65 protein-coding genes (2 of these 65 running past the window's edge) are annotated in these 54,154 nt (G+C 59.4%); 30 read left to right on the top strand and 35 right to left on the bottom strand.

Annotation, left to right across the window (positions count from 1 at the left end):
- From ACR0BF_RS02055 to ACR0BF_RS02045, 3 genes are all read right to left on the bottom strand, one after another.
- On the bottom strand, window positions 1–123 hold the 5' end (the start) of the coding sequence (locus ACR0BF_RS02055) for a DUF1244 domain-containing protein (protein ID WP_480624171.1). The gene continues 192 nt to the left of window position 1, outside the view; 123 of the gene's 315 nt are visible here — the first part of the coding sequence; the start codon lies at window positions 121–123; its stop codon lies beyond the left edge, outside the window.
- An 88-nt stretch (window positions 124–211) separates the two neighbouring features.
- Window positions 212–451, bottom strand: coding sequence for a DUF6868 family protein (locus ACR0BF_RS02050; RefSeq protein WP_267365128.1), 240 nt, complete (start codon window positions 449–451; stop codon window positions 212–214).
- An 86-nt stretch (window positions 452–537) separates the two neighbouring features.
- The gene (locus ACR0BF_RS02045) at window positions 538–1,275 is read right to left on the bottom strand and encodes an N-formylglutamate amidohydrolase (protein WP_480624170.1); all 738 of its coding nucleotides are present in this window, start codon (window positions 1,273–1,275) and stop codon (window positions 538–540) included.
- A 143-nt stretch (window positions 1,276–1,418) separates the two neighbouring features.
- Between ACR0BF_RS02045 and pyk the strand changes: the two genes are divergently transcribed.
- On the top strand, window positions 1,419–2,864 hold the full coding sequence (pyk, locus tag ACR0BF_RS02040; protein ID WP_480623530.1) for a pyruvate kinase: 1,446 nt from the start codon (window positions 1,419–1,421) through the stop codon (window positions 2,862–2,864).
- 32 nt (window positions 2,865–2,896) lie between these two features.
- On the opposite strand, the gene ACR0BF_RS02035 is transcribed toward pyk, so the two are convergent.
- Entirely contained in the window at window positions 2,897–3,331 is a 435-nt protein-coding gene (locus tag ACR0BF_RS02035) for an Lrp/AsnC ligand binding domain-containing protein (protein WP_480624234.1), read from the bottom strand.
- Window positions 3,332–3,539: 208 nt separating this feature from the next.
- On the opposite strand from ACR0BF_RS02035, the gene ACR0BF_RS02030 reads away from it, so the two are divergent.
- The 5 genes from ACR0BF_RS02030 to ACR0BF_RS02010 all read left to right on the top strand — a co-directional run bounded on the left by ACR0BF_RS02030 (window position 3,540) and on the right by ACR0BF_RS02010 (window position 7,183).
- On the top strand, window positions 3,540–3,977 hold the full coding sequence (locus ACR0BF_RS02030; protein WP_480473950.1) for a universal stress protein: 438 nt from the start codon (window positions 3,540–3,542) through the stop codon (window positions 3,975–3,977).
- A 13-nt stretch (window positions 3,978–3,990) separates the two neighbouring features.
- Entirely contained in the window at window positions 3,991–5,541 is a 1,551-nt protein-coding gene (locus tag ACR0BF_RS02025; protein ID WP_480559601.1) for an alanine/glycine:cation symporter family protein, read from the top strand.
- Between the two features lie 183 nt (window positions 5,542–5,724).
- A complete protein-coding gene (gene rpmI, locus ACR0BF_RS02020) occupies window positions 5,725–5,925 on the top strand; it encodes a 50S ribosomal protein L35 (protein WP_010443552.1) in 201 nt (66 codons plus the stop codon).
- Between the two features lie 15 nt (window positions 5,926–5,940).
- Window positions 5,941–6,306 (top strand): 50S ribosomal protein L20, encoded by a 366-nt coding sequence (gene rplT, locus ACR0BF_RS02015; protein WP_039523695.1) that lies wholly within the window; start codon window positions 5,941–5,943, stop codon window positions 6,304–6,306.
- A gap of 286 nt (window positions 6,307–6,592) precedes the next feature.
- On the top strand, window positions 6,593–7,183 hold the full coding sequence (locus tag ACR0BF_RS02010) for a hypothetical protein (protein WP_480605878.1): 591 nt from the start codon (window positions 6,593–6,595) through the stop codon (window positions 7,181–7,183).
- 89 nt (window positions 7,184–7,272) lie between these two features.
- Here the strand turns inward: ACR0BF_RS02010 and ACR0BF_RS02005 are convergent, their stop codons facing one another.
- On the bottom strand, window positions 7,273–8,664 hold the full coding sequence (locus ACR0BF_RS02005) for an aminotransferase family protein (RefSeq protein ID WP_209506068.1): 1,392 nt from the start codon (window positions 8,662–8,664) through the stop codon (window positions 7,273–7,275).
- A 221-nt stretch (window positions 8,665–8,885) separates the two neighbouring features.
- Between ACR0BF_RS02005 and ACR0BF_RS02000 the strand changes: the two genes are divergently transcribed.
- On the top strand, window positions 8,886–10,514 hold the full coding sequence (locus ACR0BF_RS02000; protein ID WP_480624169.1) for an acyl-CoA synthetase: 1,629 nt from the start codon (window positions 8,886–8,888) through the stop codon (window positions 10,512–10,514).
- Here the strand turns inward: ACR0BF_RS02000 and ACR0BF_RS01995 are convergent.
- The 8 genes from ACR0BF_RS01995 to hmgA form a co-directional block, all read right to left on the bottom strand.
- The gene (locus ACR0BF_RS01995; RefSeq protein WP_480624168.1) at window positions 10,511–10,846 is read right to left on the bottom strand and encodes a DOPA 4,5-dioxygenase family protein; all 336 of its coding nucleotides are present in this window, start codon (window positions 10,844–10,846) and stop codon (window positions 10,511–10,513) included. The genes ACR0BF_RS02000 and ACR0BF_RS01995 overlap by 4 nt on opposite strands.
- A gap of 86 nt (window positions 10,847–10,932) precedes the next feature.
- Window positions 10,933–11,571, bottom strand: a complete 639-nt coding sequence (gene maiA / locus ACR0BF_RS01990) for a maleylacetoacetate isomerase (protein WP_480624167.1) — start codon at window positions 11,569–11,571, stop codon at window positions 10,933–10,935.
- An 11-nt stretch (window positions 11,572–11,582) separates the two neighbouring features.
- The gene (locus ACR0BF_RS01985) at window positions 11,583–11,780 is read right to left on the bottom strand and encodes a DUF2783 domain-containing protein (RefSeq protein ID WP_480624166.1); all 198 of its coding nucleotides are present in this window, start codon (window positions 11,778–11,780) and stop codon (window positions 11,583–11,585) included.
- 5 nt (window positions 11,781–11,785) lie between these two features.
- The gene (locus ACR0BF_RS01980) at window positions 11,786–13,396 is read right to left on the bottom strand and encodes an FAD-dependent oxidoreductase (protein ID WP_480624165.1); all 1,611 of its coding nucleotides are present in this window, start codon (window positions 13,394–13,396) and stop codon (window positions 11,786–11,788) included.
- Between the two features lie 134 nt (window positions 13,397–13,530).
- Window positions 13,531–14,481 (bottom strand): MBL fold metallo-hydrolase, encoded by a 951-nt coding sequence (locus ACR0BF_RS01975; RefSeq protein WP_209598814.1) that lies wholly within the window; start codon window positions 14,479–14,481, stop codon window positions 13,531–13,533.
- An 87-nt stretch (window positions 14,482–14,568) separates the two neighbouring features.
- On the bottom strand, window positions 14,569–15,825 hold the full coding sequence (fahA, locus tag ACR0BF_RS01970; protein ID WP_480624164.1) for a fumarylacetoacetase: 1,257 nt from the start codon (window positions 15,823–15,825) through the stop codon (window positions 14,569–14,571).
- Window positions 15,826–15,869: 44 nt separating this feature from the next.
- Window positions 15,870–16,004 carry a hypothetical protein gene (locus tag ACR0BF_RS01965; RefSeq protein ID WP_480473942.1) on the bottom strand — a complete coding sequence of 45 codons (135 nt, stop codon included), beginning with the start codon at window positions 16,002–16,004 and terminating at the stop codon, window positions 15,870–15,872.
- A 36-nt stretch (window positions 16,005–16,040) separates the two neighbouring features.
- Window positions 16,041–17,396, bottom strand: coding sequence for a homogentisate 1,2-dioxygenase (gene hmgA / locus ACR0BF_RS01960; protein WP_267365046.1), 1,356 nt, complete (start codon window positions 17,394–17,396; stop codon window positions 16,041–16,043).
- 57 nt (window positions 17,397–17,453) lie between these two features.
- On the opposite strand from hmgA, the gene ACR0BF_RS01955 reads away from it, so the two are divergent.
- The 3 genes from ACR0BF_RS01955 (at window position 17,454) to ACR0BF_RS01945 (ending at window position 20,027) form a co-directional block, all read left to right on the top strand.
- Entirely contained in the window at window positions 17,454–17,906 is a 453-nt protein-coding gene (locus ACR0BF_RS01955; protein ID WP_480519403.1) for a MarR family winged helix-turn-helix transcriptional regulator, read from the top strand.
- A 39-nt stretch (window positions 17,907–17,945) separates the two neighbouring features.
- The gene (locus ACR0BF_RS01950; RefSeq protein WP_480624163.1) at window positions 17,946–19,217 is read left to right on the top strand and encodes an adenylate/guanylate cyclase domain-containing protein; all 1,272 of its coding nucleotides are present in this window, start codon (window positions 17,946–17,948) and stop codon (window positions 19,215–19,217) included.
- A 237-nt stretch (window positions 19,218–19,454) separates the two neighbouring features.
- On the top strand, window positions 19,455–20,027 hold the full coding sequence (locus ACR0BF_RS01945; RefSeq protein WP_480473939.1) for a hypothetical protein: 573 nt from the start codon (window positions 19,455–19,457) through the stop codon (window positions 20,025–20,027).
- An 84-nt stretch (window positions 20,028–20,111) separates the two neighbouring features.
- Here the strand turns inward: ACR0BF_RS01945 and ACR0BF_RS01940 are convergent, their stop codons facing one another.
- Window positions 20,112–20,921, bottom strand: coding sequence for a division plane positioning ATPase MipZ (locus ACR0BF_RS01940; protein ID WP_480624162.1), 810 nt, complete (start codon window positions 20,919–20,921; stop codon window positions 20,112–20,114).
- Between the two features lie 486 nt (window positions 20,922–21,407).
- Between ACR0BF_RS01940 and ACR0BF_RS01935 the strand changes: the two genes are divergently transcribed.
- Window positions 21,408–23,054, top strand: a complete 1,647-nt coding sequence (locus ACR0BF_RS01935; RefSeq protein ID WP_480624161.1) for an MFS transporter — start codon at window positions 21,408–21,410, stop codon at window positions 23,052–23,054.
- A 17-nt stretch (window positions 23,055–23,071) separates the two neighbouring features.
- Here the strand turns inward: ACR0BF_RS01935 and rpmE are convergent, their stop codons facing one another.
- Together rpmE and rplS are read right to left on the bottom strand one after the other, a co-directional pair.
- On the bottom strand, window positions 23,072–23,293 hold the full coding sequence (rpmE, locus tag ACR0BF_RS01930; RefSeq protein ID WP_480473936.1) for a 50S ribosomal protein L31: 222 nt from the start codon (window positions 23,291–23,293) through the stop codon (window positions 23,072–23,074).
- A gap of 11 nt (window positions 23,294–23,304) precedes the next feature.
- Window positions 23,305–23,688: a 50S ribosomal protein L19 gene (gene rplS, locus ACR0BF_RS01925; RefSeq protein ID WP_480473935.1), complete on the bottom strand. Its 384-nt coding sequence runs from the start codon at window positions 23,686–23,688 to the stop codon at window positions 23,305–23,307.
- 379 nt (window positions 23,689–24,067) lie between these two features.
- On the opposite strand from rplS, the gene ACR0BF_RS01920 reads away from it, so the two are divergent.
- Complete coding sequence (locus tag ACR0BF_RS01920) at window positions 24,068–24,868, top strand: glycoside hydrolase family 25 protein (RefSeq protein ID WP_480624160.1); 801 nt, start codon at window positions 24,068–24,070, stop codon at window positions 24,866–24,868.
- On the opposite strand, the gene ACR0BF_RS01915 is transcribed toward ACR0BF_RS01920, so the two are convergent.
- From ACR0BF_RS01915 to ffh, 11 genes are all read right to left on the bottom strand, one after another.
- Window positions 24,865–25,290, bottom strand: coding sequence for a hypothetical protein (locus ACR0BF_RS01915; RefSeq protein ID WP_480624159.1), 426 nt, complete (start codon window positions 25,288–25,290; stop codon window positions 24,865–24,867). The two genes, ACR0BF_RS01920 and ACR0BF_RS01915, sit on opposite strands and share 4 nt — an antisense overlap.
- A 134-nt stretch (window positions 25,291–25,424) precedes the next feature.
- Window positions 25,425–26,234: a tRNA (guanosine(37)-N1)-methyltransferase TrmD gene (gene trmD / locus ACR0BF_RS01910; protein ID WP_480624158.1), complete on the bottom strand. Its 810-nt coding sequence runs from the start codon at window positions 26,232–26,234 to the stop codon at window positions 25,425–25,427.
- Window positions 26,231–27,046, bottom strand: a complete 816-nt coding sequence (locus tag ACR0BF_RS01905; RefSeq protein WP_480624157.1) for a hypothetical protein — start codon at window positions 27,044–27,046, stop codon at window positions 26,231–26,233. The genes trmD and ACR0BF_RS01905 overlap by 4 nt, the downstream gene beginning before the upstream one ends.
- On the bottom strand, window positions 27,046–27,549 hold the full coding sequence (gene rimM, locus ACR0BF_RS01900; protein ID WP_480519415.1) for a ribosome maturation factor RimM: 504 nt from the start codon (window positions 27,547–27,549) through the stop codon (window positions 27,046–27,048). The genes ACR0BF_RS01905 and rimM overlap by 1 nt, the downstream gene beginning before the upstream one ends.
- The gene (locus tag ACR0BF_RS01895; RefSeq protein WP_162896811.1) at window positions 27,542–27,691 is read right to left on the bottom strand and encodes a hypothetical protein; all 150 of its coding nucleotides are present in this window, start codon (window positions 27,689–27,691) and stop codon (window positions 27,542–27,544) included. Before ACR0BF_RS01895 ends, rimM begins: the two co-directional genes overlap by 8 nt.
- A 6-nt stretch (window positions 27,692–27,697) precedes the next feature.
- Window positions 27,698–28,333, bottom strand: a complete 636-nt coding sequence (gene bluB, locus ACR0BF_RS01890) for a 5,6-dimethylbenzimidazole synthase (protein ID WP_480624156.1) — start codon at window positions 28,331–28,333, stop codon at window positions 27,698–27,700.
- 12 nt (window positions 28,334–28,345) lie between these two features.
- Entirely contained in the window at window positions 28,346–28,735 is a 390-nt protein-coding gene (rpsP, locus tag ACR0BF_RS01885) for a 30S ribosomal protein S16 (protein WP_209506119.1), read from the bottom strand.
- Window positions 28,736–28,830: 95 nt separating this feature from the next.
- Window positions 28,831–29,127 carry a chorismate mutase gene (locus tag ACR0BF_RS01880; RefSeq protein WP_209506121.1) on the bottom strand — a complete coding sequence of 99 codons (297 nt, stop codon included), beginning with the start codon at window positions 29,125–29,127 and terminating at the stop codon, window positions 28,831–28,833.
- Entirely contained in the window at window positions 29,124–29,666 is a 543-nt protein-coding gene (locus ACR0BF_RS01875; protein WP_480519419.1) for a GNAT family N-acetyltransferase, read from the bottom strand. The genes ACR0BF_RS01880 and ACR0BF_RS01875 overlap by 4 nt, the downstream gene beginning before the upstream one ends.
- Complete coding sequence (locus ACR0BF_RS01870; protein ID WP_480624155.1) at window positions 29,663–30,217, bottom strand: GNAT family N-acetyltransferase; 555 nt, start codon at window positions 30,215–30,217, stop codon at window positions 29,663–29,665. The genes ACR0BF_RS01875 and ACR0BF_RS01870 overlap by 4 nt, the downstream gene beginning before the upstream one ends.
- Entirely contained in the window at window positions 30,217–31,725 is a 1,509-nt protein-coding gene (gene ffh / locus ACR0BF_RS01865) for a signal recognition particle protein (protein WP_209506127.1), read from the bottom strand. The genes ACR0BF_RS01870 and ffh overlap by 1 nt, the downstream gene beginning before the upstream one ends.
- A gap of 305 nt (window positions 31,726–32,030) precedes the next feature.
- On the opposite strand from ffh, the gene ACR0BF_RS01860 reads away from it, so the two are divergent.
- Entirely contained in the window at window positions 32,031–32,918 is an 888-nt protein-coding gene (locus ACR0BF_RS01860) for a sulfotransferase domain-containing protein (protein ID WP_480624154.1), read from the top strand.
- Between the two features lie 3 nt (window positions 32,919–32,921).
- Here ACR0BF_RS01860 and ACR0BF_RS01855 read toward each other — a convergent pair whose 3' ends face one another.
- Window positions 32,922–33,437 carry a hypothetical protein gene (locus ACR0BF_RS01855; RefSeq protein ID WP_480624153.1) on the bottom strand — a complete coding sequence of 172 codons (516 nt, stop codon included), beginning with the start codon at window positions 33,435–33,437 and terminating at the stop codon, window positions 32,922–32,924.
- A gap of 87 nt (window positions 33,438–33,524) precedes the next feature.
- Here ACR0BF_RS01855 and ACR0BF_RS01850 point away from each other — a divergent pair, with 87 nt between their 5' ends.
- The gene (locus ACR0BF_RS01850) at window positions 33,525–34,055 is read left to right on the top strand and encodes a prolyl-tRNA synthetase associated domain-containing protein (protein WP_480473923.1); all 531 of its coding nucleotides are present in this window, start codon (window positions 33,525–33,527) and stop codon (window positions 34,053–34,055) included.
- Here ACR0BF_RS01850 and ACR0BF_RS01845 read toward each other — a convergent pair whose 3' ends face one another.
- Both ACR0BF_RS01845 and ACR0BF_RS01840 read right to left on the bottom strand, forming a co-directional pair.
- Entirely contained in the window at window positions 34,056–34,793 is a 738-nt protein-coding gene (locus tag ACR0BF_RS01845; protein WP_480559637.1) for an aspartate/glutamate racemase family protein, read from the bottom strand. It lies immediately after the preceding gene.
- A 72-nt stretch (window positions 34,794–34,865) separates the two neighbouring features.
- Complete coding sequence (locus ACR0BF_RS01840) at window positions 34,866–35,447, bottom strand: FMN-dependent NADH-azoreductase (protein WP_480624152.1); 582 nt, start codon at window positions 35,445–35,447, stop codon at window positions 34,866–34,868.
- Window positions 35,448–35,566: 119 nt separating this feature from the next.
- Between ACR0BF_RS01840 and ACR0BF_RS01835 the strand changes: the two genes are divergently transcribed.
- The 3 genes from ACR0BF_RS01835 to ACR0BF_RS01825 all read left to right on the top strand — a co-directional run bounded on the left by ACR0BF_RS01835 (window position 35,567) and on the right by ACR0BF_RS01825 (window position 37,895).
- Window positions 35,567–36,445 carry a LysR family transcriptional regulator gene (locus ACR0BF_RS01835; RefSeq protein WP_480494788.1) on the top strand — a complete coding sequence of 293 codons (879 nt, stop codon included), beginning with the start codon at window positions 35,567–35,569 and terminating at the stop codon, window positions 36,443–36,445.
- Complete coding sequence (locus ACR0BF_RS01830; protein ID WP_480624151.1) at window positions 36,442–37,356, top strand: DMT family transporter; 915 nt, start codon at window positions 36,442–36,444, stop codon at window positions 37,354–37,356. The genes ACR0BF_RS01835 and ACR0BF_RS01830 overlap by 4 nt, the downstream gene beginning before the upstream one ends.
- Window positions 37,357–37,481: 125 nt before the next feature.
- Window positions 37,482–37,895 carry a universal stress protein gene (locus ACR0BF_RS01825; RefSeq protein ID WP_480624150.1) on the top strand — a complete coding sequence of 138 codons (414 nt, stop codon included), beginning with the start codon at window positions 37,482–37,484 and terminating at the stop codon, window positions 37,893–37,895.
- On the opposite strand, the gene ACR0BF_RS01820 is transcribed toward ACR0BF_RS01825, so the two are convergent.
- The gene (locus tag ACR0BF_RS01820) at window positions 37,892–38,227 is read right to left on the bottom strand and encodes an ArsR/SmtB family transcription factor (RefSeq protein ID WP_480507349.1); all 336 of its coding nucleotides are present in this window, start codon (window positions 38,225–38,227) and stop codon (window positions 37,892–37,894) included. The two genes, ACR0BF_RS01825 and ACR0BF_RS01820, sit on opposite strands and share 4 nt — an antisense overlap.
- An 84-nt stretch (window positions 38,228–38,311) precedes the next feature.
- Here ACR0BF_RS01820 and ACR0BF_RS01815 point away from each other — a divergent pair, with 84 nt between their 5' ends.
- The 7 genes from ACR0BF_RS01815 (at window position 38,312) to ACR0BF_RS01785 (ending at window position 43,040) form a co-directional block, all read left to right on the top strand.
- Window positions 38,312–39,223, top strand: a complete 912-nt coding sequence (locus tag ACR0BF_RS01815) for a DMT family transporter (protein ID WP_480624149.1) — start codon at window positions 38,312–38,314, stop codon at window positions 39,221–39,223.
- A 184-nt stretch (window positions 39,224–39,407) separates the two neighbouring features.
- A complete protein-coding gene (locus ACR0BF_RS01810; protein ID WP_480605950.1) occupies window positions 39,408–39,740 on the top strand; it encodes an AtpZ/AtpI family protein in 333 nt (110 codons plus the stop codon).
- A gap of 2 nt (window positions 39,741–39,742) precedes the next feature.
- Window positions 39,743–40,528 (top strand): F0F1 ATP synthase subunit A, encoded by a 786-nt coding sequence (locus ACR0BF_RS01805; RefSeq protein WP_267366759.1) that lies wholly within the window; start codon window positions 39,743–39,745, stop codon window positions 40,526–40,528.
- A gap of 48 nt (window positions 40,529–40,576) precedes the next feature.
- On the top strand, window positions 40,577–40,801 hold the full coding sequence (locus ACR0BF_RS01800) for a F0F1 ATP synthase subunit C (protein ID WP_005981269.1): 225 nt from the start codon (window positions 40,577–40,579) through the stop codon (window positions 40,799–40,801).
- 86 nt (window positions 40,802–40,887) lie between these two features.
- Window positions 40,888–41,439 carry a F0F1 ATP synthase subunit B' gene (locus ACR0BF_RS01795; RefSeq protein WP_480494682.1) on the top strand — a complete coding sequence of 184 codons (552 nt, stop codon included), beginning with the start codon at window positions 40,888–40,890 and terminating at the stop codon, window positions 41,437–41,439.
- Window positions 41,440–41,444: 5 nt separating this feature from the next.
- The gene (locus ACR0BF_RS01790) at window positions 41,445–42,005 is read left to right on the top strand and encodes a F0F1 ATP synthase subunit B (protein ID WP_480494680.1); all 561 of its coding nucleotides are present in this window, start codon (window positions 41,445–41,447) and stop codon (window positions 42,003–42,005) included.
- A 180-nt stretch (window positions 42,006–42,185) separates the two neighbouring features.
- Entirely contained in the window at window positions 42,186–43,040 is an 855-nt protein-coding gene (locus ACR0BF_RS01785) for a hypothetical protein (RefSeq protein WP_480624148.1), read from the top strand.
- Between the two features lie 30 nt (window positions 43,041–43,070).
- Here ACR0BF_RS01785 and ACR0BF_RS01780 read toward each other — a convergent pair whose 3' ends face one another.
- Complete coding sequence (locus tag ACR0BF_RS01780) at window positions 43,071–43,841, bottom strand: FCD domain-containing protein (RefSeq protein ID WP_267365974.1); 771 nt, start codon at window positions 43,839–43,841, stop codon at window positions 43,071–43,073.
- Between the two features lie 150 nt (window positions 43,842–43,991).
- Between ACR0BF_RS01780 and ACR0BF_RS01775 the strand changes: the two genes are divergently transcribed.
- From ACR0BF_RS01775 to ACR0BF_RS01755, 5 genes are all read left to right on the top strand, one after another.
- A complete protein-coding gene (locus ACR0BF_RS01775; protein WP_480554740.1) occupies window positions 43,992–45,185 on the top strand; it encodes an aminotransferase-like domain-containing protein in 1,194 nt (397 codons plus the stop codon).
- A 26-nt stretch (window positions 45,186–45,211) separates the two neighbouring features.
- Complete coding sequence (locus tag ACR0BF_RS01770; protein ID WP_480494675.1) at window positions 45,212–45,637, top strand: hypothetical protein; 426 nt, start codon at window positions 45,212–45,214, stop codon at window positions 45,635–45,637.
- Window positions 45,638–45,777: 140 nt separating this feature from the next.
- Window positions 45,778–49,233 carry a chromosome segregation SMC family protein gene (locus tag ACR0BF_RS01765; RefSeq protein WP_480624147.1) on the top strand — a complete coding sequence of 1,152 codons (3,456 nt, stop codon included), beginning with the start codon at window positions 45,778–45,780 and terminating at the stop codon, window positions 49,231–49,233.
- A gap of 53 nt (window positions 49,234–49,286) precedes the next feature.
- On the top strand, window positions 49,287–49,637 hold the full coding sequence (locus tag ACR0BF_RS01760; protein WP_480494786.1) for a hypothetical protein: 351 nt from the start codon (window positions 49,287–49,289) through the stop codon (window positions 49,635–49,637).
- Between the two features lie 272 nt (window positions 49,638–49,909).
- Entirely contained in the window at window positions 49,910–50,710 is an 801-nt protein-coding gene (locus tag ACR0BF_RS01755; RefSeq protein ID WP_480624146.1) for a glycosyltransferase family 32 protein, read from the top strand.
- 75 nt (window positions 50,711–50,785) lie between these two features.
- Here ACR0BF_RS01755 and ACR0BF_RS01750 read toward each other — a convergent pair whose 3' ends face one another.
- Genes ACR0BF_RS01750 through cobD form a run of 3 tightly spaced genes read right to left on the bottom strand, consistent with a single transcriptional unit; the run spans window position 50,786 to window position 53,843 of the window.
- A complete protein-coding gene (locus tag ACR0BF_RS01750) occupies window positions 50,786–51,949 on the bottom strand; it encodes a lytic murein transglycosylase (RefSeq protein WP_480624145.1) in 1,164 nt (387 codons plus the stop codon).
- 11 nt (window positions 51,950–51,960) lie between these two features.
- A complete protein-coding gene (cbiB, locus tag ACR0BF_RS01745) occupies window positions 51,961–52,881 on the bottom strand; it encodes an adenosylcobinamide-phosphate synthase CbiB (RefSeq protein ID WP_480519447.1) in 921 nt (306 codons plus the stop codon).
- On the bottom strand, window positions 52,878–53,843 hold the full coding sequence (cobD, locus tag ACR0BF_RS01740; protein WP_480605966.1) for a threonine-phosphate decarboxylase CobD: 966 nt from the start codon (window positions 53,841–53,843) through the stop codon (window positions 52,878–52,880). Before cobD ends, cbiB begins: the two co-directional genes overlap by 4 nt.
- Window positions 53,844–54,028: 185 nt before the next feature.
- Between cobD and ACR0BF_RS01735 the strand changes: the two genes are divergently transcribed.
- Window positions 54,029–54,154 carry the 5' portion of a response regulator transcription factor gene (locus ACR0BF_RS01735; protein WP_209506176.1) on the top strand. The gene runs 237 nt beyond the window's last position, so only the first 126 of its 363 coding nucleotides appear in the window; it begins with the start codon at window positions 54,029–54,031; the stop codon falls past the right edge of the window.

Raw genomic sequence — 54,154 nt, 5'->3', positions numbered from 1 at the left:
GCGGCAGAACCCGGCCAGATTCATCATGTCGATGTTCTGCACGTCGGTGCGGTCTTCCATCAGGTGCTTTTGCAGCCGACGAAATGCGGCAGCCTGAAGTTCGATTTCGGTTTGCATGTCCATCTTGTGGCTCCGGAAGGCAGTGTGTGTTTCTTCTGACGTAACAATCCTGCCGTGTCGTTACAACAACGGTGCTTGTGGTCAGTGCTACCTACATCAGTTTCAAGGCCAGCCAGGGCACGATGCAAAAGATCAGTGTCAGGATCTTGTAGTTGGCAAGGTATCTGAAATAGGCACGTTTCACGTCGGCGCGATCCATCTGAAACATCCTGCCGTGAATGCCAGCGATCCAGTCCTGCAAAAGCAGAATCATGACGGTGGTGAACAGCAATACCGCGATATTAAGCGCGGCCATCCAACCAAAAAACGTTGTCAGAAACTCATGTGTCATGACGATCCCCTTTCCTGCATTATATGGGGATCAGAGGCGTTGCTCACAATGGCGTGAGGGGCGGAATGCCCCAGCAAACCTTGCGGTCAAAGGTCGCTGGCGTCCAGCGCATCTTGCAGGATTACCGCCAGCCGCTCGGCCCAATGCCGTTGACCGGCATGGTCGGCGATCAGATCATTGCGCAGCTCGATCAATGCATTGGGGCGGCTAGAAGCGGTGCAGTGCTTGTCAATCGCGTCACCTGGCAAAACGCCGGTATAGGGTTCATTGACACCAACGCACAGGTCATCTTCCTGTTGCAGCCGATTGATCAAAGGGCGCGAAAACCGCTCGTCCGGGGTGTGCAATACGCCAATGTGCCATGGTCGGGGGTCACGTCCACGCAACTGGCGCGTGAAGGAATGCATCGACACAATTACCGCATTTGGCAGTGCCGCCATCTCGGCCAACGCTGTGTGGTAGGGGCGATAACACATGTCCAGGCGGCGTTCGCGCTCGGCGGCATCGGCATGGCGGTTGCCGGGAATGATCGACCCGTCATACAGTTTCATCAACAGCGTGGGGTCATCTTCCCCTCGGTTCGGGTCGATTACAAGGCGCGAGAAATTGGCGGCGATCACCGGCGCGTTCAGAATCTCGCCCAGATGTTTTGATACCTCATACGCGCCGACATCATAGGCGATATGGCGCTCCATATCCTCGCGCGGCAGGCCAAGGTCTCCGTCATTGACCTCGGGGGGAACGATGTTGGTTGCGTGGTCGCATGTGATCAGCCATCGGGACGGGCGATCCGCGCCGTGAACAAAAAACGGGGTGTAAGTCATAAGCCTGTCATCTAGTTTGTCGCAGGTGTAGGGCAGTTGCTTTAAAAAGGGAATTGCGCAATAAGCGCCACAGCAGTGTTTGCGGTAACATTTTGCAAAAGCTGATCTGCGCAATCTGAACCGGCATGAGGAGGTCAAGACCAATGCGACGCCTGAGAAATGTAAAAATCGTGGCGACGCTGGGACCGGCGTCCAGTGACTATGACACCATTCGCGCCCTGCACGAGGCCGGGGCGGATGTGTTCCGTCTGAACATGAGCCACGGCAGCCATGATGAGATACGTGAACGCCACAGGATCATTCGGCGGGTTGAAAAGGATCTGGACAGCCCAATTGCCATTCTGGCCGATCTTCAGGGCCCCAAGCTGCGGGTTGGTGTTTTTGCAAATGATACGGAGGAGCTGGAAGAGGGCGCGGCGTTCCGTCTGGACCTTGATTCAGCCCCCGGTGACATCACCCGCGTGTGCCTGCCGCATCCCGAGATTTTTGCAGCCCTTGAACCGGGCGCGCGCCTTCTGGTCAATGACGGCAAGATCCGTCTGATCGTTCAGGATTGCGGCCAAGACTTTGCCAATTGCACGGTCGAAGTGGGCGGTACGATTTCGAATCGCAAGGGCGTGAACGTCCCGGATGTGGTGCTGCCGCTGGCGGCCTTGTCGGCGAAGGACCGTGATGATCTGGAGTTTGTGTGCCAACTGGGTGTCGATTGGCTGGCGTTGAGCTTTGTTCAGCGTGCGAAAGATGTGTTCGAGGCCCGCGCGCTGGCTGATGGACGCGCCGCGATCCTGTCGAAGATCGAAAAGCCCGCCGCGGTCGAGGCGTTCGACGACATCCTCGATGCCTCGGACGGGATCATGGTGGCGCGGGGCGATCTGGGCGTGGAACTGCCGGTATCCGCGGTGCCGCCCATTCAAAAAAGGCTGGTCCGCAAGTGCCGTAGTGCCGCCAAGCCGGTCATTGTCGCCACCCAGATGCTGGAAAGCATGATCGAAAGCCCGATGCCCACCCGTGCCGAAGTGTCGGATGTGGCCACCGCGATCTATGAGGGCACGGACGCCATTATGCTCAGCGCGGAATCGGCGGCAGGTGCTTATCCGGTTGAGGCCGTGCAGACCATGAATGAGGTCGCCATCGAGGTCGAGGCCGACCCGACCTATTCCCAGATCATCGCCGCGTCCCGCACGGCAAAAGGAAGCACTGTGGCCGATGCCATCGTCGCGGCCGCCCGAGAGATTGCTGAAAAGACCGATATCAAAGCCATCTGCTGCTTTACGCAAAGCGGAACGACCGCCTCATTGACAGCCCGCGAACGTCCCGGTGTTCCGATCATCGCGATGACATCGTTGATGGGGACCGCGCGCAGGCTTTGCCTGAGCTGGGGGTGCAACTGTGTCATGACACCCGAACTTCAGCGGTTCAAAAGCGCCGTGGTCAACGCGGCCCGCGCGGCGCGGGCAGGGGGGTTTGCAACCGAAACCGACCAGATCGTGGTTACGGCCGGTGTCCCCTTCAACGTTCCTGGCACCACCAACATTTTGCGGGTGGCCCCTTGTGATGAACGGCTGATCTACAGCACGGATCCGGAATAACCGCACTCCGAAACTCGGGCCCGAGTGTCATGTCAGTCAACCGGCTCTTTTACAATCTCCATAACTGTAAAAGAGCTGGTCTGATGTATCCCCGGCAGCTTGTTGATCTTCTCGCCCAGAACCAGCCGGAAATGTGCAATATCGCGCGTTCGAACGGTCAAGAGATAATCAAACGATCCCGCCACCATCAGGCAGCTTTCGATTTCCGACACATTCCGAACAGCCTCATTGAATTTCACAAGGGATTGTTCCGCAGTTGCGACCAGGGATACCTGCACCACGGTCAGCAGCGCCAGCCCCATCCTTTCCTTGTCGACGACGGCTCTGTACCCTTTGATATAACCATTCTTCTCAAGTCGTTTTACACGCTCGGAACAGGGCGTATTGGTAAGGTTTACGCGCGCCGCCAACTCAACTATCGAGAGCCGGCCATTGGCCTCCAGCTCGTACAGGATGCGTTGATCGATATTGTCTAAATCTCTGCTAATCAGTAAAATTCCCTGTATTTTTGGCGCAATTCGATAAATTACACTGAAAATGGCCCAAAAAAATCTCCAATTCCTAGTGAAATTTCCTAATACTTACCAAAGGGCGGTCTTGTTGAAAAGTTCCAAGTTCCGGCCGCCCTGCCGGGGGCGTGGGCCCCGGCCTTAACAACAAAAACGGAGGAACGAAATGACAACAAAGATTGTCATAGGACTCGACGGGACTGAAACCGGCGAGCGTGCGATTGCCTTTGCCAAGGATTTGGCAAAGCTGATCGGAACGTGCGATTTGCTGGTCGCTTATGTGATCGAATGGTCACCTTACACATTCCAGACACCTGAAGAAAACGCCCAGCGCCACAAGCGCCGCGAAGAAGAGGTTGATCTGGCGTTATCGCGTGTCGTGACACCAGCCGTAGAGGCCCTCAGGGCAGCGGGTTTCGAGGCGCAAGGCATTGTGCGCCATGGCGATGTGGCGGAAACGCTGAACGCCATCACTGTCGAAAACGGAGGCTCGCAAATCGTCGTGGGCCGGGCATCTGCGGACGGGATCAAGAAACGCCTGTTCGGCAGTTCGACGCAATATCTGGTGATGCATGCCGACGTTCCGGTTACGGTCGTGAACTGAGGGGAGGGCTAAAATGAGAACGCTAAAAACACTTGGCGCCGTAACGGCCGCCACCATTGCCGCCAGCCCTGCCCTTGCGCAAGAGGCGCCGGGACTGGACGAAAAAATCAATCAGGCCTTTGCAAACCTGACCGGGCCGTTTGTCAGCTTCATATTTGCACCGCTGCCCGGAACCAGCTTTCCGTGGATCGTTATGTGGCTGGTCATCGCTGCATCGGTTTTCACGCTGTATTTCGCGCTTGTGCAGTTGCGGTTTTTTGGTCACGCGATCAGCCTTGTCAAAGGTGACTATTCCGATCCCAACGACGCGGGCGAGGTCAGCCACTTTCAGGCATTGGCCACGGCGCTGTCCGGCACTGTGGGCCTGGGGAACATCGCGGGCGTGGCCGTTGCCATTGGCATCGGTGGGCCAGGCGCAACCTTCTGGATGATCCTTGCGGGTCTTCTGGGCATGGCATCGAAGTTCACCGAATGTACGCTGGGCGTGAAATACCGCAATGAATACGAAGACGGCACCGTTTCAGGTGGCCCGATGTATTACATGTCCAAGGGCTTCGACGAGCTGGGTCTGCCCGGTGGTAAGATCCTGGCGGTGCTGTTCTCGATCTTCTGTATTCTGGGCGCGTTGGGCGGCGGGAACATGTTCCAGGCTAACCAGGCGCATCAGCAGATCGCCGGTATCGTTGGCGACTATCCGGGCTGGATTACCGGTATTGTTTTTGCCGCGGTCGTGTTCATGGTCATTGTTGGCGGTCTGAAATCCATCGCTCGGGTGACTGAAAAGGTCGTGCCGTTCATGGGTGTGCTGTATGTCGCCACCGCACTGGTCATCATCGCGATGAATGCGGACATGATCGGCTGGGCCTTTGGTCAGATCTTTGCCGGTGCCTTCACGGGGCTGGGCGTAGCAGGGGGCATGGTCGGCGCGCTGATCCAGGGCTTCAAGCGCGCGGCATTCTCGAACGAGGCGGGCGTTGGCTCGGCGGCGATTGCGCACTCGGCGGTTCGGACCAAGGAACCGATCACCGAGGGTTTTGTATCGCTGCTTGAACCGTTCATCGATACCGTCGTGATCTGTACCATGACGGCACTGGTGATCATCATCACGCAACAGCTGATCATCGACCCTCAAACCGGCAACTACATGCTGAACGAGGCGGGTTCCGCCATCGCAACAGTGGATGGCAATTCCGGCGTCAGCCTGACCTCTGCCGCCTTTGCCAGCGCGTTCAGCTGGTTCCCGTACATCCTTGCGATCGCGGTGATCCTGTTTGCCTTCTCGACAATGATCAGCTGGTCCTACTATGGCCTGAAGGCCTGGACCTACCTGTTCGGAGAAGGTCACACAAAAGAGCTGATCTTCAAGATCATTTTCTGCGTCTTCGTGGTGATCGGCGCTGCAGCCAACCTCGGTCCGGTTATCGACTTCTCGGATGCGGCGATCTTTGCGATGGCGGTTGTGAACGTCTTTGCCCTCTACTTCCTGATGAAAGTGGTGCGGCAGGAACTGGCGTCCTACTCCGCAAGGCTGAAGAGCGGTGAAATCCGCAAATTTGAACACTAAGTCCAATCACCGGGGCGGCTTGTGTCGCCCCGGTGCCTGACCAGCCTGCAAAAAGCATAGATTCTGGTCCAAACCCCCTTGCCAGTATGACCGAACTTGCGTAAACGGCGCTTCTGATCGCGTGACCGGCCGAGATGGCATGCCGAGTCGCGTCTGAAACCGAACCCGGAAAAGGAGACGGAAATGCCTAAGATGAAGACCAAATCAAGCGCCAAGAAGCGCTTCAAGGTGACTGCGACCGGTAAGGTCCTTGCTGGCCAGGCCGGCAAACGGCACGGCATGATCAAGCGGACCAAGAAATTCATCCGCGATGCCCGTGGCAACACCACCCTGTCCGCCCCCGACGCAAAGATCGTCAAGGGCTACATGCCCTACGACCGCTAAGAGGAGATGTAAGAGATGTCCCGCGTTAAAGGTGGAACCGTAACTCACGCCCGTCACAAGAAGATCATCAAGGCCGCAAAAGGCTATTATGGTCGTCGCAAGAGCAACTTCAAAGTCGCAACTCAGGCCGTCGACAAGGCCAACCAGTACGCGACCCGTGACCGCAAGAACCGCAAGCGCAACTTCCGCGCGCTGTGGATCCAGCGGATCAACGCTGCTGTGCGCAGCCATGACGAGGCTCTGACATATTCCCGCTTCATCAACGGTCTCAACCTGGCCGGTATCGAAGTGGACCGCAAAGTTCTGGCCGACCTGGCCGTGCACGAACCGGAAGCGTTCGGCGCGATCGTCGCCAAAGCTCAGGCTGCTCTGGCTGCCTGAACCTCTGAAAAGAGACAGTGAAAGAAAGGCCGTCCCCTTGGGGCGGTCTTTTTCTTTGGCAGAAACCCGTGGATTTCCGCATCAACCAAGTATGGTATTCCATTCTGGATAATGCACGTAATTGCTGTAATTATATAATCAACTTCTCTTTTGGATTGAATGAAATTACCAGAATGCCTTTTGCCTAAAATTAATACAAGCTCTTATTGTTCTGACTGCCACGTTAGTCGGTTACTCTAATGAAGCGCGGTCGCAGGACGCTATCACAGAGCCCGATACTCCGGACGTGTTGGTTGAAACCTTTGACGGAGAAGACCAGACGCTCATGCTGGGCGGGCAGATTGACTTTCAGTCGGTCAAGTCGCCGTGGGCGTTTTATGTGGCCGATGGCAAGCTTGTGATGGAAAATAGGCAGGATACCCGCAGTCTTCAGTTCAACGATGTGGCATGGGTAAATTTTCCAGGATCGGACTCGTTGGAGAGTACGCAAGACATGGTGATATCTGCCGTTGTGGGCGGAGAGTTTTCCGGAAAAAGCGGGGTTGGCATTCTGGTTGGCAGCGGGAAAGCGGGAAAATATGTGGTATTTGCCGTGGACGGCAAGGGGCGCTTCCACGTTCTGCAAAAAGACGGACGTCAGTTGCGCGTCGTGCATGCGGGCACTCATGACGCGATTTTGCTCGAGTCTCCGAACAAGTTGTCCTTTAAGGTGCGAGGCGCGCATGTTGTCTTCTATGTCAACGGAACAAAGGTCATTCAAACGCTGTTTTCAAAACGAACGTCCTCGGGCGCGGACGGTCGCGCGGGAATTGGCCTCGCAGCATTCGGAACCGGCAGGTTTGAATTTGACGAAGTCGAAATCAAGAGGGTGAACTGAGACTGGACTTCTGCGCTTGAATGAACCGGCGCAGAGCGCGCCGGTTCAGAGAATTGGAGTTTCTAAGATCAGCGGTTAGTCGGCTTGGATCATCCAAAAACACGCCCCAGCGCGCCGTCAACCGCGTCGGTGATCTGGTCGATGTCATCGGCCGTAGCAATCAGCGCAGGCGAGAAGCACAGCGTGTTGTTGCGACCGGGGATCGAGCGGTTGGTCACGCCGATGATCACGCCCTGTGCCATACAGTCGGCAGTAACGGCCTGCGCCAGTTTCTCGTCCACCGGCTCTTTGGTGCCGCGATCCACAACCAGTTCGGCCCCCAGGAACAGGCCCTTGCCGCGCACATCGCCGATGACCTTGTGCTTGTCCATCAGCGCCAGAAGGTTGTTCGTCATGCGCGCGCCCATGTCCGTGCAGTTCTGCAACAGGTTTTCATCCTGAATGATGCGCATGTTCTCGATGGCCGCTGCCGGACCAGCGGTGCACCCACCAAAGGTCGAGATATCGCGGAAATAGTTCATTGGGTCCGCGGCATCGTCTTTGAACAAGTCAAAGACTTCCTCGGTGGTGACCATGCAGGCAATCGCGGCATAGCCCGATGCAACGCCCTTGGCCATGGTCACGAAATCGGGCTTGATACCGTATTGCTGGTACCCGAACCACGTGCCGGTGCGGCCCACGCCACAGACAACCTCGTCGATATGCAGCAGCACGTCGTATTTCTTGCAGATCTCCTGCACGCGCTGCCAGTAACCCTCGGGCGCTTCGATCACACCGCCGCCTGCTGTCACAGGCTCAAGGCACAGGGCACCTACTGTATCGGGGCCTTCGCGCAGAATGACGGCTTCAATCTGATCTGCGGCCCATTCGCCAAAATTCTCTTCGGGTGCGCCGTCTAGCTCGTGTTTGCGATATTCCATGCAATGCGGCACGCGCACGAAATCAGGGGCGAAGGGGCCGTATTGCGCTGTGCGCTCGTCCTGACCGCCTGCCGACATGGTCGCCAGCGTCGAGCCGTGATAGTCCCGGTCGCGGTACAGGATCTTGGTTTTCTTGCCGCCGTATTTCTTGTGCGCGATCTGGCGCACCATCTTGAACGCCTTCTCGTTCGCCTCGGAACCTGAGTTGGTGTAATAGACGCGGCTCATGCCCGGCATCTTGTCGATCAGTTGCTCGGCAAACAGCGCACCCGGGATCGAACCGGCCGAATTGGCGAAATAGCACAGCTTCATCAGCTGGTCGTAAACCGCCTTGCAGATCGATTCGCGGCCATAGCCGACGTTGACGGTCCAGACGCCGCCGGAAACCGCATCCAGATGCTCTTTGCCTTTCTGGTCCCAGACACGCATGCCCTTGCCCTCGACAATGATGCGTGGGTCATTGGTTTCAAAGGGTTTATGCTGGATCAGATGGTGCCAGATATGGGCGCGGTCGGCCTCGACCACGCGGGAAAGATCGTTTTCGTTGAACGTGCCGTCCATGACATGTCCTTTCAGTGAGGAAGCGGTGCACGGGATATGGAAATGCCTCATCCCGGCATGTGTTTAAGATGCTTCAGATCACCGCGAAAGCCCGGATGTAGATAGGGCCAGATCGTATCATCCCGTATCGCCAGTCAGTTTTGCCGCCGTATTTCTACGGGTTTGTCAGAACGCGAACTTTGTGCTCAATTCGCCCAAACTGCGTTTCGGGAGGACAGCGGATGGCAGCGACACATATCTACGAGCGTCATTTGGACAAATGCCGGGCAAATTACACACCCCTGTCGCCCCTTACGTTCATTGAACGGACGGCGCAAGTCTACCCGGATTATCCATCCGTGGTTTATGGGGATCGCCGGTATTCCTGGGCTGAAACCTATGCCCGTTGCCGGCGTCTGGCGAGTGCGTTGACAGCGCGTGGGATTGGACGGGGCGATACCGTTTCGATAATCGCGGCCAACATCCCGGAAATGTACGAGGCGCATTTTGGCGTGCCCATGACGGGCGCTGTTCTGAACGCAATCAACACGCGGCTGGATGCGCCGATTGTCGCATTCATCCTGAACCATGCCGAAGCCAAGGCGCTGCTGGTCGACCCCGAGTTTTCGGATGTGGTGAAAGATGCGCTGCAACAGGTCGATCATGACATTCTGGTCATCGATATCGAAGACCCCACCTTCGACGGCGGTGAAAAGCTGGGCCGCCTGACCTATGAAGACCTGCTGGCCGAAGGTGACCCCGCGTTTGACTGGTCACTGCCAGCGGACGAATGGGACGCGATCACACTGAATTATACCTCGGGCACCACGGGCAACCCCAAGGGCGTGGTTTACCACCATCGCGGCGCGACCCTGAATGCGCAGTCCGATTTGCTGGACTGGGATATGCCCAAGCATTCGGTCTATTTGTGGACCCTGCCGATGTTCCACTGCAACGGCTGGTGCTTCCCGTGGGCCATGGCAGCCAATGCAGGTGTTTCCGTTTGCTTGCGCGCGGTGCGGGCCGAACCGATCTATGCTGCTTTCCGGGACGAGAAAGTGACCCACTTCTGCGGTGCGCCGATCGTTTTGAATATGCTGGCCCACGCTCCGGATGAGTTGAAGGACTTTGACCACCAGATCAAGGTGATGACGGCAGGTGCCCCGCCGCCTGCGGCCGTGATCGAAGCGATGGAGGCGATGGGTGTCGAGGTCACGCATGTCTATGGCCTGACCGAAACCTATGGGCCTTCGGTTGTCTGCGCATGGAAAGACGAATGGAACAGCAAAGGGCCTGAAGACCGCGCGGCCTTCAAGGTGCGGCAAGGGGTGCGCTATACAGCGTTGTCCGGACTGATGGTGGCCGACCCGGAAACGCTGGAACCGGTTCCGGCTGATGGCGAAACCATGGGTGAGATATTCATGCAGGGCAACGTGGTGATGAAAGGATACCTCAAGAATCCCGACGCTACCGACAAGGCCTTTCACGGTGGCTGGTTCGCGTCCGGTGATCTGGGCGTCATGCACCCCGATGGCTATATCGCGCTCAAGGACCGTTCAAAGGACATCATCATCTCGGGCGGCGAGAATATCTCATCTGTCGAGGTCGAAGGTATCCTCTACAAGCATCCGGCGGTGATGGAGGCTGCAGTGGTGGCCCGTCCCGATGAGAAATGGGGCGAAACGCCCTGCGCCTTTGTCGAGTTGAAACCCGGCGCAGCCGCAACCGAGGCAGAGCTTATCGCCTTCTGTCGCGACCGGATGGCCCATTTCAAGGCACCCAAAACGGTTGTGTTCCGCACCCTGCCCAAGACATCAACCGGCAAGGTGCAGAAATTCGTTCTGCGGGATCAGGCACGGGCGCTGGGTTAAAGGTTGTCGAAGATCGACAGGTCCAACGCCAGCATCTCACCCATCCAGATCGCGCGTTCGCGGTGATCCTCCAGATGTTCACCGGTTTCCGGGTGCGTGAAGACCGTCAGGCCCTGCCGGTTCAGCATCAGCCATGGGATGACTTGGTCGAATGCGCTGGCAGCAAAGCCCAGCTGGCAGCTCCAGCGCGAATGGGGGCCGACGTTTCGGGCGTGCATCCGGCCCATTTGAACAGGGAACAGGCGGGCCGCCTCTTCACAGACCTGTCGCGCGGTGTCCTGCGTGTCGGCGTCGAAATAGACATGGGCGTGATAGCCGGTGATCTCGGGCATAGGAACCTCGTCTGCTTTGTTGGCTCAAAGCTAAGGCCTAAAAGGAAAAAAACCTAGCTGCGCATGCACACAGGGTCTGTGCAATGTTAACCCTGCGCATGTGCGTCGGGATGTGCCGCGACAAAGGCCGGGTGATTGGCGCAGGCCTCTTCAACCCGCAGCAGGCGGGGCATATCCGACAGATCAACCTGCCACCGGCGCGCGTTATAGATCTGCGGGATCAGGCAGAGGTCGGCGAGACCGGGCTTTGACCCAACACAGTAGGGGGCCTGTTCGAAATCCCCCAGCATGGTTTCAAACGCCTGCAACCCGGGTTTGATGAAATGCCGCATCCAGTCGCCGGGCATGTCGGGGGCATTATGGCTTAGGGTCGTGGCATAGCGCGCAACCGACAGGTTGCAGACTGGGTGGATGTCGACCGCAATCGCATAAGCCAGTGCCTGAACACGCGCACGTTCCGCCGGATCATCAGGCAGAAGGCTCAACTGCCGGGTCCGGTCCAGATAGTCGAGGATGGCCAGCGATTGCGTCAACCGCAGCCCGTCAATATCCAGAACCGGCACAAAGCCCTGCGGGTTTCGGGCGATATGTTCATCGCTCTTTTGTGCGCCGCCGACCAGATCGACAACAACCGGGCGATACGCGATCCCGGCCAGATTCAGTGCTATCCGCACCCGGTAACTGGCCGAGGACCGCCAATAGTCATAAAGGACGACGTCGCTCACGTCCGGGCCTGTCAATTGTCAGTCAAAGCGGCAGCGCGAAGGGCGTCCGTCAGCACTGCACTGTCACCGATGTGGTTGGCCAGCACCAGCACCAGCCGCGCATTCAGCGCGTCGCTGTCGGCTTTTTCCAGGCCCTCATGTGCGGCCAGAAGTTCGGCATAGAAGTCATCGGCGTCTTTGATGTTCGGGGTTAGGATCAGGTCTAACATGGGGCTTACTCCTTACCGCAGGCTCTGCGGATCGCGTGCCGGAAGGTGTTTTCTTCGTAACTGTCACGCCGGGCCGCCACATGCTGGTCCGGGCGGATCAGGTAGACTGCGCTGGTCGCGTCGCCCAGATAGCGGCGTTTCAGGGCCAGCGTCATGTCATCCTTGACCGACAGCGCCAGTCGCGTGACCTCGATCCCATCTTCTTCCAGGGTGTCAGGGGCGTCTGCATCGATGGTCAAAAGCGTGAACTTGCCTGCAAGCTTGGGCAGCAGAAACTCGTTACCAAGCGGAGCGTCGGGACAGGCCGAACCCGGTCGCGTTCCGGCGGGGCCGTTCAGCGCGTCCGCAGAATTCAGCGAAGATCCATCATAGGTGCAGGGCTGGCTCAGGCGGCCAGAATTCACCAGCGGGCGGGCGAAGTCATAATGCTCGCTCAGGTCCAGTACCGCATCGCGCAGGATCCGCGACATCTCGGATTTCGGGGTAATGAAATCGGTCGACCGGCTGGAATTCAGGATGTTCTCGTCCGCCCCGTACACGCGTTCGGCGTTGTAGCTGTCCAGCAGAGTTTCAGGTGCTTTCCCATCCAGAACCAGCTTCAGTTTCCAACACAGGTTGTCGGTGTCCTGAAGACCGGAATTGGCCCCGCGCGCGCCAAAGGGGCTGACCTGATGCGCGCTGTCGCCCGCAAACAGGACACGGCCCTTGCGGAAGCTTTCCATGCGACGGCACTGGAACGTATAGATCGAGACCCATTCTAGCTCAAACTCGACATCATCCCCAAGCATCGCCTTGAGGCGGGGGATCACGTTCTCGGGGCGCTTTTCGCGTTCCTTGTCGATATCCCAACCCAGCTGCAAGTCGATGCGCCATACATTGTCGGGCTGTTTATGCAACAATGCGGATTGCCCGCGATTGAACGGCGGATCGAACCAGAACCAGCGTTCAGACGGAAAATCCACATCCATGATCACGTCTGCAATCAGGAAGTTGTCTTCGAAAATCCGTCCTTCGAAATCAATGCCCAACATCCGCCGGGCGGGGGAGGTCGCGCCATCACAGGCAATCAGCCAATCGGCTTCGATTGTGTAAGGTCCTTCGGGCGTCCCGACCTCCAGCCGCACGTGATCGTCATGCGTGCCAATCGCCTCGACCTTGTTGCGCCCGCGTATCTCAATCGGTGCGCCTTCTGCCTGCAACTCGCGGACCCGTTCAACAAAATAGTTCTCAAAATGGTATTGCTGAAGGTTGATGAAGGCAGGGTTGGCATAACCTAGTTCCGGTTGCAGGTTGAAGTCATAGACCTGTCGGTCATCGAAGAAGACCTTGCCCCGATCCCACAGGACGCCCTTGTCGACCAGTCGGCGTCCGCATCCCAGCCGGTCGGCAATTTCCAGCGTGCGTTGCGAGAAACAGATGGCGCGGCTGCCGAAACTGACCTTGTCATTCTCGTCCAGAACCACGACGTCGACCCCTTGCTGCGCCAGATCAATCGCGGCGGCCAGACCAACCGGACCCGCGCCGATCACGATAACCTTGTGCCGAACCGGCGTCGGGCTGTCCTGATCGGGGCTGCGTTCATAGCCGTAAAGCGGAGTTTCAAAGATCTTGTTCATGGGCTTCCCCCCAAGCAGATGCGCCAAAGTGCTGCATGTCCTGTGCCCCGGCAGCACGTGCCGAAGCCTTTGGCATATGGTTTCACTGAATCCCGCCGCCTAAAACGATCTGGATCAAACTGGGCCGTTTTTCCTTACCCCTGCAGGGCCTCCCACATCTCAAGATCGCGTTGGGCGGTCCAGATGCGAGGCGTGTCGATACCGCGGGCTTCGTCATAGGCGCGGGCGACGTTGAACGGCAGGCAGTGTTCGTAGATCGCGTAACTGGCGAATTTAGGGTCACATTCGGCGCGGACTGCGTCCCATGCCTCTTTCAGGCTGCCACCGCGCGCCGCAACCTTGGCTGCGGGGCGGTAGGTGCTTTCGACGAAATCGCGGGTGTTTTCGATGGCGGCATTGACCATGTCCTTGCCAACCAGCGCGTCGCCGCGTCCCGGTGCGATGGCGTCGACATCGAACCACTTGATCTCGTCCAGCGTGTCGCCCCAGTCGCTGAAATGCCCGTCGCCGCAATAGCAGGCCGAGTGATATTCGACGATGTCGCCGGTGAACATCACGTTCTGGTCAGGCACATGGATGACGATATCACCGGCGGTATGGGCGCGCCCCAGATGCATCAGGTCGATCCGGCGGTTGCCCAGATAAACGGTCATCGTGTCGCTGAATGTGGTTGTGGGCCAGGTCAGGCCGGGGATGCTTTCATGCCCTTCGAACAGGCGCGGGAAGCGCTGGAATTCGCTGTCCCAGTCTTCCTGACCGCGTTCAACCACCATGGCGCGGGCCATGTCGGACATCAGGATCTGTTGTGCTCCAAAAGCGCTGGCACCTAAAACCCGTACAGCGTGATAATGGGTCAGGGCCACGTGGGTGATCGGCTTGTCGGTCACAGACCGCACGCATTCGATCACCTTGTTGGCCAGGCGCGGGGTCGCCTGCGCCTCGACGATCATCACGCTGTCATCGCCGATGATCACGCCCGAGTTCGGGTCGCCCTCGGCGGTGAAAGCATAGAGCCCCTCGCCCACTTCGGTGAACGAGATTTTCTTTTCCGACATGTCCCCCTGGGACGCGAATGCTTTGGCCATCTTGGTTTTGTCCTTTTGCGGTTGCGCGGAAGGCAGGGATTGGATGCCTCCGGCGGGAGTATTTGGGAAAAGATGAAGCTCAGTGCGTCATCGCTCGAATGGGGAATTGAGTGCAGGCAGAACGGTGCCGGTGCAGTCGCCGAACCCGATCGTATAGCCGTCGCCCCTGGCCGCGCCGGTCAGGGTCATCGTGTCGCCGTCTTCGATGAAGCTGCGGGTTTCACCTGTGTTCAGCGTCAGCGGCTCTTTCCCACCCCAGCTGAGTTCCAGCAACGATCCGCGTTCGGGCTTGGTTGGTCCGGATATGGTGCCTGACCCCAGCAGGTCGCCGGTGTTCATCGGGCATCCCGATGTGGTGTGGTGGGCCAATTGTTGCGCGGCGGAATAATACATCTGGTTGTAGTTGGTCCGCGCGATGGTCGTGGCGTCCTTGCCTTCGGGTGCCATGGTGACGGCCAGATCGATGTCATAAAGCATCGGGCCGCAATCCTTGAGGTGGTCCAGCAGCGCGAACTCGCGGGCTGGCGTATCACAGCGGAACGGCTCGAGGGCTGCCTTGGTCACGATCCAAGGGCTGATCGAGGTTGCGGTTGCCTTGGCCTGAAACGGACCCAGCGGCTGGTATTCCCAGGCCTGTATATCACGTGCCGACCAGTCGTTCAGCAGAACGTAGCCGAAGATGTGGTCGTCAGCTTCCTGAACCGTGATCGGGCCATCCGAGGGCGTGCCGACAATCGCACCCATCTCCAACTCGATATCAAAGCGGCGGCTGGGCAGGAAGGCGGGCAGGTCCTGATCGGGGAATTTCAGCTGTCCCCAAGGGCGGCGGATATCCGTGCCGGACACCACGACCGAGGACGCCCGTCCGTTATAACCAATCGGAATGTGCAACCAGTTCGGCGGCAGCGCGTTTTCCGGGCCACGAAACATGGTGCCCACGTTGAAGGCATGGTTCCGCCCGGCATAGAAATCGGTGTATTCGCTGACCGCGAAGGGCAAGTGCATCTCGGCTTCGGCCTGTGGTACAAGCAGCGGTTCGACCTTGCTTTGTTCGTCCGAGCCGTCCGCCAGAAGGCTGATCAGCCGCTCACGCAGGGCGGTCCAGACAGCGGGGCCTTCCTCCATCAGGGGGTTCCAGAACGGCAGATCGAACAGCGGTTCATCGGTCAGGGTGATCAGGCCTTCGGCTTCGGCGGCGGTAACGTCCAGGATCATGTCACCGATGGCCACGCCGCAGCGCGGATCATCGCCTTCGGTCGAGAAGACACCGTAAGGCAGGTTGTTCAGTGGAAACGGATGCGCCGCGTCGTTGGCCGAGGCCACCCAGGATTTCATCAAAGGCATATTTTGCCCCTATTTTGTTGTACTTGGTACGTGGTTCGAAACGATCATAACCCCTGAAAGACAGGCGCCAAAGCCCAGAACGGGCGCGGTTGCGGCAGGTCGGCTGCCAAGGCCCCGTCTTTGTTTTCCGGTTGCAGCGACAGTACGCCTGCAACCGGAATGGGTATGTTCATCGCCATCAGGACGGGTGCTGTCCGGGTAACCCAGTCTGAGGGTCACTTCTTGCCCGGTGTGCCGTCGAACTTCTTCTCTAGCGATGTCCAGCAATCGATATAGTCGTCCTGCAACGGTGCCTCATTGGCGGCAAACGGCGTCAGGTGCTGGGGGAACCGGGTTTCGAACATGAACGACATCGTCTGGTCCAGCTTTTCCGGCCCCAGATTGGAATAGGATGCTTTGTCAAAGGCTTCCCTGTCGGGGCCATGCGGGATCATCATGTTGTGCAGACTGGTGCCACCGGGAACGAAGCCCTGCGGTTTCGCATCATATTGACCGTAGATGTTGCCCATCAGTTCCGACATGATGTTCTTGTGATACCACGGTGGGCGGAACGTGTCTTCCATCACCATCCAGCGTTCGCGGAACAGGACAAAGTCAATATTTGCAGTACCAGGCTGGCCGGAAGGCGCCGTCAGAACGGTAAAGATCGACGGGTCGGGATGGTCAAACAGGATGGCGCCGACCGGGCAATAATTGCGCAGATCGTATTTGTAGGGTGCATAATTGCCGTGCCACGCCACCACATCCAGCGGGCTGTGTCCGATTTTCGTGGTGTGAAACTGGCCGCACCATTTGATCGTCACGGTCGAAGGGGTTTCACGATCCTCATAGGCAGCGACCGGAGCTTTGAAATCGCGCGGGTTGGCCATGCAGTTGGCCCCGATCGGGCCGCGACCCGGCAGTTCAAACTTCTGGCCGTAATTCTCGCACACAAAGCCACGTGCCGGGCCTTCCAGAACTTCAACCCGGTAAAGCAGTCCACGCGGGATGATCGCGATTTCCTTGGGCTCAAGGTCAATGATTCCCAGTTCGGTCGCAAAGCGCAGGCGTCCTTCCTGTGGCACCACCAGCAACTCGGAATCAGCCGAGAAGAAATAGTCGTCGACCATGGATTCGGTAACTAGATAAATGTGGCAGGCCATGCCAACCTGGGTGTTCACATCCCCGGCCGTCGTCATGGTCCGCATCCCGGTCATCCAGTTCAGACCTTCATCGGAATGCGGCACCGGGTCCCAGCGATACTGGCCCAGGCTGATCACGTCCGGGTCGATGCACGGGGCCGATTTCCAATAGGGCAAGTCGATCTTTTCGTAACGGTGCGAATGCTTTACCGACGGGCGAATACGATAGCACCAGGTGCGTTCAGGCGGGTTGGCGGTAAACGCCGTGCCGCTCAGCTGTTCACCATAAAGTCCGTAGTTGCACCTTTGCGGGCTGTTCATCCCCTGCGGCAGCGCATCGGGCAGCGCCTCGGTTTCAAAGTCGTTGCCAAAGCCGGGCATGTAACCGGCATGGGTACCAACAGGCGTTGCTGCTTGCGTCAATGAATGCGGATCCGTCGGACGGTTCATTACGTATTCCTCCGTTTGCTGCTTGTCGGTTAATAGTTGATTTTGTAACTAACAAGCATGACACACGACGAATCTGAAAAAAATGATGACTTTTTCCTGCAGAATTTTCTGCCGTTTCTGCTGAACCAGGCAGCCGAGCGCGCCTCGTTGGAATTTCAGGCTGTCTACAAGGGACGGTACGGAATGCTCAGAACCGAATGGCGGGTGCTGTTCCATCTGGGGCTGTTTGGCGAAATGACCGCCAAGGAAATTGGTGAACGGGCCGGAATGCACAAAACCAAGATCAGCCGTGCAGTTGCCAAGCTCGAGGAGCGCCGGTACCTGAAACGCACACGGGACGAGGCTGATCGGCGGGCGGAATGGCTGACACTGACACCAGCCGGGCAAGCCGTGTATCGCGACTTGTACGGGGTGGCCGCAAGCTATGACGCCACGCTGTCGGGCCTGTTCAGCGAAAAAGAGGCCGCCTTGCTGCGCCAGATGTTGCGACGGTTGGCAGGCGTGGATTGACCACTGGTAATTGGCGCCTGCCGTCCCCAGATGTGTGTCATGCTTGATACGGAATTTGAAATGACGTCATTTGAACCTGCCAAGGTATCCACACACACCCTGATCGACTGGTTGGTCCAAAAGGGGCTTGAGGGTGCCGGGCAGGAAGAGTTGCTGGAAGGGTTCTGCACCAGTCTGGTCGATATGGGCATTCCGCTGGTGCGGTTTCATGCGGCGCAGTCAACCTTGCACCCGGTTTATGGCGGAACCGGATATAGCTGGTACAAAAGCACCGGTGTTGAATCCGAGAAGTTTGAAAACACGGATACGCCCAGCGAAATGTGGCAACAAAGCCCGCTTTATGCGCTGCTGAACGAGGATCTGGATGAAATCCGGGTCAAACTTGTCGACCATAATGAACCCAGCCGCTTTCCATTGTTGAACGACCTGAGAGAGGTTGGGGCGACCGATTATTATGCCACCGGCATCTCGTATGAGGGGGCGGGAAAGATGCGCCCCGACGGTACCAAAAAGGTCAGTGATGGCGTCCTGATGTCCTGGACCAGCGATGCGCCGTCCGGGTTTGATGACAGAGATCTCAGGCACATTCATGCGGTATTGCCGCATCTGGGGCTGGCGCTCAAATCCGCCAAGAACCAGAACCTGACCGAAGACCTGATGCGGGTCTATCTGGGTCGTGATGCCGGGCGCCGCGTCCTGTCAGGTGAGATTCGTCGCGGATCATTGCAGCAGATCGATGCGGTGATCTGGAATTTCGATCTGGAAGGGTTCACCAACCTGTCAGAAGACCTGCCGGGCCACGAGATCATCGACATGCTGAATGATTACCTGGCTGTGGCCGTGGGCGTTGTGCACGACAAGGGTGGGAATATCCTGAAATTCATGGGCGATGGGCTGATGGCCATGTTCGATGTCGGCGAAATCGACGAGGACGCCCGTGCCGCACTCAGCGCGGTGCCCTTGCTGCAAGCCCGTATGGATGAATTGAACGCCCGACGTCAGGCACAGGGGCTGCCGGTTGCGAATTTCACGCTGGCCCTGCATTCCGGCGAAATCCTGTATGGCAATATCGGGTCCGAAACACGGCTGGATTTCACAGTGATCGGCCCCGCCGTCAATCAGGCCGCCCGAATCGCGGGAATGCACCGGTCGCTGGGTCAGAGAATCCTGATCTCGGACGACGTCGCGGTCGCGGCACGCCCCTGCGCACAAGACCTCATCTCGGTCGGGCGCTACATGCTGCGCGGGGTGAACGAACCCAAAGAGCTGTTCACGGTATACAGTCCCGGCGGGCCATCAGTTACCGGGTGAAACCGAGGCTGTTCCGTTCAGCGGTTCCAAAGCTGAAAGGCGTGAGGGAGCACCTTTGTTTCGCTGGGTACGAGCGGCGGGTTGGAGCGGATGTTCGAGAATAGTGAGGATGTGAACAAATGGCGGGTTTGAGCCCTTGGCGGTCATAGGAAAGAAGGCCGATTCGGCAAATAGATCGAATGCATTCGACCAGCCGTGTTATTTTCACTTGAACGCATGATGCGAGGAGTGTTTTCAATGATGCGCAATGGTCGAGAACTGAAGGTTTCCAAGATCAAATTTGCCGTCCTTACATTGATGTGTTTCGGCATGACGGGACCGCCGGTTTTCGCAGAGGGTTGCAGCATGGCAACGTTGGCTCAAATCCAGGGCAAGTCCTTCGTCTTCCAAAAGTTGCAGCTGGAAGTTGCGACACTGATGCAGGGTCAGTCGGAGGCCATCATCGAAGTTCAAACCGGTGTTACGTTAAGCAGCGCTGATGATGGAGGCTTTTTTGGCCCAACCGGCTTTCTTCGCAAGCGAATGGACAAGGGGCAGAGCTCTATCAACTCACTTCTCATTTCCGCGCGCCGCATGAAGCTGGAAGAGGAAGCATCCCGGCGCTTGGGTGAGATTAAGGAAAACGCCGAAAAGATAGTTGCGACCGGACTTGAAATGGCACCGCTTCTCGAAGCAGGCGAGATCGAAAAAGCAACTCGACTTTATGCAGATATATCCTTGCCTGCTCAAGTCGAAGCTCTGGGCGCAGCTTACACAATGGCCTCCGAGTATGAACGATCCGGCAAGCTCATGGCACTCAAGTGCAAGTGACCTTCGCCCGAGGGTTAGTTCAAAAAGCAACCGGCAAAGAAGTAAAGGCCGCAAAGTCCGCAGACCAGCCTCCAATACAACTGATCAGAAATCGACTTCGACACCCGGCAGGTTCAGCTCTCGCATCATGTCGCGCAGTTCCTGCCGTGCTGCGATGTTCGAGATGTTCAGCTGTTTGACGCCAATATCCTTGAGATCCAGCAGGGTCAGGCCGCGGGGAAACAGTTCGCGAAAGATCACCCGTTCGGAAAAGCCCGAAGCGACGCGGAAGCCGATGCGCTGCGACAGCATTTCGATCGCGCGCTGCATCTTTTCCTTGTTGACCATGCGCTGGGTCCCGACACGGTTGCGCACAACGACCCAGTCGATGGGCTTCAGCCCGGCCTGCGCCCGTAATTGGCGGGCGTTCCAGACCATCTCGGAATAGACGGACGGGCCAAGGATTTTCTCACCCTTTGAATCAATCCGCGCCAGCAGGTCAAAATCGATGAAACTGTCGTTCAAAGGGGTGATCAGCGTGTCGGCCAGCGAATGGGCCACCTGGCTCAGGCGTGTATGGGAGCCGGGGCAGTCGATCAGGATAAAGTCGCTGTCGCTTTCCAGTTGCGACACGGCAGCAGACAGGCGGTGGTCGTAGATATTCTCGCCCGGCTTCAGCGTGCTGGCATCGATCTCGGGCAGGTCGTGATGGCGTGGGCCGGGCAGCGTCAGGTCCGCGCTTTTCAGAAAGTTGTTCCGGTTCTCGAAATACCGTCCAAGGCTGCGTTGCCGCAGGTCCAGATCAAGCGTGCTGACCTTGTGCCCCAGTCGGGCCAGTGCGGTTGCCACATGCATCGACACGGTCGATTTTCCAGCGCCGCCTTTTTCGTTCCCGACCACAATGATATGTGCCATGCTTGTATTCCCAAGTCTTGCCGTGTTTGACTACACGTTGTTGGCACCCACTATATGTTGTGTCGCATGCGATGAAAAGAACCTCAAGCGGCGCTTTTGGGCATTATCGGACTCTATTTTGGAAAACACAGCGCCGTGCGCGGGTTACGGGAAGGCACCAGTCTGGTGATCTGCCTTGATCGGCTATCCGATCACGGTCTTGGCAGCGATATCGCCGTGTCGGCGCCTAGTCCCGAACATCTTGAACAACCGCTGCATGCAACGATCCGCACTGGAATCAATCGCGCCGTTTGCCTGATTCACACATGTACAGATCGCGCTCCCAAAGGGTCCTTTCGCGGTGACGCCGCTTGGTCCGGATCGTGAAAACTATGCGGGGGGCGGAAAATTTGGTTAAATACCAAACAGATTTACACCGAATAACCTTGCAGGCTTTGCACGGGTCCTCTTCGGTTCATCTTCAAAGCAGGTGAAAGGGGCATAGGCATGCCGGACACTGCTGCGGACAGTTCAGGCGGTTCACGCGTTGTTCTTGCAATGACGGCCATTTGCATGATGGTCGTTGGCTTCAACACAACTGCTGTTGCGACCATCCTTCCATATCTGAAGGCCGAGTTCGATCTGACGCCCTCGGGTCTGCAATGGGTGATGGCGATCTATACGGTGGCCAGTGCGGCCCTTGTGACGATTGTAAGCCGGCTTGGGGATATCACGGGCAAGATGGGTGTCTTTTTCTTTGGCATGATCGTGTTTGCCTGTGGCTCGGCTTCGGTGCTGTTTTCACAGAACGCGGCGATGCTGCTGATCGGGCGTGGCGCGCAAGGGGCAGGGGCTGCGGCCCTGTTCGGCACCTCATTGTCCCTGCTGACCGCCGCAACGCCCGAGGAACAACGGGCCAGTGTGACCGGTGTGTGGGGCGCAATCGTGGGCCTTGCGATAGGCGTCGGGCCCATAGTCGGAGGAAGCTTTGCCAACTTTCTAAGCTGGCGCGGGGTATTCGCCACAGACCTTGTGCTGCTTGCCATTGCGTTTGTGATCGGCCTGCAGGTCAGCAGGAAAAACTATGTCCCGGATACGCGCCTTCAGGGTGCAAAATTCGATACCGCAGGGGCGATTGCCATTGTCTTGCTGCTGGGCCCATTGTCTTTCGCGCTCAGCAACGGTGAGGCACACGGATGGGACAATGCCCTGACCATCGTTCCTTTGGGTGTCGCCGCTTTGGCAGTTGTCGGTCTGGTCTACACCTCGCGGCGCAGCGACGATCCGCTGGTCGAGTTCCGGTACTTCCGGCATCCGCGCTATCTTATGGCGGCAACGGGGATGTTCTTTGCGGGATTTGCGTTGTTCTGTTTCTTTGTCTACTTCAACGTGTTCGTCCAGTCCCCGGATGCGTTCGGCTATTCACCGGTTGAGGCGGGCGTGGCAATCCTGCCCCTGAGCCTGAGCATGTTTGTCATTTCTGTCACCGCGCCGCGCCTGCTTGCGCCATACAGTTTCCAATGGCCGGTGAGTGCTGCAATGGGGTTGATGGCCTGCGGCTTCCTGCTTTTGACAACAACCTCGAATATCGACAGCTATGCTGAAATCTGGTGGAAACTGATCATTGTGGGGGTTGGCATCGGCATCTGTTTTTCGTTGCTGCCCCGTCTTGGGCTTCGCTTGCTGCCCGACGAACATGTCGGACAGGGGTCCGGGGTGATCAACGCATTCCTGTATTTCGGGGCCACGATGGGATCGGTTGTCGGCGGTCTGGCCGAAGCTCTGACCATCCGCTCGGGCCTGTCAGAAGTCATCACCGCGCTGCCCGCCGGATCGACGCAGCGCGACGACCTTGCGCGCGCCCTGACACATGGCACGGCAACACAGGTGGAACAGCTGATTGCCGGGCTTGACCCGTCAACTGGTTCAGCGCTGGCCGGGGCGCTGCGTGATCTGCGGGATAATGCCTTTGATGCGGCGATGCTCATGGCCGCGATCGCCGCCAGTATAGGGCTGGTGATCGCGCTGCTGCTGTTGCGCGGTCCGGTTCCGCCATTGCACGACGCGGCTGAACTTACAAAACCAAAGGATCAGAAACCGGGGAAAAAGGGGCCTGAAACGAAAGAAGGCCGCCCTTTGGCGACCTTCCTTTGAAAGACTTTGGCAAAGGTTTAGAAACCCAGACCTTCGTATTTCTTCTTGAACTTCGACACGCGGCCGCCAGCGTCCAACAGGCGCGACGAACCACCGGTCCATGCAGGGTGTACCGAAGGGTCGATCTCCAGTGCCAGCTGGTCGCCTTCGCTGCCCCAGGTGGATTTCATCTGAACGATGGTGCCATCGGTCATCTTGACGTCGATGACGTGATAATCGGGATGGATGTCTTTTTTCATCTTTCCGCTCCTTACGCTTCGGCGCCAGCTTTGGGCTTGTAGTTGGAAACCTCTGCGATACGCGCGGATTTACCGCGACGGGTGCGCAGATAGTACAGTTTGGCGCGACGAACGCGGCCGCGGCGGACAACGGTGATGCTGTCGATATTGGTCGAATACAGCGGGAATACACGCTCCACGCCTTCGCCAAACGAAATCTTGCGAACGGTGAACGAACCGGCAATGCCGCTGCCGTTGTTGCGCGCGATGCAGACGCCTTCGTAGTTCTGCACACGGGTGCGCGACCCTTCGGTCACTTTATAGCCGACACGGATAGTGTCACCGGCTTTGAAATCGGGGATGTCTTTCCCCAGGGCGGCAATCTGTTCCGCCTCAAGCTGTGCGATCAGGTCCATCGCATTTTCTCCTATCTGCTCGTGGTTGGTCCACGAAGTTGGGCACGGCCTGAGAGCTCTTGGTCTTCACCGGGTCCTGCGTACAGCCCGCCAGAGGTCAGATCGAATGTTCCTTTGGTCTGGCCTGACCCGGCGCATCCCTGCCGAAGAAAACGGGACATCACGCCATGGTGCAAACCAAAACACCGGAGTCGCAGAACGCGGCACCGGATTGCGGTCGTTTAAGGGTATTGCAGGCAGGGATCAAGGGAAAAACGCCCTGTCTTGCCCAACGGGCCGGTAGGAATCCGCCAGCCTGAAACTAAGGCGTTGCCAAGCGGCCCAGATCAGGCATTCTGAGGCAAATAATATGAGCAGATATTTCAGACAGGACCCTATGATGCGATTGGCATTCATGCTGGCCATAACGGCCGTTGCGCTGATGTCTTGCGGTCGAGGCGGCCCGAAACCTCAGGCAGTCGAACCCGTTCCGGGCGTGGACAGGACAGCACCACTTGTGATCTACCCCGATTTTGGCGACGCGGATCCCCATGACTGGGAAGGGAGCCACCCCGGACAATACCCGATCCATGGCCTTGACGTGTCACGCTGGCAGGGGCCGATTGACTGGCGCACGGCCCGGGCATCAGGTGTCAGCTTTGTGTTTCTGAAAGCCACTGAAGGCGGTGACGTGGCAGATCCCCTGTTCGACGATCACCGCCGCGGCGCGCAGTCGGCCGGTGTGCCCTGGGGCGCCTATCACTATTATTATTTCTGCCGTTCGGCCCGGGAACAGGCCCGCTGGTTCATCCAGAACGTGCCCAAAGGGGCAGACCTGCCGCATGTGCTGGATATGGAATGGACGCCGCATTCCAAGACCTGCACGCTGCGCCCCGATGGCAGAACCGTCCGGGCCGAGGCGCAGCATTTTCTGGACATTCTCGAACGACATTATGGCCGCCGCCCGATCGTCTATACCACGGTGGATTTCTATGAAGACACCGATATCGGGCGCCTGCCCAAGACCGAGTTCTGGCTGAGATCGGTCGCAGGCCACCCACGCACTGTCTATCCCCGCGCGGTCTGGCGATTCTGGCAATATACCGGCACTGGTCTGGTGCCGGGCGTTCAGGGCCGGGTGGACATCAACACTTTCAATGGCACGCCAGACGTCTGGGCCAGATGGAAGGTCGGGGGTTAGGTCTTTGGTGCGCCGTAGGTTTCAATGGTGCCGCCGCTAACCAGATGGTCCAACCGGCGCTCACGCTCTTCCCCAAAGGCGTTGCGCACCCAGAACGATTCCCCTGCGCTCAGTTCCCGGCGTTCGAAACCGCGCTCTTGCAGGCAGTGGTCCACCTGATCGATTTCGCCCTGCGTGCGCAGTTCGTCCTGGATCGGGGCGGTAATCGCAGGGCCGATGAGGATACCCCATAAAAGGATATTCGTTGCATATCCCCCGATGACGGCGCTGTTTCCGCCTTCGTCAGCTTCCAGAGAACAGGAATCGACCGCTACCCGCGCCGAATGCAGATTGTGACCGGCTTGCGTTGGAACGGACATCCCCAGTGGTTTGGTCGTACAGGCAGAGGCAACCAGAAAAGCGCCAAGCAATAACTTCTTCATAATGCAATTAGTCTTTCGTTTTAAGGCACTGAAAACGCAGGGCTTTCAAACGTGCATATTTTGGAAGATGATCAACTGCAAATAGAATTCTGGCAAACACAGAACCTGCGGCATGTCTGCAACAATTCGGTCTGTCACTCAGACGAATCCGACCGGGATTTTGCATAGTCGGCCCAGATATCCGGGCGCCGCTCGCGGGTTATATCCTCAGCAATCTTGTGACGCCATTCGGCGATGCGGCCGTGGTGGCCCGACATCAGAACCTCTGGTATCGGGCGGCCTTTCCAATCCGCCGGGCGGGTGTATTGCGGATGTTCCAGCAGGCCCGAGGAAAAGCTTTCCTCTTCGGTCGAGGCCTGATTGCCCAGAACGCCGGGGATCAGGCGCACCGTGGCATCGATCAGGGCCTGTGCCGCAATCTCACCACCGGTCATCACGAAATCCCCCAAGGAGACCTCCTGCACACCGTAATGCTCCAGCACGCGCTCATCCACGCCTTCGAACCGGCCACACAGCAGGGTCATGCCATCGCAGCGTGCAAGGTTCTGCATCATGCGCTGGTCCATGCGCCGCCCGCGCGGGCTGAGGTAAATCAGTGGCCAGTTGCCCTGAATGCCCGCCATGGTGTGCTCGATGGCTTCGCCCAACACATCGGGCCGCAAAACCATACCCGCGCCGCCCCCGGCTGGCGTGTCATCCACGTTGCGATGTCTGCCGACGCCGAATTGCCGCAAGTCCACGGTTTCCAGCTGCCACAACCCCTCTTGCAGGGCCTTGCCGGTCAGGCTTTCTCCCAGAACGCCAGGAAAGGCGGTTGGGAACAGGGTGATGATCTTGGCTTTCCAGACGCCGTGCAAGTCCGGGGTGGGTGTTATCAACTCACGCGGTTTCAGCGTGGGCCGGATCGCCTTGCGACCATGGGATTTGCCGGGTTTGTCAGTCATTTCTGGCGGGCCAGTTCATATTGGGCGGTTCGAATCAGGGCCTTTTTCTGAGTGATCAACGCCGTTTCGTCCAGCGATGATCGGTTCAGGGCCAGCAGTTCCCTCAGAACGTCGTCGGAAAGCTGAGGGCTTTCATGCGCGGGCTTCACTAGCCGCGCCGATTTCGCGTGTGGCAGGCCAAGAAATTCGACAAACGGTGCGCCCAGTCCAAGGTGGTGACCTTTCAGCGCTTCCATCCACGCGGTCCGTACCGTGACAGTTGGCAACCGGTCAATAATCCGGTCCGCCGTGTCCTGTAGCGATGGCAGATGCGCAAGATCGGCGCAAAAGCCGTCCAGGTCCTGAACCATGCGCGACAGGTGAAGATCGTGGGCCCAAAGGCTGCGCAACCACGCATCGCGATTGCGCAACGACAGGTAGACGGTGATGTCGGTTTCTTCGCCCACCAGACGGCGGCGCAGCACGCTGACAACCGTTTCCGCCAGTTCGGGTGCGGCTCCGTATCCTTCGCTTTTGTTCCTGCTGGGGCGCAGGCCCAGAAAATTCTCTTCGCTCAGGATCAATCCCCGGCGTGCTCCGAAATCCAGACCGTCGAAAAACGTGTGCAGCTGACCGCCAAACCCTGCCAGCGTGTCATCCAGACGATAGATCGAATGGCGCGTGGCCGCTTCGTTCAACCCGGCCTTGCGGGTCTTATACGGAAGGACCAGCGCGAAATGCGGCCAGATCAGCTCGCGGTTTTCGTGCAGAAAGGACTGTGCTGCCGTCATGCCGGTCTTGTGAAAACCCAGATGCAGCAGAACACGTCGCATCAGATTAGGCCTTCGGGCGGGTCGGCCACGATGCGGCCCTGTTCCAGATCGACGGTTGGCACCACCTGCATCGTGAACGGCAGCAGAACCGTCGCCTTCAGGCCCGGCCCGTGTAGTTCCAGCAGGTCCGTGGCCCCGTGGTTCTGCACGGATTTGACCTTGCCCAGCAGGGTGCCGCCGGTGTCATAGACCTCAAGCCCAATCAGGTCTGTGTGGTAGAACTCGTCATCGGGCAACGAGGGCAACTGATCGCGCCGCGCAAACAGGCGCAAACCGTTCAGGGCATCCGCCTGTTCCTTGGTTTCGACGCCGCCAAGACGGGCGGCAAAACCGTTCTTGATCGTACGCGTCAGAACCACTGGATAGCGTTCCTTGCCGGATTCATCCGTCAGCGGCGAATACGCCTCGATATCTTCGGGAACGGCGCAGAAGCTTTTCAGGCGCACTTCACCGCGTACACCATAAGACCCCGCGACGCTGCCGACGCAGATCAGATCACTCATTGGCAGCCCCCGTCGTCAAACAGATCCCGTTTCTCCATTCGCCAAGCCCGTTGCAGGCTTCGCGCTGATTGTTGCGCTCAAAGAACACGCCCACAATAAAGGCGATCAGCAGCAGAATGGGAAGGCGTATCAATCCGAACATTTGGCGCTACCTTGTTTCGATCTTCAGGCTGTTGGCCCGGTTTTCCCAGCCAACCTGTTCAAGTTCGGGGGTGTCAGATATCTGTTCCGGCCATCCGACACAGAAATACCCGATCAGACGCCAGTTGTCCGGTACATCCAAATCGCGCGCCATCTGTTCGGGGTCCAGAATGGATACCCAGCCCAACCCCAGCCCCTCAGTCCGCAGGGCCAGCCAGAACAGGGTGATGGCAGAGACCACGGAATAGCGCCGCATCTCGGGCATCGAGCCCGCGCCAAGACCCATCCCCTTGTCGGTACTGTCGTCGCAGAAGACGGCCAGTTGCACCGGCGCTTCCTGCATCCCCGACAGTTTCAGGCGGCTGTAAAGCTGCGCCCTGTCGCCGGAATAGCCCGCCAGGGCATCATCATTCGCGGTTTGGAAATTCCTTAGCGCCGCAGCCCGGGCCGCTGCGCTATCGACGCGGATCACGCGCCAGGGTTCGCTTAGCCCCACGGATGGGGCCAGCCGAAACGCGTCGAGGCAGTGCGCAAGCACTGCCTCGTCTACCGCGTCGCCGCGGAACCGGCGCACATCGCGCCGGAGCCGCAACAACAGATCGAACTGCGTGCGAAATGCGTCAGTAAAGGTCTGATCCCGCACGCTTCGGCCTGCTTATTCTTCTGCAGCCGCTTCTTCAGCCGGTGCAGCAGCCGCTTCGGCAGCTTCCGCAGCCTTTGCAGCTTTCTCTTCCGCGCGTTCCTGAGCTTTCTTGCCCGGTGTGCCCTTGTTGGGGTTGTTGCGCTCGGCCTTGTCACGGGTGCCGGCAGCTTCCAGCATACGCGCGATACGGTCGGTGGGCTGGGCGCCCTGATCCAGCCAGTGCTGAACGCGTTCCATGTCCATTTTCACACGCTCTTCGCTGTCTTTCGGCAGCAGCGGGTTGTAGGTGCCCAGTTTCTCGATGAAACGGCCGTCGCGCGGCATCCGGCTGTCAGCCGCGACGATGCGGTAAAACGGACGTTTTTTCGAGCCTGCGCGGGCGAGACGAATTTTCATTGCCATGGTGGTATCTCCTTTGAATGGCATCACGCCGGAGGCGTGTATTTGATTGGCCGGTGTGTTTTCCGGTTAATTCTGATGGTTGCTGAACCTCTGGTTCACCCTTGGTGTTTCCTGTGGTGTCGGATGACTTCCTGAATGATGAAATTCAGAAAAGCCTTGGCGAAATCGGGGTCCAGATCGGCCTCTTTCGCCAGGTCTTCAAGCCGTGCGATCTGCGTGGCCTCACGCGAGGGATCGGACGGGGGAAGGTTGTGTTCGGCCTTGAGCTTGCCAACGGCCTGTGTGTGTTTGAACCGCTCGCCCAGCGTATAGACAAGGATCGCATCCAGCCGGTCGATGCTTTCGCGATGCTCTTTCAGCAATGCAGCCGCGCGTGTCACGGGGTTGTTCATTGGCCGGTCCTTTCGGGTGTCGAAACGTCAATCTTGGGGTGCCGCCACACCTGGCAGGGCTGGCCCAGCAGTTCGGCATTGTCACGCTCCAGCGTTGCGCCCAACCGTTCGGCCAAAGCGCGCGATCGATCGTTTTCGTGGGCGATATACGAAATCACCCCGTTCAGGCCCTGATGCCGCGCCGCATAGGACCGTGCGGCAAGCGCCGCCTCATAGGCAAAACCTTTACCTTCGAAATCTTCCATCACGGTCCAGCCCAGTTCAGGCTCGTCCCAGCCGGGGGCGTCAATCAGGCCGACGCCGCCAGCGAACCGACCGCTGGATTTATCGGTCAGGTGCCAGAGGCCAAATCCTTTCAACGCCCAGTGCCCAAGGCGTCTGGCCAACATGCCCCAGCTTTCCAGCGCGTCCCGGGGTCCGCCCACCAAATGGCTGCGCTCGGTCGCAAAGAATGCGGTCAGCGCAGGCAGATCATCCAGATGCGGCGCGCGCAGGATCAGGCGTTCGGTTTCAACGGTGGGGATGGTGAACGCGGTCATGCGTAGGCCTCCATCCCGCCATTCTCCAGATCCGCAGGCGCGGGGTGCCGCCAGATTTCGGACCTGCCGAATTTGGGGTGGTCATAGTGATACTCGAACTGCGCGCCCAGCCGTTTCGCCACGGCCTTGCTGGCAAGATTGTCCAGATCAATCAGCGAGATCGCCGTTTTCCACCCCAGAACATCATACGCATAAGACCGTGCGGCGAGTGCTGCCTCGGTCGCGTAACCCTTGCCGGTGGCGTGGTTCATCAGTGTCCAGCCGATTTCGGGTTCGGGCCAGCCTTCGGGGCACCAAAGCCCGATCCGCCCGACATAAGTGCCCGAGGCTTTTTCCTCGGCACTCCAGAACCCGTAACCGCGCAGGGACCAGTGGCCCAGCAGCGAAGCGATCAGTCGCCAAACCTCATCCCGGCGCAGTGGTCCACCGACGAACTTCGCCGCATCGCTGGCAAAAAACGCGGTATCGGCGTCCAGATCAGCCTCGGACGGCGCGCGCAGGATCAGGCGCTCGGTTTCAAGTCGGGGGATATGTTGGGCGATGGCGTTCATTACTTCTTCTTGCCAAACCCGCTCAGGCCCTGAGGTAGCCCCATGCCGCCGCCCAGACCAGGCAGACCGCCGGGCATCTTGCCGCCCATCGCTTTGGCCGCCTGTTCCAGTGCCTTGGGGTCCATGCCGGCAGCCATGTCTTCGGGGCTGGGACCACCTTTACCGAACATGCCCTTCATGGCCTGTTTCAGCATCTTGCCTTTGCCCATCTTGCCCATCTTTTTCATCATGTCCGACATCTGCCGGTGCATCTTGAGCAGCTTGTTGAGGTCGCTGACCTCCATCCCCGAACCGGCTGCAATCCGTTTCTTGCGGCTGGCTTGCAACAGTTGCGGGTTGGCGCGTTCGCGTTTGGTCATGGACTGGATCAAGGCGATCTGCTGGCGCAGGATCTTGTCGTCCAGACCCGCCTGATCCATCTGCTTGGCCATTTTGCCCATGCCCGGCATCATGCCCATCATGCCCTGCATGCCGCCCATCTGGATCATCTGTTCCAGCTGCATCTTCAGGTCATTCATGTTGAACTGACCTTTGACCATGCGCTTCATCATGCGCTCGGTCTGTTCCATCTCCATCGTTTCCTGGGCTTTTTCGACCAGGGCAACGATGTCGCCCATGCCCAGAATACGTCCGGCGATCCGGTCCGGCTCGAAGGTCTCCAGCGCGTCCATCTTCTCGCCCAGACCGACAAAGCGAATAGGCTTGCCAGTCACCGCGCGCATAGACAGCGCCGCACCACCGCGCCCGTCCCCGTCCATCCGGGTCAGGACCACGCCCGAGATACCGACCTTGGCGTCGAATTCTTCGGCCACCTCAACGGCGACCTGACCGGTCAGGCCGTCAACCACCAGCAGGGTCTCGCGCGGGTCAACCGCGTTGCGGACCTGCTCGACCTCGTCCATCAGCACTTCGTCGATATGCAGGCGACCGGCGGTATCCAGCATGTAGACGTCATAGCCGCCCAATGTGGCCTGTTGCTTGGCGCGCTTGGCGATGTCGACGGGTTTCTGGCCCGGTACAATCGGCAGCGTATCAACACCGACCTGCGCGCCCAGAACCGCCAGCTGGTCCATCGCCGCCGGGCGATAAACGTCGAGCGAGGCCATCAGGACCTTCTTGCCCTCTTTCTCTTTGAGGCGCTTGGCCAGTTTACCGGTGGTGGTGGTCTTACCCGAACCCTGCAAACCGACCATCAGGATCGGGGCAGGCGGGTTGTCGATCTTCAGCTTGCCGGGGTCTTCCTCGCCACGCAGGGTATCTACCAGCGCGTCATGCACGATCTTGACGACCTGCTGACCGGGGGTGATCGACTTGGTCACCGCCTGACCGGTCGCCTGGTCCTGCACCTTCTTTACGAATTCACGCGCCACCGGCAGCGAGACGTCGGCCTCAAGCAGGGCAACACGGACCTCGCGCAGGGCGGTCTTGACGTCTTCTTCAGACAGGGCACCCTGTTTGGTTAGCCGGTCAAAGACGCCGGAAAGGCGTTCGGATAGATTTTCAAACATGCCTTCGGCCTCCTTAGCCGGTTTAGATGTGGCACTCCCTAGCTAGGTAGCGCCGGTTAAATACATAATTGCCCCCTCCCACCGAACCAAACGTGGGGGTAATGCCAAATGGCATTGCCCCCACGGGCGAAACTCGCTGGTGGGGGGCGATCCCTGAACGACTCAAGGGACCGGAAGATCAAGACGCTTCCGGATGATTGGTGGTCATCTACGCCTCTGGGCGCTGCGAGTCAAGGCAAACGCTTTGAGCATCTGGCCACTTTCGTGTAGCGTCCAAAGGTCGGGGTCAGTTTTGGAGTTTGGTCATGAGTCAACCATTGCCGCAGCGCACCAAGGATTATGTCGGTGAAGTCACGAATACCGATATCTGGTCCGACTTCGTAATCCGTCCCGACGACATCTTTGTCTGCACGCCTCCCAAATGCGGCACCACGTGGACGCAGACGCTGGTACGAATGCTGATCACCAAAACCGCGGATCCAGTCGTGTACAACAACGCGGTCTCACCCTGGCTGGATTGCGGGTTCAGAGATCGTGAGGAGCAGGACAGAATACTTGCCGCACAGACGCACAGACGGTGCATCAAGACTCACACACCTTTGGACGGGATCACCTATTCCCCGGATGCGACCTATCTGGTGGTGCATCGTCATCCGGTTGACGTGCATTTCTCGCTGCGCCGCCATGTGGAAAACATGAAAGACGACTGGCTGGACTACCTGTTTCCCGATGATCTGTCCGAAGCCTTCGCGATGTTCCTCGACCGGCCCGCCTCGTCAAAGGGCACCGACGATCTGACGCTGGCCTCATACGTCCACCATTACCGTTCATTCTGCGCGTTCCGGCATCTGCCAAACATCCATTTCCTGCATTACGCCGAACTCAGCCGCGATTTGCCGGGGCAGGTGGCGCGGATCGCAAACATCTTGGGGACCGAGATCGCACCAGAAATGATCGACGATATCGCTGAGGCCGCAAGCTTTGGTTCAATGAAGGAAAACGCCCGGCGCGCTTCGCAGCAGCCCGGTTTCAAAAGCGCATTTCAGGATTACGCGCAGTTCTTCTCGTCCGGGACCAGCAACAAATGGGAGGGCAAGCTGACCACCGATGACATGGCCCGATACGACGCGCGCCTGTCCGAAATGGTGACACCGGCCGATCGAGCCTGGCTGGAGCATGGACAAGTCCTGTAATCGTCAGGCCTGTTCCTTCGTGTCTTCCTGCTGCGCGGGCAGCCATGCGTTGACCGCGTCAACCAGTTTATGCGCGCCGCGCCCGTTCGAGAACGCATCGACAATCGGATGACGCCCTTCGCTCATTCCCTTGTCCAGCACCAGAACCGGGCGATACAGCGTCGAACTGCTGCTGTCGCTGTGGAAAGTCGAGCTTTCAACTTCGGCATGGGACAGGCTGGACAGCTGATGCTCGACCGCTTCATAGCCAAAGACAGACTGCCTGCGGATCAGAATGCGGTTCTTTGTGCGGTCCAGAATGACCTGAACCCGCCGCACGAAAACGCAGAACGCCCCGACACCTAGCCCGCCGCCGATTAGAGCAAAGAACAGCCCGAACCAGATATTCTCGCCGCCGTCACTGACCATGACCAGCCCTGCGCCGACAAAGGCCAGTATGAAAAAGACCAGCATGATCCCGATGAACCAGGGCGTGTCGGCAAGGATCAGTTGGGTCGGAGTGTTTCGAGTGACTTTCATGGCGGCACGCTAGCACCGTTTTCTGCTCTGCCCCAGCTTGAATTCGCCGCCATGTTGCGCGATGAGCGCTACAAACAGGAGGGCCTCATGGACGCATCATCCACATTTCAGGATACATTGCCGCTTAGTTCTGACGCGCTGTTGGCGCAGCTGGATGACTGGGGGCTGCCCTACCGCCTGCATACCCATGTTCCCTTGCGTACGGTCGAGGACTCCAAGGCCGTAGAAGGCCAGTTCATGGTGCCGGGCGAGAACGCGTTGCGGGTCAAGAACCTGTACTTGCGCGACAAGAAAAAGCGCAACTACCTGGTGACGCTGGAACAAAGCCGCGAGATTGACCTCAAGGCGCTGGGCGCAGAACTGGGTGTCGGCGCCCTGTCTTTCGGTTCGGCAGACCGGCTGTTGCAGAACCTTGGTATTCGCCCCGGTGCGGTCAGCCCGCTGGCGATGATCAACGGCGTGCAGAACGATGTGCAATTTTTCATGGACGCCGCTGCCCAAGGGGCCGAGGTGATTTATATGCACCCGTTGGTCAATGACCGTACCGTTGTGATGAAACAATCCGACGTGATGGCGTTCTTCGATCGCATCGGTTGCACCGTTATGTGGCTGCCCTGATCACTCAAGCGCCAGTTTCAGCGCGGCGGCGACATGAGCGGCGGACGGGTTGATGAACAGGTGCCCGTCGGCCTCGAATACCGGGTCATCCAGATGGTTTGGAAAGGCAAGCGGCAACTCGGTACAGGCCAGCAGAATGGCGGTTCCGGGACGGGCGTGTTTGTCGCAAAAGGCCAGCAGTCTTGCACGGGCCGCATCAGAGGCGCCACCGTAGAAATCACTGTCGATCATGGCCTGCATCTCGGAAATCTCGGGGTCGGGCAGCCGCGCATTCGCGGTGATGCCCTCGGCCGCCAGACGATCCGCATAGTTGGTGGCCTGCATCGTCACGGTTGTTCCCAGCACCAATGCGTTTGACACGCCTGTGTTGGCCGTGGCCTCTGCCGTCGCATCGAAAATGCTGAGGATGGGCATGGAAACACCCTGTCTGATCGCGTGCAGCCGCGCGTGTGGGGTGTTGGACGCTATGATGCCAAAATCGCAGCCTGCGCGCTCCAGCGTCAGCAGCGCGTCGCGAAACACCGCATCAAACGCCGCCCAGCTGGCTTCGTCCCCCGCGACACCCCGCAGGGCGCGGGTCTTGGCCTGTGTGACAGATTCGATGGTTATGGCAGGGATCGGCAGGGGCGCGCCGTGGCCGCGCGCCGCAAAGTGACGCCCGGCACCTTCGGCAATGGCCCTGTAATAGTCCACGGTCGAGGCCCAGCCCACACCGCCCAGAATTCCGATCTTCTTCATGCGCGCCATCCAGTCCGCCAGTTCCATCTGACCAGCAGACTGGACGTTTCAGGGCTTAATGACCAGTGGCGATCAGGCCGCCAGTTCTGTTACCGCCTTTTTGGCGCTTTCCAGCGCGGCTTCGGGGTTCACCGCCATCTGATCCGCGGCGATGATCGCTACATCATGGATGCCGATAAAGCCCAGAACGTGACGCACATAGTTGGTGGCAAAGTCGATCTCGGATCCGACAGCGGTACCGCCCGACGCGATTGCCAGAATGGCGCGTTTACCCTCCAGCAACCCTTTTGGGCCGTTCTTCGAATAGGAAAAGGTCAGGCCCGCGCGGGCGACCAGGTCGATCCAGGCCTTGAATGCAGCGGGGACCGAGAAGTTGTAGATCGGCAGGCCGATAACGATGGTATCAGCCTCTTGCAATTCGGTCACCAGCGCGTCCGAAAGGGCCAGCCGGTCGCGTTGCAGGTCGTCGCGCTGCTCGGCCGGAGTAAAGTTGGCGGCGATCCAGTCTTCGGTCAGCAGGGGCAGGGGGGTGGCCAGATCTCGGCGGACGATGCGGGCGGCACCCAACTGCCGGACAATGCGGTCAGACAGGTCGCGGGTGGTCGAACCCGCGCGGCGGGCAGAGGCGTCTATATGCAGGATGGTTTTAGCCATTTTTCGGGTCCTTTAGGTCAGGGAAATCTTGTTCTGATCCCAATATGGCTGTTGCGTTTGCGAACAAAACTCGGATACATCAACAGCTATTGTTAGAAATTGCACAGAACGGTGTGACGATGGACAATTGGGATGAGGTGCGGACCGCCTATCAGGTGGCGCGCATGGGAACCGTCAGCGGCGCGGCCGAGGTTCTGGGCGTGCACCACGCCACAGTGATCCGCCACATCGACGCGATCGAGGCCCGGTTGGGTGTCAAACTGTTCCAGCGCCACGCGCGGGGATATACCCCGACCGAAGCGGGCGACGATTTGCTGCGCGTGGCGCAGGCCACCGAAGACCAGTTCAACCAGCTTGTCGGCCGGATGAAGGGGCGCGGTGACGATGTATCGGGTGAACTGGTGGTGACGTCGCTGGGCTCCATCGCGCCTTTGGTGGTGCCGACGCTGACCGAGTTTCAAAAGATGCACCCCGAGCTGATCGTGCGCTACCTGACCGGAGACCGCCTGTTCCGGTTGGAATATGGCGAGGCGCATGTTGCAATCCGCGCGGGATCAGCCCCGGATCAGCCCGACAACGTTGTGCAACCCTTCCGGCAGGAAGAAGTCGGCCTCTATGCCAGCACCTCTTATATCGAACGGCACGGCAAACCTTCGGGCATCGAGGATTTCGGGAACCACCACTTCGTCAGCTCTGACGATGAAGGCAGCCGAGCGCCGTTCACCCGGTGGCTGCGCAACACGGTATCCGCCGACCGCATTACCTTTCGCTGCACCAACAATTTCTGTATGCGCGAGGCCGTTCTGGCTGGGGCCGGTATCGGCTTCATGGCCCGTTGGGAGGCCGCCCGTCATGAAAGTCTGGTCGAAGTGATCGACCCGCTTCCGGAATGGTTCGGCAACCTGTGGCTGGTGACCCATGTGGACCTGCACCGAACCACCAAGGTGCAAACGTTCCTGAGTTTTCTGAAAGAGGCCTCCAAAGGCTGGTGCCCATGAATCCGCAGATGCGCGGCCATCTGGCCATGCTGACTTTTTCGGCCCTTGTTGCAGGCAGTTTCTCGCTTGGGTCGATGATTGCCAACGAAATTGCCCCTGCTGCCCTGAATGCGGTGCGCTTTGCCTTCGCGGCTGTGGTGATTGGTGTGGCGGCCTTGGCAACAACCGGTCTGCCCCGCAGTGCCGCGCAGGCGCCCTGGCGGTATCTGGTGCTGGGCGGGTTGTTCGCCACCTACTTTGTCCTGATGTTTTACGGGCTGCAAACCGCCCCGCCGGTCAGCGCTGCCGCGGTTTTCACCCTGACCCCCGTTGTCTCGGCCATTGCGGGCTGGGTCCTGCTGCGCCAGATCACCACGACGCGCATGGCAATAGCCCTGTCCATCGGTGCGATTGGGGCGCTGTGGGTGATCTTTCGGGCCGACTGGCAGATGTTCCGCGCCTTCCAGATCGGCGAGGGCGAGGTCATCTATTTCTGGGGATGCGTCGCGCACGCGATTTACACCCCCATGATCCGCAGACTGAACCGCGGAGAACCTGCCGTCGTGTTCACGTTCGGTACGCTGGTTGCCGGGTGCCTGTTATTGGTCCTGTTCGGCTGGTCTGACCTGAAGGCAACCGATTGGGCAGCTCTTCCCGCCATCGTCTGGATCGGGTTGTTCTATATCTCATTCTTCGCAACGGCGGCCAGTTTCGTCCTGGTGCAATTCTCCTCGCTCCGGCTGCCGTCGGCCAAGGTCATGGCCTATACCTATCTGGTGCCAAGCTGGGTGATCCTGTGGGAAATCGCGCTGGGCAAACCAGTCCCGACGGGATTGATCCTGGGCGGTGTGGCGCTGACGGTCATTGCGCTGCTGATGCTGCTGAAAGAAGAGGCCCCGCGCTCCATTCCCCAACGCCGGGCAGCTGAGTAACGCCGCTCCCGGTCTGAAACCGGTACAGATTGCCCACGAATTCCAAAAGCAGAATCTGTTGAGCCAGATCAAGGCAGGCCCTTGGTCTCAGGACTACCTTGGAAGGCGGACAAAAGGAGGAGATTATGTTCAAACATATCATGCTGCCGATTGACCGCCACCTGCCGCCCGAGGTTCGCAAGGCCGCAGATGTCGCCGCGCAGGTGGCAAAATGGCAAGGCGCCAAGATCACTCTGGTCAGTGTCAGCGGGGCCCATATGGGTGCATCCTCGGAAACCGAGGCTGAGATAAACAAGCAACTGGCCGACTTCACCGAACAGCTTGTATCAGAAGGCGCGGGCGAGGTCGCGGTGCGCAAGATACACTCGGTTGATGTTGCTGCCGAAGTGGACAGCGACCTGACCCGCGCGGCGGAAGAGATTGGTGCAGACCTGATCATCGTGGGCACCCACGCGCCCCGGATTACTGATTACATCTTTTCCAGCCACGCCGGATATCTGGCCAAACATGCCAGCATGTCGGTCTTTGTGGTGCGCTAGGTCTCATCCGAGATCGGAAGCTCGACTTCCAGAAACCGTTCGAACGCATCCAGGTTGATGGGTTCGAACTGACCGAACCCCTGCATCCAGACCGAAGCGGTGCGCAGCGCGTCGGGTTCCAGCTTGCACCACTTCACCCGGCCGCGCTTTTCCTGTGATATCAGCCCGGCTTTAGTCAGGATGACCAGATGTTTCGAGATCGCCGCCAGCGACATCTCGAACGGCTCGGCGACATCCGTCACGGCCATATCGTCCTCCAGCAGCATCGCCAGAATGGCGCGGCGGGTGGGGTCGGCAAGGGCCGCGAACACGGTGTCGAGATCGTTGGACATGGGTCTTTCCTAAAGGGCGAGAACCCGTTTGACAATTTACCCTATCACGTCACTGTGCAGCGGTGATGCACAAAGGGGGCGGCAATGGCGCTGAAATACTGGCTGGTGATCTGCGTCCTTGGCATCGGGTGGGGCATGTCTTTCATGTTCAACGCCATATTGCTGCGCGAACTTGGGCCGCTATCCGTATCGTTGGGACGGGTTGCATTTGGGGCTCTGGGCTGTTGGATCTATGTGATTGCCGCCCGTATGCCGGTTCACCTGACACTCGGGCGCGCCATTGGACTGCTGGGGTTCGGGGCACTCAGCTATGCCGCACCATTTGCGTTCTATGCGCTTGGGCAGCAGTATATCGCGTCCGGCGTGGCAGGGATCGTGAATGCGACAACACCGGCCTTTGCCGTTATCGTTTCGCATTTCTGGCCGGGAAGCGAGCGTGCGACGCTGTTGAAATCCCTTGGCGTAGTGTGCGGCTTCATTGGGATTGTCGTGTTGTCCGTCCCGATTTTGCACAATGGCGAAACATCTCAGTTCTGGGCGGTTCTGCTGACCCTGTGCGCACCCATCTGTTACGCGTTTTCCGTCAACATTGCGCGGGCCTTCCGTGACATGCAGCCGGTGGTGCTGGTCGCCCTGGCCCTGACCGGGGCGGCCTTGGCAATTTTACCCTTGGCACTTTGGCGTGAAGGCCTGCCGATGATCGAGCGCACTGAAACATGGCTTTCGTTGTTGATGATCGGATTTGTGCTGACCTCGGCCGCTTTCATTGCCTTCTACTGGTTGCTGCCCAGAGTCGGGCCAACCAACATTTCGACTGTCACGCTGATCGCACCGGTTTCCGCCCTGATACTTGGAACCTGGGTTCTGGGGGAAACTCTGCAACCCGAACATTTGATGGGCATGGCGGCGATTTTTGCCGGGCTCTTGCTGATCGATGGACGTCTCGTTCGACGCCTGTGGCCGCAGCTAGCGCGCAAAGATCAACCAAAAGGTTGAATATGGGTTTTGGGGCGATTACTGCCGCTCAGGCCAAAGGCAGGCAATTCGATCGGGCGATCAAGCCAAAAATAACTGTTTAAAAACAATTTATTAGCCTGCGTCATTTCACACCATCAACGCCGTTGACTCTGCGCCTTTCGCGCCTTAGCACCATGCGCAAGACAGCGCGAGGATTCCGTCCGTGACCGATGACGACCAAAAGCAGCGTATGGCGCAGCTTGAGGCCAAGATCGACGCGGCGAAAAAGGCCAGAAAGCCGGCTGCCCGCGCTGACAGTGACATATCCGGGGGCGAGCTTGCCTGGAGGATGGTCATCGAAATGGTTTCCGGTCTTGGGATCGGATTTGGCATCGGATACGGGCTGGACAGCCTGCTCGGGACGATCCCGATCTTTCTGGTGCTGTTCACATTGCTGGGCCTTGTCGCGGGCGTGAAGGTTATGCTCCGCAGCGCGCAAGAGGTTCAAGATAAACAAGCGGCCGATATGCAGGCCGAAAAGGACGAGAGGGACTGAACGTGGCAAGCGAGACCACCGCAGCACACGGCGCCGAAGGCGCAGACCACGCAGCAGAAGCCAGCAGCCTGGTGTTTCACCCGATGGACCAGTTCATCGTCAAGCCGCTGTTCGGTGGCGAGATTGCCTGGTACACGCCCACCAACGTGACCCTGTGGCTGTTCCTGGCCATCGTGGCGATCTTTGGCCTGCTGGTTCTCAGCACGTCAAAGCGTGCCATCGTCCCGACCCGGATGCAGTCGATCGCGGAACTGGCCTATGGCTTCATCTACAAGATGCTGGAAGACATCTGCGGCAAGGACGGCGTCAAGTTCTTCCCCTATGTCATGACCCTGTTCATGTTCATTGTGACCGCGAACTTCCTGGGTCTGATCCCAACCTCGTTCACCACCACATCGCATTTCGCCGTGACAATCCCGCTGGCGCTGGCCGTGTTCCTGACCGTGACCATTCTGGGTTTCGTCAAGAACGGTGCCGCGTTCCTGGGCCTGTTCTGGGTCTCCAGCGCGCCGCTGGCGCTGCGCCCGATCCTGGCGATCATCGAGCTGATCTCGTACTTCGTACGCCCCGTCAGCCACTCCATTCGTCTTGCCGGTAACGTCATGGCAGGCCACGCGGTGATCAAGGTGTTTGCAGGCTTTGCCGCAATTTCCCTGATTTCGCCTGTGTCAGTTCTGGCGATCACCGCAATGTATGGTCTCGAGGTCCTTGTGGCCTTCATTCAGGCCTACGTATTCACCATTCTGACCTGTGTTTATCTGAAAGATGCGCTGCATCCTTCGCACTAAGGTCCGATAACCCAACATCGAAACTTCCAATTCGTAAGGAGAAACATCATGGAAGGCGATCTCGCACACATCGGCGCAGGCCTGGCAGCAATCGGTTCCGGCGCAGCCGCAATCGGGGTGGGCAACGTTGCAGGCAACTTCCTGGCCGGCGCCCTGCGCAACCCTTCGGCGGCTGCTTCGCAGACCGCAACCCTGTTCATCGGTATCGCATTCGCAGAAGCCCTGGGGATCTTCGCATTCCTGGTCTCGCTGCTGCTGATGTTCGCCGTCTAATCTGCGGAACCTGATCCTTACGCGCAGGTGGGTCCAAGCCATAGCGGCCCACCTGTTGTAAAGACAACGTTCCGACGGAGGACATCATGGCGACTGAACCCATTAGCGAAGAAGTAGTTGGCGCGTGCGTCGACTCGCATGGCTCTGCCATCGGGATGCCGCAGCTCTGCTTCGATTGGTTCCCCAACCAGATTTTCTGGCTGGTCATTACGCTGGTCGTCATCTTTCTGGTCCTGTCTCGCGTGGCTCTGCCCCGCATCGCGGCGATCCTGGCCGAGCGCCGGGGGACCATTACAAATGACCTGGCTGCGGCCGAAGATCTGAAGGCCAAAGCGGTCGAGGCCGAAGAGGCCTATAACAAGGCGCTGGCCGATGCCCGTGCCGAAGCGCAGCGTATCGCGGCCGAAGCCCGTGCTGAAATCCAGGCTGGTCTGGATGACGCGATTGCCAGGGCGGATGCGGAAATCGCTGCAAAGGCGGCTGAATCGGAAAAGGCAATTGCCGAAATCCGTGCCGGTGCGCTGGAAAGCATTCAAGTGGTCGCCAAGGATACGGCGGCTGAACTGGTCACCGCGCTGGGCGGCGAGGCGGATGCCAAAGCCATCGACAGTGCCATTGACACGCAGATGAAAGGATAAGTGACATGCGGAACACTCTTGCCCTTATCCTGATCGTTGGTGCCGCCAGCCCCGCGCTGGCTGCAAGCGGCCCGTTCTTCTCGCTTGGCAACACCGACTTTGTGGTCCTTCTGGGCTTCATCGTTTTCATCGCGGTCCTGTTCTACTTCAAGGTGCCGGGCATGATCGGCGGTGCGCTGGACAACCGTGCCGAAGGCATCAAGGCCGAGCTGGACGAAGCCCGCGCCCTGCATGAAGAAGCACGCAGCCTGCTGGCCTCGTACGAGCGCAAGCAGCGTGAAGTGCAGGCACAGGCTGATGCGATTGTCGAGGCGGCCAAACAGGACGCGGCTCTGGCTGCGGACCAGGCGAAGGTCGATCTCGAAAAGTCGATCGAACGCCGTCTGGCTGCTGCGCAGGACCAGATTGCCTCGGCCGAAGCCTCGGCTGTGAAAGACGTGCGCGATCAGGCCGTTTCGGTTGCGATTGCCGCTGCCGGCTCGGTTCTGGCCAAGCAGATGACAGCCGCGCAGGCGAACAAGCTGATCGAGGTCTCGATCGCAGATGTGGGCGCCAAGCTGCACTGACGGGGACACCGACAGGTAAAAAACGCAGATGACCCGAGAGCATTGCGCTGTCGGGTCTTTTGTTTTGGGGGCGGGGCTGATTGTATTGACCGGAACATCACCCGGATTCTGTACCCGTCTTTGGGTCGGAATGTCCCGCTCGGGGCCGACGGGTGCAAAAAGAACAGGGAAAGACGGGCCGTGGCAGGCGAAAACGTTTCGATGAATATTGTTGGGGTGGTCAGAAACGGCGGGGCCGCGCTGATCGAAAGCATCAACAGGATCGAAGACCTGACCACCCGCTTGTACCGCTATTCCGTGACCATTGCGACAAACGACAACACCGATCGTACGGATCGGGTTCTGTCCGAATTCGCGCGCCGCGACCCGAATGTGGACCTTGTCCGCATGGATGGTCTGGCCTCCAGACTGCCGGGCCGGGTCGAGCGGATCACGGCGGCCAGAAACGCTGTCCTCAACAGGCTGGAAGAACGCGACAGCGGTCACGACCTGACATTGGTGCTTGATCTGAACGGGCCGAATGTCTGTCTGGACGCTCAGACGGTTCTGACGGCCGCACAACGTTCCGTACCACGCTGGGAAGGTGTCTTCGCGAATTCCAAACCGGCCTATTACGATATCTATGCCTTGCGCTGCGCAGGCTGGTGCGACGAAGACGTCTGGCAAAGAATTCGGACAACGCGCAAGCCCCTGTTCGGGCGCCGCAAATGGCGGAAAGTTCTGCTGAAATCAGCGGTTTTCGACCGCCAGTATCACATTCCGTCCCATATGCCCCTGATACCGGTCGATAGCGCCTTTGGCGGCGCAGGATTGTACAAGACCCGCGCCCTGCGTGGCCTGCGCTATTCCTGCCGGAATGAAAAGGGCGACCTCGTGTGCGAACATGTGATGCTGCATAAACACCTCAGGGACCGGGGCGCGCGGCTGTTCATCGACCCGGCCCTGACAACCATCGCCCCGAATGACGATCTGGGCGAAGGCAGTGGCACACCTTTCCCGTCACACCTGATCCAGGCCGAGACCGGGGCCGCCTGAGCTCCGCTCCCGGAAGGCCTTCGGAAAGCGCTAGGCCTGACGGGTTTCGTGCTGCAACCTTTGCTGCGCAACGGCCTCGTTCCGCTCTGCCTTCTGCTGATCGATCATGCAGCGTTCGACAAAGCTCAGATGAGTTTCGACGGCCTGACGTGCGGCTGCCGGATCGCGGGCCTGAAGGGCCGCGTTGATAGTGCTGTGCTGGTCCAGAATGGCCTCGCGGGTCGCGCGCTGCCGGAACATTGTCCGTCGGTTATAGAACACTCCCTGCACCAGCAGGTCATACATTGACCGCATCATGTGCAGCATCACCACATTGTGGCTGGCTTCGATGATGGCCATGTGAAACTCGGCATCCAGCTGCGCCTCTTGGTCCGCGGCGTTCCGGTCATGGGCCGCCCGCATCTTGTCATAGATCGCCTGAACAACCTTCAGGTCGCTCTCTGATCCCAGCCGCGCGGCCCGTTCTGCCGCCAGCCCCTCCATGTCGCGGCGAAAGGACAGGTAATCGAATACGGCCTCGTCATGGCTGCTGAATAACCGGATCAGCGCTGGCGAAAAGGCCGACCCCAAAACCTCGGCCACATAGATCCCGGACCCGGCTTTTGTTGTCAGCAACCCCTGTTCCTGAAGCTCGGACACCGCATCGCGCAGGGACGGGCGCGACACGCCCATCCGTTCGGCCAACTCACGCTCGGGCGGCAGACGCTCACCGGGGCGCAGGATGCCGCGCAGGATCAACAGCTCGATCTGGCGAACGACCGCAAGCGACAGTTTTTCCGTCTGAACTTTCTGAAAAGGCATGGTTCGTTCCGAAATTGGTCAACTCATTTGACCATGGACAGGGGGGCTGTTCAAGAATACCCGGTCAAATCCGCTGAAATATTAGGTCAGAAGTGTTGACTTTAATTTGATAAAGCATAGGCTGCGCCGAAATGAGATCGGAGGAGCCTCATGTCCCAACACCCATTGTTTGCCACCCGGGCCTCCCGGATGAAGGCGTCAGAAATCCGCGAGCTGCTGAAACTGCTCGATCAGCCCGGTATCATTTCGTTTGCCGGTGGCATTCCGGACCCCGCGCTTTTCCCGGCTGAGGCTTTCGCGCAGGCGTTTCAGCAGGCATTGGGGCCGGACATGCAGGCGCAGGCGCTGCAGTATTCGGTCAGCGAAGGCTATGCGCCCCTGCGCCGGTGGCTGGTGCAGCACATGCGCGAGATCGGGGTGGAATGTGACATGGATAACGTCCTGATCACCTCTGGCTCGCAGCAGGCGCTGGATTATCTGGGCAAGCTGTTCCTGTCCCCCGGCGACACGGCCTTGGTCGGGTGGCCCACCTATCTGGGCGCTCTTGCCGCGTTCAACGCATATGAGCCGCGCTTTGACCGGCTCAATGGCAACAAGGGGGCCGATGAATTCAGGGCTGCGGCAGGGAATGGCGCCGTGAAATTCGCCTATCTGTCGCCCGATTTTGCCAACCCGACAGGCGAAACCCTGACTCGCCCTGGCCGTGAGGCCTTGCTGGACCTGACCGACGAACTGGACTGCGCGTTGATCGAAGACGGTGCCTATCAGGCGCTGCGCTATGATGGTGATCCGATCCCACCGATCCTGGCTCTGGAACAGGCGCGCAAGGGGTCGATCGAAAACTGCCGGACGATATACTGTGGCAGCTTCTCGAAAACCCTGTCACCGGGTCTGCGCATGGGGTGGGTGGTTGCGGCCAAGCCGATCATCTCGCAGATGGTTCTGCTGAAACAGGCGGCGGATCTGCATTCGGCGACCATCAACCAGATGGCCGTGCATCAGGTCGCGGAAGCGTGCTTTGACACCCATATCCCGAAAGTGCGCGACACTTACCGCGCGCGCCGTGATGCGATGCTGGATGCGCTGCAACAGCACATGCCCGACGGGGTGGCGTGGACGCGCCCCGAAGGCGGTATGTTCGTCTGGGTGACACTCCCGGCGGGGATCAGCGGGTCTGACCTGCTGGCGCATGCGCTGGATACGGTGAAAGTGGCCTTTGTGCCGGGGCAGGCGTTTTTCCCAGACGGCAGCGGGGCAAACACGATCCGGCTCAGCTTCTCGAACTCGGACGAGGCGACGATCCGCGAAGGCATCCGCCGGTTGGGCGAGGTTCTGCGCGCCTGACGTCTGGAAATGTTCTGTTAACCAATATGCTGCAACTCTGCGGCATGATCCGGTTTCTCGCACCTCTTCTGCTGGCCGCCTGCGCCGCAGGGACCCCGCATTTCCGCGACGTTCCTGCCACCCGCGTGGCGGTGAACGGCAGTGTGTTCGACGTGCGCGTGCGCGGCGATCTGGCCGAGGCGGTGCGGATCAACGCGCAATACGCCCCGCGGCTTGGCCCTGTTCGGGATCGCGCCGCGCTGGCCATGGCGCAGGTTTCGGGCTGCCCGATCCTCGACGTGCTGGGCGACGCGGCTGTCACGGTTGGTGTTCTGGGTTGTGACCGCGAGGCGGGGGAACGGCTGCTGCTGACTGCCGTCTCGACGCCCAGATATGAATGTATCGACTATGGTATCTACGAAAATGTCGGAGGCGACAGCGGCTATCAGGTCTTTGAATGCAGCCCATACTGACATACGCGTGTTCCTGCGCATTTCGGCAAGATGTTGTGGATAACTTGCACTGATATCCCATATCCTGCGCAACTGCGTTGACTCGGACCCCATCCCTTGCGCAGACTTTCAATTCATAGGAATCACGGGACACGCGGCCATTGCGTTTCAGCAAGCTCAAACTGACCGGCTTCAAAAGCTTTGTTGATCCGACCGATCTGATCATCGCGGACGGATTGACCGGTGTGGTGGGTCCGAATGGCTGTGGCAAGTCCAACCTTTTGGAAGCCTTGCGCTGGGTGATGGGGGAAAACCGCCCCAAATCCATGCGCGGCGGCGCGATGGAGGATGTGATCTTTGCCGGTGCCGCCACACGGCCCGCCCGCAATTTCGCCGAAGTTGTCCTGACCATGGACAATTCCGAACGTCTGGCGCCCGCGGGGTTCAATGACACCGACCAGCTTGAAATCGTGCGCCGGATCACCCGCGATGTCGGCAGCGCCTACAAGACCAACGGCAAGGATGTGCGCGCGCGCGATGTGCAGATGCTGTTCGCGGATGCCTCGACCGGTGCCCATTCCCCCGCGCTTGTGGGGCAGAACCGCATCGCCGAGCTGATCAGCGCCAAACCCCGCGCCCGCCGCCGCATTCTGGAAGAGGCCGCCGGGATCTCGGGACTCTATCAACGTCGGCATGAGGCCGAGCTGAAGCTGAAAGCGACCGAGGCCAACCTGACCCGCGTCGATGACGTGCTCGAGCAGTTGGGCGGGCAGCTTGCGCAACTGGCCCGTCAGGCCCGTCAGGCCGCACGCTATCGCGAAATCGGCGAACAGCTGCGTCAGGCCGAGGGGATGCTTCTCTATCGCCGCTGGAAAGAGGCCGACATGGCCCGCCAGCAGGCTGAAGACAAGCTGCGGGCCCGGATTTCCGAGGCCTCCCGCGCCGAGGCCGAAGCCCGCGCCGCAGCAGCAAAAAGGGCCGGGATCGAAGAAACCCTGCCCCCTCTGCGCGAGGAAGAGGCCATCGCCGCCGCTGTCCTGCAACGCCAGCAGGTGCAGCGCGATCAACTGACCGATCAGGAAACCCGCGCGCGCCAGACCATTGAAACACTGACCAGCCGCATTCATCAGCTCGGCAAGGATATCGACCGGGAAACCGGCCTGAACCGCGATGCGGGCCAGATGATCGAACGGCTGGAATGGGAAGCCCGCGAACTGGCCAAGGCTGCCGAAGGGCATGACGCGAAGGTGGCGGAAGCCGCAGAAATTGCCCGCGAAGCCGCGTCGATCCTTCAGAACCGCGAAGACCACCTGTCGCAGCAGACCGAAGATATGGCGCGTCTGGTCGCCCGTCACCAGTCGGCGCAGCGACTGGTCGAAGACAGCCGCAAGACGCTGGCACGCTCTGAGGGCGAAGAGGAAAAAGCCCGGCTGGCCGTGGATGAGGCCAAAACAGCCCTGACCCGTGCCAGCGAGGCGTTTGAAACTTCGCAGGAAAGCGAGGAAGAAGCCCGCGAAGCCGCCGAGGCCGCCGAAGAGGCGCTGGCCGCCGCAGATGAGTTGCGCAATGAAACGCAGGCCCGCGAAGCCGAGGCACGCGCGCAACGGTCCGAGGCCGAAGGCGAATTGGGTGCAATCCGCGCCGAAACCACCGCGCTTGCCAAGCTGGTGGAACGCGACACGGCCGAAGGCGGGCAGGTGATGGACCTGCTGCGCGTGGAACCGGGTTTTGAGAAGGCGCTGGGAGCGGCCTTGGCCGATGACCTCCGTGCGCCGCTGGTTGAAGGTGACGGCCCGTCCGGCTGGGTTCAGGTGGCAGGTTATGACAGCGACCAGCCCTTGCCCGATGGGGTCGACCCGCTGGCGCTGCACGTGTCGGGTCCGGACAGGCTCAGCCGTCGCATCGCGCAGATCGGGCTGGTCGATGCGGATCAGGGCGCGCGGTTGCAGGCGTCGTTGAAGCCGGGCCAGCGTCTTGTGTCGCGCTCGGGCGACCTGTGGCGCTGGGACGGGTTCCGCGCCTGGGCCGAGGATGCGCCAAGTGCGGCGGCGCTGCGTCTGGAACAGCTCAACAAGCTTGAGGCGCTGAAACAGGAACTGGCCCGCACCGAGGCGCAGGCCGACGGTGCCCGCGCCGCGCATGAAACCCTGTCGCGGCAACTGGCGGACGTGACCGAGGCCGACCGACGCGCGCGCGAAGCCCGCCGTGCCGCCGATCAGCGCATGGCCGAAACCGCACGCCAGCTCAGCCGCGCCGAGGCGGATCGCAACCTCGCGCAGGGCAAGCTGGAAACCCTGGCCCTCGCCGTGGACCGTCACAAGGAAGACGCCATGTCCGCCCGCGTGCAACTGCGCGAGGCCGAGGCGGCGCTGAACGACCTGGGTGATCTTGCCAGCGCCCGCGCCGAGGTTGAGGACATCAAGCAGACGGTCGAGGCGGCGCGGATCACCATGCTGACCCACCGCTCGACCCATGATGAGCTGCGCCGTGAAGGCGACGCCCGCACCCGACGCACGCAGGAGGTCACCAAGGACCTGAGCGGCTGGCGGCACCGTCTGGAAACGGCCGAGAAACGGATTTCGGAACTGGCCGAGCGCAAGGAAAGTTCGGAAGAGGAACTGACCGAGGCTATGGCCGTCCCCGGCGAAATCGCCGAGGCGCGGGAAGAGCTGAACGAGTTGATTGAAGCCGCCGAAGCCCGGCGGGCCGATGCCGCTGACAAGCTGGCCGAAGCAGAAACACAGTTGCGCGAATTGGTGACGGCCGAGCGTGAGGCCGAACGCCTGGCCTCAGAAGCCCGCGAAAACCGCGCCGCAGCCGAGGCGCGCAGTGAAGCGGCAAAGGAAAGCGTGCTTGCGGCGGCAGAACGGATTGCCGAAGACCAGCAACTGACCCCGAACCAGTTGCTGAACCAGCTGGACGTCAACCCCGACCAGATGCCCGCCGCGGATGCTCTGGAAGCCGAAGTGAACCGCCACAAACGCCAGCGTGACGCCATGGGCGCGGTGAACCTGCGGGCCGAGGAAGACAGCAAGGACGTTCAGGAAGAATTTGACACGCTCAGCAGTGAAAAGGCCGATCTGGAAGAGGCGATCAAAGCTCTGCGCAGTGGCATCTCCAGCCTCAACCGCGAAGGGCGCGAGCGTCTGTTGACCGCGTTTGAACAGGTGAACTCGAACTTCGCGATGCTGTTCAAGCATCTCTTTGGTGGGGGCGAGGCCAATCTGGTCATGGTCGAAAGCGATGACCCGCTGGATGCGGGGCTGGAAATCATGTGTCAGCCGCCGGGCAAGAAACTCTCGACCCTCAGCCTGCTGTCGGGCGGCGAACAGACCCTGACCGCGACCGCGCTGATCTTTGGCGTTTTCCTGGCCAACCCGGCCCCGATCTGTGTGCTGGACGAAGTCGACGCGCCGCTGGACGATGCCAACGTCACCCGTTTTTGTGATCTGCTGGACGAGATGTGCCGCCAGACTGACACCCGTTTCCTGATCATCACCCACCACGCGGTGACCATGGCGCGCATGGATCGTCTGTTCGGCGTCACCATGCAGGAACAGGGCGTCAGCCAGCTGGTTTCGGTCGATCTGAAGAAGGCCGAGCAGATGGTGGCCTGACCGCTCACCGCAACGTTATGATGATTGCAGGCATAACGCGCTACCTTGGCCTCATGACGCGTTTCCTGATCTCCGCCCTCATCGCCGCCACCCCGGTTGTCGCCGCCGACTGGCCTGTCAAACCCGGCGATGTCCCGCTGACAGTGGCCGAGCTTGACGCCCTCGCAGGCCAGACGCTGACCTTTTACGATGATGGTCAGGCCAAGTTTTCGGCCGGTGGGGCCTATTCCTATACCTACGCGGGAGGAGATTCCGCCTTTGGAACCTACGCCATCGCCGATGACGGTTCCGTCTGCATTGCGTACCGCAACGGGTTCAGCCGCTGCGACCTGTATGTCCGCAGCGGCGAGCGGCTGATCCTGATCGATCAGAAAGGGGATCGATACCCGGTGCGGCCCGAATAAGGAAGTCAGCAGTTCAGGACGGTCACTTTGGCAATGGACCAACCCGTGCAGCGTACTGAACCCGCGGCAGGTGCCAAAGGCTACGCCAGGAACATTAGCCCAAAAATGCACGCCCGAAGATAGGCCAGAACCAAACTGTGGGCACCTCGACACAGCGCGCTGGCGCAAAGCAGGGTAAGTCGTGCCAAAACCGCCGCCGCGGTTGACGAGCCACGCACCGCTTCGTTAGTGCAGCAGCGACCCCGTTTCGGCTTAGGGCAAGAGGTGCTGTTTTGGAATTTCAAGTTGCAAGTTTCTGGTTTGGTTCGCCGTTATCTTGCGTTGAAAGAGTATGCATTCAGTCCTTTCTGGATCATGGCTATGTCTTCCACCTGTACGTGCTGGATATGAACATGGATGTTCCCGAAGGCGTCGTTGTTCATGATGCCCGCGAAATCTATACAGATGAAACCACCGAAAACCTGACCGGTGGCCGACGACGGATGGCGGTCTATTCAGACATCTTCCGTATCCACATGCTGCAAAAAACCGACTATGTGTGGGTTGATCTGGATATCTACTGCATCCGGCCGCTGGATGTTCCACCGGACTATCTGTTTGGTGTCGTCTGGCGCAATAAGGCGATGAACAATTGTGTATTGCGTCTTCCCAAAAATTCTCTGGCACTGAAGCTGATCCTGAATTTCCTTGAGTCAGAAGTCCCGATCCCGTTTTGGTTGGGCAGTGATCACATTGAAAAACTGGTCAAACGCTATGAGGCGGGCGAGACACTCACGCTCTATGACCTTCCGTGGACGACAACCGGCCCAAGCGTGACCCGCTGGGCGCTGGGGGTCACCGGTGAAATCGACCGAGGCCAGCATTGGCATTTGTATTGGCCGCGTCGCGGGTTTCTGGACCCGGTCGAGAACATTGAAGACTACGAACCCGATTGGGCCCGGTTTCACCACTTCCAGGGCGAAACCCGCAGTGGTATTCGCAGCAAATTCGGTGGTATTCCTCCAAAGGGAAGTTACATTGATATTGTCTGTCAAAGACATGGAATTGACCCCGAGAAATATCCGGTCACATAATCAGCGGCGTCGGTGCCGATATCGTCGAATAATCTTGGGGTTTTGCGCCATACCGCAGCGGTGCGGGCCGCTGGATCAGAGTTTTTCCAGCAATTCCATCGTTGGCCATGCGTCCGCAGGCAGGCCCAGACGTTTCTGTTCCGCCTGCGTCGCAGCTCGCGTCCCTGACCCCAGAATCCCGTCGATCTTGCCGACATCATATCCTTTGGCCTGAAGCTTGGTCTGCAACTGTTTCATCTGTGCGCCATTCAGGCCCTGCGCGGGATTGCCCGCATCATAGATCTGGCCGCCCTCAAGCCGTGTTCCGAAATAGGCGGCAGTCAGAACATAAACAAAGCTCTGGTTCCATTCGAAATAGACATCGAAATTCGGATAGGCCAGAAAGGCAGGCCCGTTGCGCCCCTGTGGCAGGATCAGCGAGGCGGGTAGGTTGGCCAAGGACCCGCCGCGCGCCTGTACGCCCATCGCCTGCCATTCCTCCACCGAACGCGGTTTGCCGGGGCCGGACAGGGACCAATCCATCTGCGCGGGCACGGTGACCTCCTGCAACCAAGGCTCACCCGCGCGCCATCCCAGATGGGACAGCATTCTGGCCCCCGACATCAGCGCATCAGGTGCCGAGCTTTTCAGGCGGACATGCCCGTCACCGTCACCATCGACGCCGTTTTCCAGTATGTCACGCGGCAGCATCTGCACCATGCCGATCTCTCCGGCCCATGCGCCGGTGGTGCGGGCCGGGTCGAAATCACCGTTCTGAAACAGCTCGATGGCGGCGAAGATCTGTGGCCGGAACAGCTCCGGGCGGCGGCAGTCATGCGCCAAAGTTACCAGTGCGTTGCGGGTGTTGAAGTCGCCTTGAAACGATCCGTAATCGGTTTCAAATGCCCAGAAGGCCAGCAGCACCCCGCGGGAAACGCCATATTCCCGCTCGATCCGATCAAAGACCGCATCGTATTTGCGCGACATCGCTTGCCCGCGCTCGATCCGGTTTTGCGAAATCAGACGACGAGAAAATTCAACAAAGGGCTTCTGAAAAACGCCCTGCGCCCGGTCGGCCTTCAGCACGGCGATGTCCTGCTGCACCCCGTCAAAGAACCCGTTCACTGCTGATTTGTCCAAACCTTGCTGCACGGCCTCGGCCTTCAGCCCTTTGACAAAGGAATTAAAACCACCGCCACATTGCGCCAGCGCAGGTGAGGTGAACAGGGCAGCGGCGATCAGGCCAGAGAGTATACGCATGAAAAGGTCCGTCAGAATATCAGTTTGGCCCCAACCCACACTGACACGAGCCCAAGCGCAAGCCCCCAAACCCGCCAGAGCATGTCACATGCGCGAAAAACTTCTGATGCACCGATCTCGCGCGGGGCGTCGCCATTGACCCAGGCTAGGTCGCGCACCTGCCCGTCATAGCTGCGCGGCCCAGCCAGCGCGACATTCAGGGCGCGGGCCATGGCGGCCTCGGGCCAGCCAGCGTTGGGTGAGATATGGCGTTGCGCATCCCGCACCATCTCAGACCAGCGAGACCATTGGCCGGACAGCGCCACGATCATCACACAGGTCAGTCGGGCAGGGATCAGGTTCAGCAGGTCGTCGAACCGGGCCGCGGCCCAGCCAAAATCGCGGTACGTTTCGGTGCGATAACCGATCATGCTGTCGGCGGTGTTCACCGCCTTGTACACCAGCAACCCCGGAAGCCCCGCGACCAGAAACCAGAATGCGGGGGCAATGACCCCGTCGCTCAGGTTTTCTGCCGCACTTTCGATGGCGGAACGCGCCACCTGTGCTTCGGTCATATCCTGCGTGTCGCGCGAGACGATCATAGCCACCTGCGCCCGCCCGTCTTCCAGCGAAGATTGCAACCCGTAACCAACCGCGCGGACATGGGCAACCAGCGACTTTTGCGCCAACAGGATTGCGCAGCAAAGAATTTCAACCACCGGCCCCAGCTGCGACAGACCCCACCCAAGACCCCATGCGCCGCAGATCAGAAGGGCAAGCACGGCCACCCCTTTCAGCCTCCGTCTGCTTCCGTGGTTCAGGCACTTGTCCAGCCAGCCGATCAGGTTGCCGATCATCACCGCCGGGTGTTTGACGCGGGACCAGAGCCAATCGGGCTCTCCCAGTGCCGCGTCCAGACACAGGGCGCAGACCAGCATCAGGGCAGGGCTCACAGCGCGGCCTCCAGCCTGTCCCAGCCCTTTTCTGGCGGCAGACCCAGACGCAGAAAGGTTGCTGAATAGGGAAAGATACGGCTCCAGATATGGGCGCGGGCCAGCCGGTCCTGCCAGCCCAAGGCGTCATCGACTTTGTAAAGACGAAACAGGCTGGTGCCACCGACAATATTTGCGCCCCTGGTCAGCATCAGCGCATCCAGCCGGGCCGCCTCATCCGCCAGTCGCGCGCGCGTGGCATCGGCCCAGTCATCGTCCGACAGGGCCTGTGTCCCAACCCGCAGGGCCGGGCCGGACACTGACCAGGGTCCGGTCAGGTCGTTCAGGCGGTTGATCAGTTCAGGCCGCCCGATGGCAAACCCAAGCCGCATCCCGGCCAGCCCCCAGAACTTGCCAAAGCTCTTCAGCACGATCACGCCGGGACGTTCCGCCAGATGGATCAACGATACCTCTGGCGTGACATCGCAAAAGCTCTCGTCGATCACGGTCAGCGGGGCCGAGACGTCGCTTTCCTGCCAGATACGTCCGTCCGGGTTATTTGGATGCACGATCACGCGGGCGTCAGCCGCGCCCTCAGGCTGAACACGCCACCCCTGCGCCGAAAAGGCGGCGGCGTGTTCGTTATAGGTGGGCAGTGTGATCTGGACACGACCTGGCGCGGCCAGCGCCGGAATGCGAGAGATGACAGCCGATGCACCGGGTGCCGGCAGGATCTCAGCCCCCTGTGGCACGTTCCAGAACCTGCGGGCCGCATCACTCAGCCGTTCAAAGGCACCGTGATCCGGCAATTCGGCCCAATCTCCGGCGGTCAGACCCGCGACTGCGTAAGGATGCGGATTGATTCCGGTCGACAGATCGATCCAATCTGCGCGCGTTCCACCATACCTGACAATCGCCCTGTCCAGCCCCCCGCCGTGGTCGCGAACTGCGCGGGGGTCCAAGCCGTGATCAAGTGTACTCATCTGCTCTCTCTGCGGGGATTGACCGGTTTCGGGGTGCTTCAAGCGGATTTTTGCCATTTACACAAGCAAATCCGCCCGAACACGCAAGCGTGCGGCTGCTGTTAACACTTTGTTAAGGAAATAACGAGATCACGGACCACGGGGGTCGGCACCACTCACCATACCAAGTGCCGAGGTTGTTGCAAATGAAAGTTCTGATTGTTGAGAGTAACCCCGACCTTGGTCGGGTCTGGAAAAGACATCTGGAGCGGCAAGACGCCGAAGTCACGCTGGTTGACGCTCAGGAGGCCGCCATTCTGGCGCTCTATGGC

The sequence above is a fragment of the Ruegeria sp. AG7 genome (assembly GCF_056541545.1).
The sequence above is the reverse complement of the archived record's forward strand: the minus strand, read 5'-3'. Positions and strand labels throughout refer to the sequence as shown.

Coding starts and splice junctions, on each gene's coding strand:
- ACR0BF_RS02050 (WP_267365128.1), bottom strand. CDS start 451: ATGACACATGAGTTTCTGACAACGTTTTTTGGTTGGATGGCCGCGCTT.
- ACR0BF_RS02045 (WP_480624170.1), bottom strand. CDS start 1,275: ATGACTTACACCCCGTTTTTTGTTCACGGCGCGGATCGCCCGTCCCGA.
- pyk (WP_480623530.1), top strand. CDS start 1,419: ATGCGACGCCTGAGAAATGTAAAAATCGTGGCGACGCTGGGACCGGCG.
- ACR0BF_RS02030 (WP_480473950.1), top strand. CDS start 3,540: ATGACAACAAAGATTGTCATAGGACTCGACGGGACTGAAACCGGCGAG.
- ACR0BF_RS02025 (WP_480559601.1), top strand. CDS start 3,991: ATGAGAACGCTAAAAACACTTGGCGCCGTAACGGCCGCCACCATTGCC.
- rpmI (WP_010443552.1), top strand. CDS start 5,725: ATGCCTAAGATGAAGACCAAATCAAGCGCCAAGAAGCGCTTCAAGGTG.
- rplT (WP_039523695.1), top strand. CDS start 5,941: ATGTCCCGCGTTAAAGGTGGAACCGTAACTCACGCCCGTCACAAGAAG.
- ACR0BF_RS02005 (WP_209506068.1), bottom strand. CDS start 8,664: ATGGACGGCACGTTCAACGAAAACGATCTTTCCCGCGTGGTCGAGGCC.
- ACR0BF_RS02000 (WP_480624169.1), top strand. CDS start 8,886: ATGGCAGCGACACATATCTACGAGCGTCATTTGGACAAATGCCGGGCA.
- ACR0BF_RS01995 (WP_480624168.1), bottom strand. CDS start 10,846: ATGCCCGAGATCACCGGCTATCACGCCCATGTCTATTTCGACGCCGAC.
- ACR0BF_RS01985 (WP_480624166.1), bottom strand. CDS start 11,780: ATGTTAGACCTGATCCTAACCCCGAACATCAAAGACGCCGATGACTTC.
- ACR0BF_RS01980 (WP_480624165.1), bottom strand. CDS start 13,396: ATGAACAAGATCTTTGAAACTCCGCTTTACGGCTATGAACGCAGCCCC.
- ACR0BF_RS01975 (WP_209598814.1), bottom strand. CDS start 14,481: ATGGCCAAAGCATTCGCGTCCCAGGGGGACATGTCGGAAAAGAAAATC.
- fahA (WP_480624164.1), bottom strand. CDS start 15,825: ATGCCTTTGATGAAATCCTGGGTGGCCTCGGCCAACGACGCGGCGCAT.
- ACR0BF_RS01965 (WP_480473942.1), bottom strand. CDS start 16,004: ATGGCGATGAACATACCCATTCCGGTTGCAGGCGTACTGTCGCTGCAA.
- hmgA (WP_267365046.1), bottom strand. CDS start 17,396: ATGAACCGTCCGACGGATCCGCATTCATTGACGCAAGCAGCAACGCCT.
- ACR0BF_RS01955 (WP_480519403.1), top strand. CDS start 17,454: ATGACACACGACGAATCTGAAAAAAATGATGACTTTTTCCTGCAGAAT.
- ACR0BF_RS01950 (WP_480624163.1), top strand. CDS start 17,946: ATGCTTGATACGGAATTTGAAATGACGTCATTTGAACCTGCCAAGGTA.
- ACR0BF_RS01945 (WP_480473939.1), top strand. CDS start 19,455: ATGATGCGCAATGGTCGAGAACTGAAGGTTTCCAAGATCAAATTTGCC.
- ACR0BF_RS01940 (WP_480624162.1), bottom strand. CDS start 20,921: ATGGCACATATCATTGTGGTCGGGAACGAAAAAGGCGGCGCTGGAAAA.
- ACR0BF_RS01935 (WP_480624161.1), top strand. CDS start 21,408: ATGCCGGACACTGCTGCGGACAGTTCAGGCGGTTCACGCGTTGTTCTT.
- rpmE (WP_480473936.1), bottom strand. CDS start 23,293: ATGAAAAAAGACATCCATCCCGATTATCACGTCATCGACGTCAAGATG.
- rplS (WP_480473935.1), bottom strand. CDS start 23,688: ATGGACCTGATCGCACAGCTTGAGGCGGAACAGATTGCCGCCCTGGGG.
- ACR0BF_RS01920 (WP_480624160.1), top strand. CDS start 24,068: ATGCGATTGGCATTCATGCTGGCCATAACGGCCGTTGCGCTGATGTCT.
- ACR0BF_RS01915 (WP_480624159.1), bottom strand. CDS start 25,290: ATGAAGAAGTTATTGCTTGGCGCTTTTCTGGTTGCCTCTGCCTGTACG.
- trmD (WP_480624158.1), bottom strand. CDS start 26,234: ATGACTGACAAACCCGGCAAATCCCATGGTCGCAAGGCGATCCGGCCC.
- ACR0BF_RS01905 (WP_480624157.1), bottom strand. CDS start 27,046: ATGCGACGTGTTCTGCTGCATCTGGGTTTTCACAAGACCGGCATGACG.
- rimM (WP_480519415.1), bottom strand. CDS start 27,549: ATGAGTGATCTGATCTGCGTCGGCAGCGTCGCGGGGTCTTATGGTGTA.
- ACR0BF_RS01895 (WP_162896811.1), bottom strand. CDS start 27,691: ATGTTCGGATTGATACGCCTTCCCATTCTGCTGCTGATCGCCTTTATT.
- rpsP (WP_209506119.1), bottom strand. CDS start 28,735: ATGGCAATGAAAATTCGTCTCGCCCGCGCAGGCTCGAAAAAACGTCCG.
- ACR0BF_RS01880 (WP_209506121.1), bottom strand. CDS start 29,127: ATGAACAACCCCGTGACACGCGCGGCTGCATTGCTGAAAGAGCATCGC.
- ACR0BF_RS01875 (WP_480519419.1), bottom strand. CDS start 29,666: ATGACCGCGTTCACCATCCCCACCGTTGAAACCGAACGCCTGATCCTG.
- ACR0BF_RS01870 (WP_480624155.1), bottom strand. CDS start 30,217: ATGAACGCCATCGCCCAACATATCCCCCGACTTGAAACCGAGCGCCTG.
- ffh (WP_209506127.1), bottom strand. CDS start 31,725: ATGTTTGAAAATCTATCCGAACGCCTTTCCGGCGTCTTTGACCGGCTA.
- ACR0BF_RS01860 (WP_480624154.1), top strand. CDS start 32,031: ATGAGTCAACCATTGCCGCAGCGCACCAAGGATTATGTCGGTGAAGTC.
- ACR0BF_RS01855 (WP_480624153.1), bottom strand. CDS start 33,437: ATGAAAGTCACTCGAAACACTCCGACCCAACTGATCCTTGCCGACACG.
- ACR0BF_RS01850 (WP_480473923.1), top strand. CDS start 33,525: ATGGACGCATCATCCACATTTCAGGATACATTGCCGCTTAGTTCTGAC.
- ACR0BF_RS01845 (WP_480559637.1), bottom strand. CDS start 34,793: ATGAAGAAGATCGGAATTCTGGGCGGTGTGGGCTGGGCCTCGACCGTG.
- ACR0BF_RS01840 (WP_480624152.1), bottom strand. CDS start 35,447: ATGGCTAAAACCATCCTGCATATAGACGCCTCTGCCCGCCGCGCGGGT.
- ACR0BF_RS01835 (WP_480494788.1), top strand. CDS start 35,567: ATGGACAATTGGGATGAGGTGCGGACCGCCTATCAGGTGGCGCGCATG.
- ACR0BF_RS01830 (WP_480624151.1), top strand. CDS start 36,442: ATGAATCCGCAGATGCGCGGCCATCTGGCCATGCTGACTTTTTCGGCC.
- ACR0BF_RS01825 (WP_480624150.1), top strand. CDS start 37,482: ATGTTCAAACATATCATGCTGCCGATTGACCGCCACCTGCCGCCCGAG.
- ACR0BF_RS01820 (WP_480507349.1), bottom strand. CDS start 38,227: ATGTCCAACGATCTCGACACCGTGTTCGCGGCCCTTGCCGACCCCACC.
- ACR0BF_RS01815 (WP_480624149.1), top strand. CDS start 38,312: ATGGCGCTGAAATACTGGCTGGTGATCTGCGTCCTTGGCATCGGGTGG.
- ACR0BF_RS01800 (WP_005981269.1), top strand. CDS start 40,577: ATGGAAGGCGATCTCGCACACATCGGCGCAGGCCTGGCAGCAATCGGT.
- ACR0BF_RS01795 (WP_480494682.1), top strand. CDS start 40,888: ATGGCGACTGAACCCATTAGCGAAGAAGTAGTTGGCGCGTGCGTCGAC.
- ACR0BF_RS01790 (WP_480494680.1), top strand. CDS start 41,445: ATGCGGAACACTCTTGCCCTTATCCTGATCGTTGGTGCCGCCAGCCCC.
- ACR0BF_RS01780 (WP_267365974.1), bottom strand. CDS start 43,841: ATGCCTTTTCAGAAAGTTCAGACGGAAAAACTGTCGCTTGCGGTCGTT.
- ACR0BF_RS01775 (WP_480554740.1), top strand. CDS start 43,992: ATGTCCCAACACCCATTGTTTGCCACCCGGGCCTCCCGGATGAAGGCG.
- ACR0BF_RS01770 (WP_480494675.1), top strand. CDS start 45,212: ATGCTGCAACTCTGCGGCATGATCCGGTTTCTCGCACCTCTTCTGCTG.
- ACR0BF_RS01760 (WP_480494786.1), top strand. CDS start 49,287: ATGACGCGTTTCCTGATCTCCGCCCTCATCGCCGCCACCCCGGTTGTC.
- ACR0BF_RS01750 (WP_480624145.1), bottom strand. CDS start 51,949: ATGCGTATACTCTCTGGCCTGATCGCCGCTGCCCTGTTCACCTCACCT.
- cobD (WP_480605966.1), bottom strand. CDS start 53,843: ATGAGTACACTTGATCACGGCTTGGACCCCCGCGCAGTTCGCGACCAC.